The organism is Ornithinimicrobium murale (assembly GCF_003352835.1).
GTDB lineage: Bacteria > Actinomycetota > Actinomycetes > Actinomycetales > Dermatophilaceae > Ornithinicoccus > Ornithinicoccus muralis.
Genome location: NZ_QLVD01000032.1, coordinates 114,653 through 170,600, shown reverse-complemented (window position 1 = coordinate 170,600; position 55,948 = coordinate 114,653). Strand labels below are relative to the sequence as shown.

At 69.6% G+C, this 55,948-nt stretch carries 54 protein-coding genes, 1 tRNA gene, 1 other RNA gene and 1 riboswitch (2 of these 57 cut by a window edge); of the genes, 26 read left to right on the top strand and 30 right to left on the bottom strand.

Annotated features, from left to right (window positions below; translation table 11 throughout):
• Positions 1–337 carry the 5' portion of a gluconokinase gene (locus DPQ65_RS14910; RefSeq protein WP_114908133.1) on the bottom strand. Its footprint begins 215 nt before the window's first position, so 337 of the gene's 552 nt are visible here — the first part of the coding sequence; the start codon lies at positions 335–337; its stop codon lies beyond the left edge, outside the window.
• Positions 338–486: 149 nt separating this feature from the next.
• Here DPQ65_RS14910 and DPQ65_RS14905 point away from each other — a divergent pair, with 149 nt between their 5' ends.
• Positions 487–1,734, top strand: coding sequence for a carboxylate--amine ligase (locus DPQ65_RS14905; RefSeq protein ID WP_114908132.1), 1,248 nt, complete (start codon positions 487–489; stop codon positions 1,732–1,734).
• A gap of 60 nt (positions 1,735–1,794) precedes the next feature.
• On the opposite strand, the gene DPQ65_RS14900 is transcribed toward DPQ65_RS14905, so the two are convergent.
• Positions 1,795–2,427, bottom strand: a complete 633-nt coding sequence (locus DPQ65_RS14900; protein ID WP_114908131.1) for an IMPACT family protein — start codon at positions 2,425–2,427, stop codon at positions 1,795–1,797.
• 42 nt (positions 2,428–2,469) lie between these two features.
• Between DPQ65_RS14900 and DPQ65_RS14895 the strand changes: the two genes are divergently transcribed.
• The 3 genes from DPQ65_RS14895 (at position 2,470) to DPQ65_RS14885 (ending at position 4,194) form a co-directional block, all read left to right on the top strand.
• A complete protein-coding gene (locus DPQ65_RS14895) occupies positions 2,470–3,153 on the top strand; it encodes a copper resistance CopC family protein (RefSeq protein ID WP_114908130.1) in 684 nt (227 codons plus the stop codon).
• A 182-nt stretch (positions 3,154–3,335) separates the two neighbouring features.
• Positions 3,336–3,536: a DUF3073 domain-containing protein gene (locus tag DPQ65_RS14890; protein ID WP_114908129.1), complete on the top strand. Its 201-nt coding sequence runs from the start codon at positions 3,336–3,338 to the stop codon at positions 3,534–3,536.
• Between the two features lie 118 nt (positions 3,537–3,654).
• Positions 3,655–4,194: a hypothetical protein gene (locus DPQ65_RS14885; protein WP_114908128.1), complete on the top strand. Its 540-nt coding sequence runs from the start codon at positions 3,655–3,657 to the stop codon at positions 4,192–4,194.
• Here DPQ65_RS14885 and purM read toward each other — a convergent pair.
• Both purM and purF read right to left on the bottom strand, forming a co-directional pair.
• Complete coding sequence (gene purM / locus DPQ65_RS14880; protein ID WP_114908127.1) at positions 4,167–5,288, bottom strand: phosphoribosylformylglycinamidine cyclo-ligase; 1,122 nt, start codon at positions 5,286–5,288, stop codon at positions 4,167–4,169. The two genes, DPQ65_RS14885 and purM, sit on opposite strands and share 28 nt — an antisense overlap.
• A gap of 45 nt (positions 5,289–5,333) precedes the next feature.
• Positions 5,334–6,923: an amidophosphoribosyltransferase gene (purF, locus tag DPQ65_RS14875; RefSeq protein WP_114908165.1), complete on the bottom strand. Its 1,590-nt coding sequence runs from the start codon at positions 6,921–6,923 to the stop codon at positions 5,334–5,336.
• Between the two features lie 213 nt (positions 6,924–7,136).
• Here purF and DPQ65_RS14870 point away from each other — a divergent pair, with 213 nt between their 5' ends.
• From DPQ65_RS14870 to DPQ65_RS14855, 4 genes are all read left to right on the top strand, one after another.
• Complete coding sequence (locus tag DPQ65_RS14870; protein ID WP_114908126.1) at positions 7,137–8,033, top strand: LLM class flavin-dependent oxidoreductase; 897 nt, start codon at positions 7,137–7,139, stop codon at positions 8,031–8,033.
• A 108-nt stretch (positions 8,034–8,141) separates the two neighbouring features.
• The gene (locus DPQ65_RS14865) at positions 8,142–9,833 is read left to right on the top strand and encodes an NAD(P)/FAD-dependent oxidoreductase (RefSeq protein WP_114908125.1); all 1,692 of its coding nucleotides are present in this window, start codon (positions 8,142–8,144) and stop codon (positions 9,831–9,833) included.
• Positions 9,830–11,221 carry an adenylate/guanylate cyclase domain-containing protein gene (locus DPQ65_RS14860; protein ID WP_114908124.1) on the top strand — a complete coding sequence of 464 codons (1,392 nt, stop codon included), beginning with the start codon at positions 9,830–9,832 and terminating at the stop codon, positions 11,219–11,221. Before DPQ65_RS14865 ends, DPQ65_RS14860 begins: the two co-directional genes overlap by 4 nt.
• A 247-nt stretch (positions 11,222–11,468) precedes the next feature.
• A complete protein-coding gene (locus tag DPQ65_RS14855) occupies positions 11,469–11,705 on the top strand; it encodes a hypothetical protein (RefSeq protein ID WP_162802291.1) in 237 nt (78 codons plus the stop codon).
• Between the two features lie 121 nt (positions 11,706–11,826).
• Here DPQ65_RS14855 and DPQ65_RS14850 read toward each other — a convergent pair whose 3' ends face one another.
• The 3 genes from DPQ65_RS14850 to DPQ65_RS14840 form a co-directional block, all read right to left on the bottom strand.
• Complete coding sequence (locus DPQ65_RS14850; RefSeq protein WP_162802290.1) at positions 11,827–12,807, bottom strand: hypothetical protein; 981 nt, start codon at positions 12,805–12,807, stop codon at positions 11,827–11,829.
• 485 nt (positions 12,808–13,292) lie between these two features.
• Positions 13,293–13,655, bottom strand: a complete 363-nt coding sequence (locus DPQ65_RS14845; RefSeq protein WP_114908121.1) for a sterol carrier family protein — start codon at positions 13,653–13,655, stop codon at positions 13,293–13,295.
• Positions 13,656–13,663: 8 nt separating this feature from the next.
• On the bottom strand, positions 13,664–14,902 hold the full coding sequence (locus tag DPQ65_RS14840) for an arginine deiminase (protein ID WP_114908120.1): 1,239 nt from the start codon (positions 14,900–14,902) through the stop codon (positions 13,664–13,666).
• A gap of 180 nt (positions 14,903–15,082) precedes the next feature.
• Here DPQ65_RS14840 and DPQ65_RS14835 point away from each other — a divergent pair, with 180 nt between their 5' ends.
• The 4 genes from DPQ65_RS14835 to DPQ65_RS15810 all read left to right on the top strand — a co-directional run bounded on the left by DPQ65_RS14835 (position 15,083) and on the right by DPQ65_RS15810 (position 18,238).
• Positions 15,083–16,129: a zinc-dependent alcohol dehydrogenase family protein gene (locus DPQ65_RS14835; protein ID WP_114908119.1), complete on the top strand. Its 1,047-nt coding sequence runs from the start codon at positions 15,083–15,085 to the stop codon at positions 16,127–16,129.
• Positions 16,130–16,211: 82 nt separating this feature from the next.
• Positions 16,212–16,299: transfer RNA gene (locus DPQ65_RS14830), tRNA-Ser, on the top strand.
• 177 nt (positions 16,300–16,476) lie between these two features.
• An RNA gene (ffs, locus tag DPQ65_RS14825) (signal recognition particle sRNA small type) lies at positions 16,477–16,573 on the top strand.
• Positions 16,574–16,615: 42 nt separating this feature from the next.
• Positions 16,616–18,238 (top strand): vWA domain-containing protein, encoded by a 1,623-nt coding sequence (locus DPQ65_RS15810; protein WP_162802289.1) that lies wholly within the window; start codon positions 16,616–16,618, stop codon positions 18,236–18,238.
• An 8-nt stretch (positions 18,239–18,246) separates the two neighbouring features.
• Here the strand turns inward: DPQ65_RS15810 and DPQ65_RS14810 are convergent, their stop codons facing one another.
• Positions 18,247–18,903, bottom strand: coding sequence for an HAD family hydrolase (locus DPQ65_RS14810; RefSeq protein ID WP_162802288.1), 657 nt, complete (start codon positions 18,901–18,903; stop codon positions 18,247–18,249).
• Positions 18,904–18,983: 80 nt separating this feature from the next.
• Here DPQ65_RS14810 and DPQ65_RS14805 point away from each other — a divergent pair, with 80 nt between their 5' ends.
• The 3 genes from DPQ65_RS14805 to DPQ65_RS14795 are packed head-to-tail and all read left to right on the top strand — an operon-like array spanning position 18,984 to position 20,313.
• Entirely contained in the window at positions 18,984–19,286 is a 303-nt protein-coding gene (locus DPQ65_RS14805) for a type II toxin-antitoxin system VapB family antitoxin (RefSeq protein WP_114908117.1), read from the top strand.
• 32 nt (positions 19,287–19,318) lie between these two features.
• On the top strand, positions 19,319–19,846 hold the full coding sequence (locus DPQ65_RS14800; protein ID WP_162802287.1) for a LytR C-terminal domain-containing protein: 528 nt from the start codon (positions 19,319–19,321) through the stop codon (positions 19,844–19,846).
• Between the two features lie 2 nt (positions 19,847–19,848).
• Positions 19,849–20,313 carry an SRPBCC family protein gene (locus tag DPQ65_RS14795; RefSeq protein WP_114908115.1) on the top strand — a complete coding sequence of 155 codons (465 nt, stop codon included), beginning with the start codon at positions 19,849–19,851 and terminating at the stop codon, positions 20,311–20,313.
• Between the two features lie 244 nt (positions 20,314–20,557).
• Here the strand turns inward: DPQ65_RS14795 and DPQ65_RS16230 are convergent, their stop codons facing one another.
• Positions 20,558–21,079: a hypothetical protein gene (locus DPQ65_RS16230; protein ID WP_238146884.1), complete on the bottom strand. Its 522-nt coding sequence runs from the start codon at positions 21,077–21,079 to the stop codon at positions 20,558–20,560.
• A 1,064-nt stretch (positions 21,080–22,143) separates the two neighbouring features.
• Complete coding sequence (locus DPQ65_RS14785; RefSeq protein ID WP_114908113.1) at positions 22,144–23,958, bottom strand: cell wall-binding repeat-containing protein; 1,815 nt, start codon at positions 23,956–23,958, stop codon at positions 22,144–22,146.
• A gap of 90 nt (positions 23,959–24,048) precedes the next feature.
• Positions 24,049–24,181, bottom strand: a riboswitch (cobalamin riboswitch).
• On the opposite strand from DPQ65_RS14785, the gene DPQ65_RS14780 reads away from it, so the two are divergent.
• The 3 genes from DPQ65_RS14780 to DPQ65_RS14770 all read left to right on the top strand — a co-directional run bounded on the left by DPQ65_RS14780 (position 24,181) and on the right by DPQ65_RS14770 (position 27,953).
• Positions 24,181–25,719, top strand: a complete 1,539-nt coding sequence (locus DPQ65_RS14780) for an aldehyde dehydrogenase family protein (RefSeq protein WP_114908112.1) — start codon at positions 24,181–24,183, stop codon at positions 25,717–25,719. It overlaps the preceding riboswitch by 1 nt.
• Positions 25,720–25,782: 63 nt before the next feature.
• Entirely contained in the window at positions 25,783–26,253 is a 471-nt protein-coding gene (locus DPQ65_RS14775; RefSeq protein ID WP_114908111.1) for a flavodoxin family protein, read from the top strand.
• A 161-nt stretch (positions 26,254–26,414) separates the two neighbouring features.
• The gene (locus DPQ65_RS14770; protein WP_114908110.1) at positions 26,415–27,953 is read left to right on the top strand and encodes a M20/M25/M40 family metallo-hydrolase; all 1,539 of its coding nucleotides are present in this window, start codon (positions 26,415–26,417) and stop codon (positions 27,951–27,953) included.
• 151 nt (positions 27,954–28,104) lie between these two features.
• On the opposite strand, the gene DPQ65_RS14765 is transcribed toward DPQ65_RS14770, so the two are convergent.
• Positions 28,105–28,827: a TetR/AcrR family transcriptional regulator gene (locus DPQ65_RS14765; RefSeq protein WP_114908109.1), complete on the bottom strand. Its 723-nt coding sequence runs from the start codon at positions 28,825–28,827 to the stop codon at positions 28,105–28,107.
• 81 nt (positions 28,828–28,908) lie between these two features.
• Here DPQ65_RS14765 and DPQ65_RS14760 point away from each other — a divergent pair, with 81 nt between their 5' ends.
• Together DPQ65_RS14760 and DPQ65_RS14755 are read left to right on the top strand one after the other, a co-directional pair.
• Complete coding sequence (locus tag DPQ65_RS14760; protein WP_114908108.1) at positions 28,909–29,298, top strand: DoxX family protein; 390 nt, start codon at positions 28,909–28,911, stop codon at positions 29,296–29,298.
• 8 nt (positions 29,299–29,306) lie between these two features.
• Positions 29,307–29,687, top strand: a complete 381-nt coding sequence (locus DPQ65_RS14755) for a hypothetical protein (protein WP_114908107.1) — start codon at positions 29,307–29,309, stop codon at positions 29,685–29,687.
• Positions 29,688–29,772: 85 nt separating this feature from the next.
• Here DPQ65_RS14755 and DPQ65_RS14750 read toward each other — a convergent pair whose 3' ends face one another.
• From DPQ65_RS14750 to DPQ65_RS14740, 3 genes are read right to left on the bottom strand one after another with little or no spacing between them, the layout of a single operon-like run.
• Positions 29,773–30,867 (bottom strand): hypothetical protein, encoded by a 1,095-nt coding sequence (locus DPQ65_RS14750; protein WP_114908106.1) that lies wholly within the window; start codon positions 30,865–30,867, stop codon positions 29,773–29,775.
• Positions 30,864–31,361: a SigE family RNA polymerase sigma factor gene (locus DPQ65_RS14745; RefSeq protein ID WP_238146883.1), complete on the bottom strand. Its 498-nt coding sequence runs from the start codon at positions 31,359–31,361 to the stop codon at positions 30,864–30,866. Before DPQ65_RS14745 ends, DPQ65_RS14750 begins: the two co-directional genes overlap by 4 nt.
• Positions 31,362–31,404: 43 nt before the next feature.
• Entirely contained in the window at positions 31,405–31,914 is a 510-nt protein-coding gene (locus DPQ65_RS14740; protein ID WP_114908104.1) for a tetratricopeptide repeat protein, read from the bottom strand.
• Between the two features lie 163 nt (positions 31,915–32,077).
• Between DPQ65_RS14740 and DPQ65_RS14735 the strand changes: the two genes are divergently transcribed.
• Entirely contained in the window at positions 32,078–32,548 is a 471-nt protein-coding gene (locus DPQ65_RS14735; RefSeq protein ID WP_114908103.1) for a hemerythrin domain-containing protein, read from the top strand.
• A 207-nt stretch (positions 32,549–32,755) separates the two neighbouring features.
• On the top strand, positions 32,756–34,657 hold the full coding sequence (locus DPQ65_RS14730) for a CocE/NonD family hydrolase (protein WP_162802286.1): 1,902 nt from the start codon (positions 32,756–32,758) through the stop codon (positions 34,655–34,657).
• 77 nt (positions 34,658–34,734) lie between these two features.
• Here the strand turns inward: DPQ65_RS14730 and DPQ65_RS14725 are convergent, their stop codons facing one another.
• From DPQ65_RS14725 to DPQ65_RS14695, 7 genes are all read right to left on the bottom strand, one after another.
• A complete protein-coding gene (locus DPQ65_RS14725; RefSeq protein WP_114908102.1) occupies positions 34,735–35,376 on the bottom strand; it encodes an alpha/beta fold hydrolase in 642 nt (213 codons plus the stop codon).
• A gap of 101 nt (positions 35,377–35,477) precedes the next feature.
• Positions 35,478–36,695, bottom strand: a complete 1,218-nt coding sequence (locus tag DPQ65_RS14720) for an acetyl-CoA C-acetyltransferase (RefSeq protein WP_114908101.1) — start codon at positions 36,693–36,695, stop codon at positions 35,478–35,480.
• A 28-nt stretch (positions 36,696–36,723) separates the two neighbouring features.
• Positions 36,724–37,482: a 3-oxoacyl-ACP reductase FabG gene (gene fabG / locus DPQ65_RS14715; RefSeq protein ID WP_114908100.1), complete on the bottom strand. Its 759-nt coding sequence runs from the start codon at positions 37,480–37,482 to the stop codon at positions 36,724–36,726.
• A gap of 48 nt (positions 37,483–37,530) precedes the next feature.
• Positions 37,531–38,268, bottom strand: coding sequence for an SDR family oxidoreductase (locus tag DPQ65_RS14710; RefSeq protein WP_114908099.1), 738 nt, complete (start codon positions 38,266–38,268; stop codon positions 37,531–37,533).
• A gap of 4 nt (positions 38,269–38,272) precedes the next feature.
• Positions 38,273–39,712 carry an MFS transporter gene (locus DPQ65_RS14705; RefSeq protein ID WP_114908098.1) on the bottom strand — a complete coding sequence of 480 codons (1,440 nt, stop codon included), beginning with the start codon at positions 39,710–39,712 and terminating at the stop codon, positions 38,273–38,275.
• A gap of 69 nt (positions 39,713–39,781) precedes the next feature.
• Positions 39,782–41,962: an acetate--CoA ligase family protein gene (locus DPQ65_RS14700; RefSeq protein ID WP_114908097.1), complete on the bottom strand. Its 2,181-nt coding sequence runs from the start codon at positions 41,960–41,962 to the stop codon at positions 39,782–39,784.
• Positions 41,959–43,131, bottom strand: a complete 1,173-nt coding sequence (locus tag DPQ65_RS14695; protein WP_114908096.1) for an acyl-CoA dehydrogenase family protein — start codon at positions 43,129–43,131, stop codon at positions 41,959–41,961. The genes DPQ65_RS14700 and DPQ65_RS14695 overlap by 4 nt, the downstream gene beginning before the upstream one ends.
• Positions 43,132–43,432: 301 nt before the next feature.
• Here DPQ65_RS14695 and DPQ65_RS14690 point away from each other — a divergent pair, with 301 nt between their 5' ends.
• A complete protein-coding gene (locus DPQ65_RS14690) occupies positions 43,433–44,311 on the top strand; it encodes a MaoC/PaaZ C-terminal domain-containing protein (RefSeq protein ID WP_114908095.1) in 879 nt (292 codons plus the stop codon).
• Positions 44,312–44,365: 54 nt separating this feature from the next.
• On the opposite strand, the gene DPQ65_RS14685 is transcribed toward DPQ65_RS14690, so the two are convergent.
• From DPQ65_RS14685 to DPQ65_RS15925, 9 genes are all read right to left on the bottom strand, one after another.
• Complete coding sequence (locus DPQ65_RS14685; protein WP_114908094.1) at positions 44,366–45,001, bottom strand: TetR/AcrR family transcriptional regulator; 636 nt, start codon at positions 44,999–45,001, stop codon at positions 44,366–44,368.
• Positions 45,002–45,172: 171 nt separating this feature from the next.
• Positions 45,173–46,321 (bottom strand): thiolase C-terminal domain-containing protein, encoded by a 1,149-nt coding sequence (locus tag DPQ65_RS14680; protein ID WP_202863163.1) that lies wholly within the window; start codon positions 46,319–46,321, stop codon positions 45,173–45,175.
• Positions 46,318–46,740 (bottom strand): Zn-ribbon domain-containing OB-fold protein, encoded by a 423-nt coding sequence (locus DPQ65_RS14675; protein ID WP_114908093.1) that lies wholly within the window; start codon positions 46,738–46,740, stop codon positions 46,318–46,320. Before DPQ65_RS14675 ends, DPQ65_RS14680 begins: the two co-directional genes overlap by 4 nt.
• Before the next feature lie 3 nt (positions 46,741–46,743).
• A complete protein-coding gene (locus DPQ65_RS14670) occupies positions 46,744–47,565 on the bottom strand; it encodes an MBL fold metallo-hydrolase (protein ID WP_162802285.1) in 822 nt (273 codons plus the stop codon).
• Complete coding sequence (locus DPQ65_RS14665) at positions 47,558–49,213, bottom strand: ABC transporter substrate-binding protein (RefSeq protein ID WP_114908091.1); 1,656 nt, start codon at positions 49,211–49,213, stop codon at positions 47,558–47,560. Before DPQ65_RS14665 ends, DPQ65_RS14670 begins: the two co-directional genes overlap by 8 nt.
• Before the next feature lie 35 nt (positions 49,214–49,248).
• A complete protein-coding gene (locus DPQ65_RS14660) occupies positions 49,249–50,175 on the bottom strand; it encodes an ABC transporter permease (RefSeq protein ID WP_114908090.1) in 927 nt (308 codons plus the stop codon).
• Positions 50,176–50,187: 12 nt separating this feature from the next.
• A complete protein-coding gene (locus tag DPQ65_RS14655) occupies positions 50,188–51,138 on the bottom strand; it encodes an ABC transporter permease (protein ID WP_114908089.1) in 951 nt (316 codons plus the stop codon).
• A complete protein-coding gene (locus DPQ65_RS15930; protein WP_202863162.1) occupies positions 51,135–52,160 on the bottom strand; it encodes an ABC transporter ATP-binding protein in 1,026 nt (341 codons plus the stop codon). Before DPQ65_RS15930 ends, DPQ65_RS14655 begins: the two co-directional genes overlap by 4 nt.
• Positions 52,157–53,125: an ABC transporter ATP-binding protein gene (locus DPQ65_RS15925; protein WP_202863161.1), complete on the bottom strand. Its 969-nt coding sequence runs from the start codon at positions 53,123–53,125 to the stop codon at positions 52,157–52,159. Before DPQ65_RS15925 ends, DPQ65_RS15930 begins: the two co-directional genes overlap by 4 nt.
• Positions 53,126–53,401: 276 nt before the next feature.
• Between DPQ65_RS15925 and DPQ65_RS14645 the strand changes: the two genes are divergently transcribed.
• The 3 genes in view from DPQ65_RS14645 to DPQ65_RS14635 are tightly spaced (at most 30 nt apart) and all read left to right on the top strand, a layout consistent with a single transcriptional unit that may run on beyond the window.
• Entirely contained in the window at positions 53,402–54,181 is a 780-nt protein-coding gene (locus DPQ65_RS14645; protein ID WP_114908088.1) for an electron transfer flavoprotein subunit beta/FixA family protein, read from the top strand.
• 30 nt (positions 54,182–54,211) lie between these two features.
• On the top strand, positions 54,212–55,168 hold the full coding sequence (locus DPQ65_RS14640) for an electron transfer flavoprotein subunit alpha/FixB family protein (RefSeq protein WP_114908087.1): 957 nt from the start codon (positions 54,212–54,214) through the stop codon (positions 55,166–55,168).
• On the top strand, positions 55,169–55,948 hold the 5' portion of the coding sequence (locus DPQ65_RS14635; protein WP_114908086.1) for an MFS transporter. The gene runs 705 nt beyond the window's last position; 780 of the gene's 1,485 nt are visible here — the first part of the coding sequence; the start codon lies at positions 55,169–55,171; the stop codon falls past the right edge of the window.

The following is a 55,948-nucleotide window of genomic DNA, read 5'->3' as shown; positions in this document are numbered from 1 at the left end:
CGGCGCCGCCCTCGCGCAACACGTCCCGGTAGGCACGCCGCAGCGCCGAGCAGGAGACGATCGTCGACCGTCCGGCCGCGGCGTGCTGGGCCGTCCAGGCGGCGAGCGCCCGCAGCCAGGGCCACCGGTCCTCGTCGGTCAGCGGCACCCCGGAGGCCATCTTGTCCACGTTGGCCTGTGGGTGGAAGTCGTCACCCTCGGCGAACTCCCACCCCAGGACCGCGTTGATCTCGCGGGCCACGGTGGTCTTGCCGGCGGCGGAGACCCCCATCACGACGAGGTGACGCGGCGTCCGCGGATCGGCTGGCTGCGGGCTGCGGGTCACCGAGCTGCTCATCCGGCCAAACTACCGAGTGTCGGGGCCGACCGGCCGCAGGACGGCCGTCATGTCTGCGCGGTCGGCCCTACCGGTGCCAGTAGGCTCGCGGCGGCATACGTTCTGTCCGCGCGCCTCGGCTCCGCGGCGCGAGACACACAAGGAGCACCATGACCACCGTCCAGCCCGACCCGGACTTCGACGTCGTCATGCTCGGCACCGACATCGGGATCTACGGACTCGCCCGGGCCTTCCACGAGCGCTACGGGATCGTGAGCACCGTGATCACCCGCGTGGTCGCCGGGCCCATCAAGGGCTCCAAGATCATCAACGTCATCGATCTCGGCGAGGCCGCCGGCCGCGCCGAGACCCTCGCGTCCCTGGAGGAGGAGGGCCGCAAGCGCAAGGCCGCCGGTCGCACCACGCTCCTGCTGGCCAACGCCGACACCTTCAGCCGCATGCTGTCCGAGCAGGCCGAGTGGCTGCGGCAGTGGTATGTCGTGACCGCCGTCGACGGCTCGGTCCTGGACATCGCCGCCGACAAGGTCGAGTTCGCCCGGGTCTGCGAGGAGCTCGACATCCCGACCCCGCGCACCCTGGTGCAGGATTTCGCCGCCGCTGACGCCGACGACTGGGCCCCGGACGAGGTGGATCTCAGCTTCCCGGTGGTGGCCAAGCCCGCCATCGGCGCCGCCTACGAGGGGCTGGTCTTCGAGGGCAAGCAGAAGATCTACCTCGTCGACACCCCCGAGGACCTGCGCACGATCCTGTTGCGGGTGAGGGGAGCCGGCTTCAGAGACCGCTTCGTCGTGCAGGAGCTGATCCCTGGTGACGACACCGCGATGCGCTCGATCACGGCCTACGTCGACTCCTCCGGGCAGGCCACTCTGCTGGCCACGGCGCAGGTGCTGCTGCAGGAGCACACACCGCTGGCGATCGGCAACCCGGCCGCCATGGTCACCACCCCCTTCCCCGAGCTGATGGAGCAGGCCGAGCGTTTCCTGCGGCACGTCGGCTACCGCGGCTTCGCCAACTTCGACGTCAAGCTGGACCCGCGGGACGGTGTGATGAAGTTCTTCGAGATGAACCCGAGGATCGGTCGCAACAACTACTACGTGACCGCCGCCGGCGCCAATGTCGCCGAGTTCATCGTCACCGACCTGATCGAGAAGGCCAGCCACGAGCCGGTGGTGGTCCGTAACGAGATCCTCTACTCGGTGCTGCCCCAGCCGCTGCTGCGTCGCTACCTGAGCGGGGAGGCCGCCGCGCTTCACAAGCGGGTCTCCGCCAAGGGCGTGCACCACCCGCTGGTCTACCGGGACACGTTGCGGCGCAAGGCCTATGTGGCCCTCGCCAAGGCCAACTACGTCAAGAAGTATCAGACGTACTACCCGAAGCCGACCGACTCCGGGTTCTGAGCTGTCGGGCCCACGAGTCCGAGGGGACCGCCCGTTCCCCACCTGTGCACGGCCCGCGCATCAGCCCAGGTCGACCCACTCGGCCTCCCCCGCCACCGCCTCCGTCTCCCCGCCGGTGAAGCGCGCGACGAGGTCGGTCACGTCCTGCTCCTCCCCGACCGGGACGGCCAGCTGCAGTATGACGAGGTGCGAGTAGTCGACCCCGGTCACCACCACGCCGCTGGCCCGGAGATCGTGCTCGATCCGCCCGGCGTCGGCGTGACCGACCTGGAGGGTCACCCGCCGGCGCAGCTCACGCTGCAGTGGCTCGGCCCCGGCGAGCGCGGTGCGCACCGCGTCACCGTAGGCGCGGACCAGGCCACCGGTGCCCAGCAGCGTGCCGCCGAACCACCGTGTCACCACCGCCACCACGTCGCTGAACCCGCTGTGGGTCAGCGCCTCCAGCATCGGTGCCCCCGCGGTGCCCGACGGCTCACCGTCGTCGTTGGAGCGGTTCAGTGCTCCGTCGGGCCCCAGGACCCAGGCCGAGCAGTGGTGCCGCGCGTCCCAGTGGGTGGTCCGTGCGGTCTCGACAACACTCCGGGCCGCCGCCTCGTCAGCCACCCGCTCCAGGCGGCACTCGAAGACGGAGCGTTGCACCTCGAGCGAGACAGTCACCGGCCCGCGGATGGTCCGATATCCCGTCGTTGCCATGGGCGCAGGATAGGCGGGAACCGCGACGGCTACGATGACTGGGTGTTCACCCTCCTTCACCGGGGGCCGCGGCCAGGGGGTCGGACGGCACTCGGTGCTCTCCTCATCGCCCTCTGGCTGATGCTCACCGCACTGCCCGCCTCGGCCCATGACACCCTCGTTGACAGCGACCCTGCCGCCGACGAGGTGGTGACCACGACCCCCGAGGAGCTGGTGCTGACCTTCTCCGGGGAGATCTCCGACCTCGGCGTCCAGTTCGTGGTCACCGGCCCGCAGGGGCGAGACGTCGTCCAGGGGACTCCCACGGTCGAGGGCATCACGGTCACCCAGGAGCTGGCCGACGAGCTGGTCAACGGCGACTACGAGGCCACCTGGCGGGTCACCTCCTCCGACGGCCATCCGATCTCGGGCACCATCCCGTTCACGATCGATGCCGAGGATGCCGCGGACAACGGCCCGGCGACCGACGCTCCCACCGGGGAGAGCACTCCCACCCAGGAGCCCACGGCGTCCACCACACCCGATGCCAGCGAGGGCACGACCGGCCCGGCGACGGACTCGGTGGAGCCCACCGACCCGGGAAGTGACGCCGAGGTGGAGGCAGACGCTGCCGACACGGACCCGACCGAGCCATCCGGCGGCATACCGGCCTGGGGCTGGCTCGTGGCCGTCCTGGCTGCCGTCGGTCTCGTGGCCTGCGGTTTCCTGGCCTTCCGGCGGAACTGAGGGCGCAGCTCAGCCTCGCCTCCACGGCGCTTCCGGGCCCCTGATGAGGAAACAGCCCCCTGGATCATGTAGCGTTAGGCCTACGACAGATACATTCCCCGGACCGGCTCCGCGGTGTGGCGGCATGAAGGTGCCCTCACTCAGGCGATGCCGTTCCGCACAACGCACAAGGGGGTCTCGCCATGGGGCGCGGCCGGGCCAAAGCAAAGCAGACCAAGGTCGCCCGGAGACTGAAGTACTACTCTCCGGACACCGATCTCAACGCACTCGCACGCGAGCTGGGAGCTGACGGCACACCCGTCACGGCCCACGCCGAGGAGTCCGTTGACGACGAGTCCGAGGAGGACGACGCCTACGACCGGTGGGCCTCCTCCGACAGCTGAGTGCATGACCGCCGCGCCTGGGACCACCTCCCGGGCGCGGCGGTGCTGTCATCGCAGGACATGATGGACGAGCCTCTGACGGGATGTCGCGGCCGTCGAGGACACGAGGGGAGTCGGCATGCCCGCCTGGCACGAGGCGACCTGGGTCGATGACCCGGACGCGGCACCGCGCAGGAAGCGCCGCTGGCGCACCGCCTGGTTGTGGCTGCTCATCCTCCCCGTCGGGCTGTTCCTGTTCTCCATCGCGCGGTTCAACAACTACTGGCAGTACGACGACTACACGGTGGCCACCTTCGCGTGCGAGCAGCCGTTGGCCGAGACCGCCACGTGGTCGGACATGGAGGCTGCCGGCTGTCGACAGGCGGCGATCCCGGGCACCGAGGTGAAGTTGCTCGACGGGGGCGCTCCCGCTGAGGAGTTCGAGAGCGACGGCACGACCTGGACCTTCCCCAACCTGCCCTCGGCGTTCTCTACTATGGGGCTCAATGTCCTGCTGGAGGAGTCAGCGGGGCGGGTCTTCATCGTCGACGCGTCGACGACCCCGCCGGCCGTGCACCGAGAGATGTCCCCCAGCGACGTCGACCGCACCGTTTTCGCCCGCAGTTTCGGTGCGATCGACAGCACGGAGTTCTACGCGGTCGTGGCCCCGCCGGAGTAGGCACCCAGCACCCGCACCGCGCCACCATCGACGCCCTTGGCGCCGCGCACGATGTCCTCGCCGGTCGCGCCGGTGTCGGCAACCACCTCTCCCAGCACCCAGGCGGGCACTCCCAGCTCGCCTGAACGCGCCACGGCGGCGTCGGCCTGCTCGCCGGGCACCACGGCGACGAAGCCCACGCCCATGTTGAGCGTCCGCTCCAGGTCTGCCTGCGGCACCGAGCCCAGCTGCTGCACGAGAGAGAAGATCGCCGGCGGGGTCCAGGTGGCCCGGTCGAGGGTGGCCAGGGCACCAGTCGGCAGCACCCGCGCCAAGTTGGCCGCGAGTCCGCCGCCGGTCACGTGCGACAGCGCGTGCACGTCCACGCCGGGGGTGCGGATCAGGTCCAACAGCATCCGGGTGTAGATCCGGGTCGGCTCCAGGGCCTCCTCCCCGATCGTGCGGCCCAACTCGTCCACGTGGCGGTCCCAGCCCCAGCCTGCGGCGGCGATCACCCGGCGGACCAGCGAGTAGCCGTTGGAGTGCAGACCCGAGGAGGCCAGTGCCAGCACCACATCGCCCTCGCGGACCCGCTGCGGCCCCAGCACGTCATCGTGCTCCACGACCCCGGTCGCGGCGCCCGCCACGTCGTACTCGTCCGCGGCCAGCAGGCCGGGATGTTCGGCGGTCTCGCCGCCCACCAGGGCGACGCCAGCCAGCTCGCAGCCGCGGGCGATGCCGGAGACGATGGCGGCGATCCGCTCCGGGACGACCCTGCCGCAGGCGATGTAGTCGGTCATGAACAGTGGCTCGGCGCCGCTGACCACGATGTCGTCCACGACCATGCCGACCAGGTCGATGCCGATCGTGTCGTGCACGTCCATCGCCTGGGCGATCGCGACCTTGGTGCCCACCCCGTCGGTGCTGGTGGCCAGGACGGGGCGCTGCATGCCCCGCAACGCGCTGGCGTCGAACAGTCCGGCGAAACCGCCGAGCCCGCCCAGCACTTCGGGGCGCTGCGCGCGGGCGACCGACTCCTTCATCAGCTCGACGGCGCGGTCGCCGGCCTCGACGTCCACACCGGCGCCGGCATAGGTGATCGGCTCGCTCAACAGGTCTCCTCGGGCAGCGGGTGGCTCAGGTCGGGTGGGACGTCAAGGTCAGGGACGGGTGACGGCGTCGGCCGCGCCCCCGTGCGCGGAGAGCGGGAGCGTGTCGGCGCGGGCATGCAGGGGCGTATGCCGCTCGGCCGGCTTCTCCAGCTCCTCGCCCCGGGGGAACTCGAGCTCGAGGACGTCCTTGCCGAGCTTCTCGCTCTCGGGCAGCTCGATCGGGTAGACCCCGGAGAAGCACGCGGTGCACAGCTGGTCCCGCGGCTGCTGTGTCGAGGCCACCATGCCGTCGTGGCTGATGTAGCCTAGGCTGTCCGCCCCGATCGACTGACGGATGTTCTCCACGTCCAGGCCGGTGGCGATCAGCTCGGCGCGGGTGGCGAAGTCGATGCCGTAGAAGCAGGGCCAGCGCACCGGCGGCGAGGAGATCCGCACGTGCACCTCAGTTGCCCCGGCCTCGCGCAGCATCCGCACCAGGGCACGCTGGGTGTTGCCGCGCACGATCGAGTCGTCCACGACCACCAGGCGCTTGCCGCGGATCACGTCCCGGAGCGGGTTGAGCTTGAGGCGGATGCCGAGCTGACGGATGGTCTGGCTGGGTGCGATGAAGGTGCGGCCGACATAGGCGTTCTTGACCAACCCGGAGCCATAGGGGATGCCGGACTGCTCGGCGTAGCCGATCGCAGCGGGGGTGCCCGACTCGGGCGTCGGCATCACCATGTCGGCCTCGACCGGGTGCTCCCGGGCCAGCGTGCGCCCCATCTCGACCCGCGACTCGTAGACGCCGCGCCCGTTGAGGGAGGTGTCGGGGCGGGCGAGATAGACGTACTCGAAGACGCAGCCCTTGCGGTCGGTCTCGGCGAAGCGCTGGCTGCGCAGCCCGTTCTGGTCGATCGCGATCAGCTCACCGGGCTCGACCTCACGCACGAACGAGGCCCCCACGATGTCCAGGCCGGAGGTCTCGGAGGAGACCACCCAACCCCGCTCCAGCCGACCCAGGACCAGGGGACGGACCCCCTGCGGGTCGCGAGCGGCATACAGCGTCTGCTCGTCACAGAAGACCAGGGAGAACGCGCCGCGCAGGGTGGGCAGCACCTGCAGGGCGGAGGCCTCCAGGGACAGGTCGGCATCGGCCGTGAGCAGGCCCGTGACCAGGGCCGTGTCGGTGGTGTTGCCGCGGCGCACCTCGCCCGGCGCGTTGTTCAGGTCGCCGCCGTAGATCTCGGCGAGCCGGTCGCGCAGCTCGGAGGTGTTGATCAGGTTGCCGTTGTGCGCCAGGGCGACCGTCTGGTCCTCGGTGCCGCCCAGCGTCGGCTGAGCATTCTCCCAGGAGTTGCGGCCGGTGGTGGAGTAACGGCAGTGCCCGACCGCCAGGTGCCCGCGCAGTGAGGCCAGGCTGGACTCGTCGAAGACCTGGGAGACCAGGCCGACGTCCTTGTAGACCAGCAGCGAGCGACCGTCGCTGGTCGCGATGCCGGCCGCCTCCTGCCCGCGGTGCTGCAGGGCATAGAGGCCGTAGTAGGTGAGCTTGGCAACCTCCTCGCCGGGCGCCCAGACACCGAAGACCCCGCACTCATCCTGCGGGACCTTCTCGTCGGGCATCAGGTCGTGGGAGAGCCGTCCGTCTGCGCGTGCCACTGCCCCATCGTCCCACAGCCGGCGCGTGTCCCCACCCTCGGCCGAGGGCGCGCCCTGCCGCGCGCTCCCGCCGGCCGCCCACCACCACAGCGGCACCTCCGAGCACCCCTGTCCCCCACAGCCCGCCACCGGCCGCCCGTCTGCGCGCCAAGGCACCCATTCCAGCGGCCACCCACCTCCGGCGTGATCGGCAGCTCGCTCTAGCCTGAGCCCATGCGCTACGGCATCTGCATCCTGCCCGAGCACCCCTGGACAGTCGCCGAGCCGCTGTGGCGCCGGGCGGAGGAGCTCGGGTTCGACCACGCCTGGACCTATGACCATCTCGTGTGGGGCGGGCTCCCGGACTCGCCGTGGCACTCCACCGTCGCCACACTCACCGCAGCCGCGATGGTCACCGAGCGGATCCAACTCGGCACCCTGGTGAGCTCGCCGAACTTCCGGCACCCGGTAGCGCTGGCCCGCGACGTGGTGACCCTCGAGGACATCTCCGGTGGCCGGGTCCTGCTGGGCGTCGGCGCCGGCGGTGATCTGGACGCCGGGATCCTCGGTGATCAGCTGACCCGCGGCGAGCGTTCCCGCCGGTTCCGAGAGTTCGTGCCTCTGCTGGACCGCTGCCTGCGTGAGGACCACGTCGATCACGCGGGTGAGTTCTTCACGACGGTCGATGCGCGCAACCTCACCCCGGCCCGCACCCCGTTGGTCGTCGCGGCGGAGGGGCCCCGTGCCATGCAGCTGGCCGTGACGTATGCCGAGGGCTGGGTGACCACCGGCCCCGCCGCCGGGACGTGGGCCGAGCGGGACGCCCTTGACCACTGGTGGGCTGGCGTCGCCGAGCGCGCTGAGCGCTTCAGCGAGGCGGAGTCGGCGTCGCTGGAGACTGCGGAGTCGGCGGCCAGGCGCGGTGGCGACCGGCCGCCCCTGGACCGCTACCTCGTCCTCGATGCCTCTGGCCCGGCGGCGCTGAGCAGTGTGGACCTCCTGACTGGGCAGGTCGGCCGCGCGGAGGAGCTCGGGTTCACCGACGTCATCGTGCACTGGCCCAGGCCGGATGGGCCCTACACCGGCGACTTCTCGGTCCTGGAGACGTTTCTCGCGTCGTCCGGCACGTAGGCTCCGCACGGGCACGCCCGCTTGGTGGCGTGGTGCCCGAGGTCGGAAGGCTGACGGTTCGCTCACGAGGGGCTAGCGCCTGGTCCTCGGCCGCTTCTACGCTGAGCCATGGCCATGGCCGACGGGGCTGCCCGCCCGATGATCCTCGCCGTCGACGCCGACCCGGGACGCCTGGGTCGGGTCGAGACCGAGCTGGCCCGCAGTTTCGGCGCCTCCTACCGGGTGCGCGGCGAGCCGTCCGACGCCGACACCGTGCGGCAGTTGGAGGGGGCGCACGGCCGTCGTGAGCGGGTCGCGCTCATCCTGGTGGGCGACGGCCTCGACGCGAGCGAGCGCACCACCGTCGTGACAGCGGCCCGCACGCTCCACCCGGAGGCGCGCAGGGCGCTCCTGATCGACTGGGGTGCGTGGTCGAACCCTGAGGTGGCCCAGACCATCCTGCAGGGCACCGCCATCGGTGATGTGCACTCCTACGTGCTCCGGCCGTGGGCGGACGGTGATGAGTTGTTCCACCGCACGGTGGCCGAGCTGGTCCAGGACTGGTCCCGCGCCGATCCGCGCAACGAGCGTGAGGTCGTCGTCGTCGCGGAGCGGCACTCGGGTCGCGGGTTCGAGATCAGCAACCTGCTGCACCGGAACCGGATCCCCGCGGCCTTCCGTGAGCGGAACAGCGCGTCCGGCCAGCGGGTGCTCGAGCGCGCCGCACCGGACCGGAACGGGGAGGTCGTGGTGTGGATGCCGGCCCTCGGCGGTCCCACCCTGGTCGACCCCACGGACGCGGAGATCCTGGGCGCCTGGGGCATCCCGACCGCCCTCGACGAGGACGGTCGTGCCGTGGACCTGCTGGTCGTTGGAGCCGGACCGGCCGGTCTGGCGGCTGCTGTCTACGGCGCCTCGGAGGGGCTGCGCACCCTCGTGGTGGAGCGGGAGGCCATCGGCGGTCAGGCGGGCACGAGCTCCCTGATCCGCAACTACCTCGGGTTCTCCCGAGGCCTCAGCGGCTCGGAGCTGGCCCAGCGTGGCTATCAGCAGGCGTGGGTCTTCGGGGCGCGGTTCCTGCTCACCCACGCGGTGGCGGACATCGCTCGCCTCGACGACGGGTTCCGCGCGACGATCTCCGGACAGGGCGCGGTGACCGCACGCGCTGTGATCGTGGCCTGTGGCGTGACCTATCGGCGGCTGGGCGTGCCCAGCATCGAGGAGTTCACACGACGCGGGGTCTACTACGGCGCCAGCGTCTCGGCAGCCCACGCCCTGACCGGGCTGTCGGCGGCAGTCATCGGTGGGGGCAACTCAGCCGGCCAGGCCGTCCTGCAGCTGGCGCGCTATTGCCGTGCGGTGCACCTGATCGTGCGCGGCCCACGCCTGGAGGACACCATGTCAGCCTACCTCATCGACGCGATCGCCGGAGAGCCGGTCATCGCGGTCCACCTGTCCTCGGCGGCGACGGCCGGGGAAGGCACCGGCCGCCTCGAGCGCCTCACCCTGACCGACCGCGGCACCGGCGAGACCTCTGTCGTCGACGTCGACGGCCTGTTCGTGATGATCGGCGCCGAACCGCGCACCGACTGGCTGCCCCAGCAGGTGATGCGCGACGAGCGCGGCTTCCTCCTCACCGGCACCGAGACAACGGCTCCGGACCCCGACCGTCCTTCCCGACCGCACGAGACCTCGATGCCGGGCCTCTTCGCGGTCGGCGACGTGCGCGCGGGCTCGGTCAAGCGGGTCGCCTCCGCCGTCGGCGAGGGCTCTGTCGTGGTGTCCGAGGTCCACCAGCACCTGAGCCTCACCCGCGAATGATCAGGCACCGCGCCGGGGGGACACAGCCCGCAGCCCTGGTCGGCGCGGCGATCGCCCTCGCCCTCCCCCTTCTCGGGCTGGGCCTCCTGCTCGGCTACCCACGGCTGGACCTGGAGTGGCAGCACCACCCATCCCACTTCTGGTTGGTCCTGGGCGCGGCGCTGCTGTCGGCGGCGCTCGCCTACTCCACCGGTGATGCCGCGGCCCAACGCGGCGACGCCCGGCTCACTCATGTCTCGGCGGCGTTCCTGGCCTCGGCGGGTTTCCTGGGTCTGCACGCGCTCGCTACGCCGGGCGTGCTGCTGGCGGAGTCGAATGTCGGGTTCGTCGCGGCGACGCCCGTCGGTGTCGTGATCGGCTCACTCTTTGCGCTGCGGTCGACACGGGAGGTCACTGGCACGGACGCCGTGGCAGAGGTCGCCCGCGCGCGGCGCCTCCGCTGGGCCCTCCTGGCCGCAATGCTCATCTGGGCCGTGGTCTCGCTGGCGGCCGTCCCCCCACTCGACGGCCCACCGACCCAGGTCGAGTCCCTCCCCCTCCTCCTGGCCGTTCCCGGGGTGATCCTGTATGCCGTGGCAGCCTGGCGCTACGCCCTCCTGTGGAGAGCGCGACGGGAGGGCGTCCTGCTCGCGGTACTGTCGGCATACCTCCTGCTCGCCGAGGCCCTGGTGGCGATGGCGCTCGCGACGTCCTGGCACCTGTCCTGGTGGGAGTGGCACGTGCTCCTGCTCGTGGCGTTCGGCCTGGTGGCGGTCGGGGCGCGGCGGTCGTGGCGGGAGGAGCGCTTCTCGGCCCTGTACCTGCAGGACACTGCGGCCGGCCAGCGGGAGGACAGTGTGCTCTTCGCCGACCTACAGGGGTTCACCGCCTATTCCGAGCAGCACAGTCCTGAGACCGTCCGGGCGATGCTCAACACCTACTTCCGGGTCGCTGTGCCCGCGGTCGTGAGTCACGGGGGCACTGTGGACCGGATCATCGGGGACGCGCTGATGGTCACCTTCAACGCCCACGGCCGACAGCCGGACCACGCGGTCCGGTCAGTCCGTGCAGGCCTGGCGCTGCAGGAGGCGACGGGCGTGGTCGCCGACCGGCATCCGGACTGGCCGCGCTTCCGGGTCGGCATCAACACCGGGCCCATTGCCGTGAGTCTCCTGGGCACGGAGGGTGGTCGCACCCACACGGTGATCGGTGACGCGGTCAACACTGCCTCTCGCATCGAGGGCCGCGCCCCCGCGGGTGGAGTGGCGATCAGCGCAGCGACGCTGGCCGAGCTGTCCGGCGCCACGACCCGGCCGTTGGGCGCCCTCGAGCTCAAGGGCAAGGAGCGACCGGTCCAGGTGTTCCTCGTCGAGGATCTAGGAGGAGCCCACAGCGTCACCGCCCACTGAGCACGGAGCATCCGCCGAGCACAGCGGTCTCGCGGTGCGCGGGGCTGCCCGCGGCACACGGACTGTGCGGGGCTGCAACGCCCGCGAGTCATGGGGCGTTCATCGTGACGCCTGTTGCGGAGTCGATCGGGCGTCATCGTGATGCCTGGTGCGGAGTCGATCGGGCGTCATCGTGATGCCTGGTGTGGAGTCGATCGTCCCAGCCCTTCCTCGGGCGACTCTCAGGGGCGCGTGGCATCCTTGAGGCGTGACCACCTCGCAGCGCCGACCCGTCTATCGCCGCCCCAGAATGGTGCCGTTCCTGGTGACCGGCGCCCTTATCGGGCTCGTGGTCGGGGCCGTGCTCGCCTACCTGGGGCCGCCGTCCGCCTACGCGTCTCCGATGCAGGAGATGATCGTGATGGCTGTGCCAGGCGGGCTGATCGGCGGTCTGCTGGGCGGGATCGCCTACCTGGTCGCTGAGCGTTTTTCCACCCGCCGATAGCGCTCTCTGCGCAGGTTGGACTCGGGCTCAGCGTGGCTCCCGGGTCCCATGGGACGCTCGTCCTGCGGACCCGACGGCCCGCAGGTTCAGGCAGCTCACGCCAGAAGACGGATCAGGCACCTCACGCCAGAAGACGGCGGCGAGCAACCTGCATGCCTTGCTCAATCTGATCCAGGAAGAGGTCCGGACAGCTCCGCAGGCCTAGCACGGGCACCTGCAGACTGACTAGCGCGCTGGACTGCAGGCCGAGGTCACTCGTCCTGAGCGCATCGTCGATCCCAGCCGTTCCCTGGAGGTGCTGCGCACCCTGGATCTCGACGTGCAGCTCGAGGTCGTCCCATAAGACGTCGAGATAGACCCTGCCGTTGTGCCCCCTGCGCACCGCCTGGCGAGTGGGTTCAGGGAGCCCGCGCCGCCGGCAGACCTTGGCGAAGTCCAGCTCGTTCATCGAGTGTGCGCCGTTGCAGACATCCTGGATCACCTCATCGATCAGCTGTCGTCGCGGACCGCGCCTCATCCGACTCCAGCGCCTCATGAGCGTCGCTGGTGCCACCAACCGCTGCTGCACCGTCATCGCGATGATCGTGGCAGCCTGCCGGTCCGTCGGGGCCCACTGTGCAGCCCGGATGGTCGCCAGGTCCGGCTTCGTGCGCCGCAGGCCCGCCGTCACGATGTCAGTCGACGTCTCGCCCGGGCGACGCAGATGATGGTGGACCACTCCCGGCAGCGATCGCACATGGGCACGGTGACCGACAGTGACATGAATGGCCCGCTCGTCCCACCCCTGAAGCCCTGCGGCAAGGAGTGCTGTCACGCCGTCCAGCACCGCGTGGGCCCCTGACTCCCACAGCGCCCACCACCACCGACCGCGGCCCTGTGGCACGTCCGTGCCGATGCACAGGGTGTGGCAACCGGCCGCGGTCCACACACCGCGCTCTTCCTCTGTTCTGATCTGGCCTCGAGTCAGCCCGGCCTGCTGCATCAGCTGGCGGGTGACGACTCCGTCAAACTCCGCCGAGATGGTCCGGGCCAGAGCCTGACGACGCGCTCGCTTGACGCGTGCTGCCGCGGCACGCTGCGACCGAGTTGAGCTTGGCTCCATCGGCCGATCTTCCCCCGAGGCAGGCGCCTCCGCAGCGGTTGTCCACAAGGTGGCCATTCCACTCTTGGAGTCATCCCCGCGACTGGCCGCCCGAATGAGTGCACCGGCACGCAAAACAGCGGCCAGCTCCACATCCCCCAGACCGAAGCCACCACCATCGACCACCTGGCCGCCCGAATGAGTGCACCGGCACGCAAACCAGCGGCCAGCTCCACATCCACCAGACCGAAGCCGCCACCATCGACCACCTGGCCGCCCGAATGAGTGCACCGGCACGCAAACCAGCGGCCACCTCCACATCCACCAGACCGAAGCCGCCACCATCGACCACTCGGCCGCCCGAATGAGTGCACCGGCACGCAAACCAGCGGCCACCCGCTGCGCGATGGGGTTACAGCAGGAGCGAGGCACGCACGTCGGCGGCTACCAGCGGTGCGCGAACGGCACCATGTGCGCCGATCGCGTGATGGGTCGTCGAGCCAGCCTCACCACAGCGGGAGCCACTCCGACAGGTCAGCGCGCTGTCCGCTGGCACGGACAGCACCGGCCTCGCGTTCCTGCTCCCACGTCGAGGCGCCGGTGGCCAGCCGCAACCACGACTGGGCGTCCGACTCCACCACGTTCGTGGGGGTGCCCCGCGAGTGTCGAGGTCCCTCGATGCACTGGATGGCACCGAACGGCGGCACCCGCACCTCGACGGAGCGACCGGGTGCGCGCTCGGCGAGCTCCTCCAAGGTGTAGCGCACAGCGGTCGCGAGCGCCTGGCGCGGGGTCTGGTCGGGTGCTGAACGCCAGAGGGCCAGAGCCTGTTCGCCCTGGTCGGGCGGGGTGCGACGACGTGGGGGCACGGGTGCGCTCAGCCCAGCGCGTCCCGCTCGATTGGACAGGACATGCAGCGCGGGCCACCGCGACCACGGCCGAGCTCCTGGCCGGCGATCTCCAGGACCTCGACGCCCAGTCCGCGCAGGTAGTCGTTGGTGACCGTGTTGCGCTGGTAGGCCACCACCACCCCCGGCTCGAGAGCCAGGACGTTGCAGCCGTCGTCCCACTGCTCACGCGCAGCAGCGCGGGGGTCCTGGTCCGCGGCGACCACCCGGGGCGTGCCGATGCCCATGGCGTCCCCGATCACCTTCATCATGTCGGCGGGGTCGTTGGACCGGATCTGCAGGTCGGGCAGGTCCGAGTCCCCCGCTCCGTCGGAGGTGATGGTGTAGGACGTCAGGTCCGGCAGCCCGAGGTACTTGGTGAACGTCTCCTCATCGAGCATCGTCATCACGGTGTCCAGGTGCATCACGGCCCGCGCCTTGGGCATGTCCAGCGCGATGATCGTGTCGACCTGGTCCGAGGCCAGGGTGCGTTGTGCGAGCCGCTCGACGCCCTGGGTCGTGGTGCGCTCACTGACCCCGACCAGCAGCACCTTGTTGCCCAGCACCAGGATGTCGCCGCCCTCAGCGGTCGCCGGGCCGGCCTCGACGCCCTCGGTCCACCAGTCCATGCCGACGTCCTTGAACATCGGGTGCCACTGATAGATCGCCTCGTAGTGCACGGTCTCCCGACGGCGCGCCTTCTTGTGCATCGAGTTGACCGCGACGCCGCTGTAGAGCCAGGCGGAGGTGTCCCGCGTGAACAGGTGGTTGGGCAGCGGCGCGAGCAGGGCCTCGTGCGGGTCCAGCTGGGCGATGACGACCGAGCGCGGCGCCTCCATCCGCTCCAGCACCTCGGCCTTGGTGATCCCGCCGATGAGGAACTGGGTGAGCTCCTCGTCGGCCATCTGGTCGAACAGCTCATGCATCTCGTGCGCCGCGAACGGACCGAGGTGTCGCTCGTCGAGCGTCTGGGACAGCACCTGTCGCCGCGCCTCGGGGATGGCCAGCGTCTCCTCGAGCAGCTGGTGGAAGTGGTGCACCGTGACGTCCCGCTCCAGCATCACCCGGACGAACTCGTCGTGCTCCTCCTGGGCCCGCTCGACCCAGAGGATCTCGTCGAACAGGTAACGCCCCTTGTTCTCCGGGGTCAGGCGGCGCATCTCCAGGTTGGGACGGTGCACGATCACCTGCCGGAGCCTCCCCACCTCCGAACCAACGTGGAGTGGCATGGCGGATCCTTTCGTCGCTGCTGTGCGTCGGGAGTGACCATCCTCGCACTCACTGGCGAGAAACAGACCCCGCGAGTATGCCGTGAGGCGGCTCTCCCCGCACCCTCGCCCGAGCGAGCGGTGACCTGGGTGGGGAACCCTGCCCCTCCGCATACGTTCGAGGACCGACAGAATGGGCCCATGGACGCCACCGTGCTGCACGCCCCGGGAGACATCCGCCTCGAGCAGGTGCCCGACCCGCAGATCCTCCAGCCGACCGACGCCGTCGTCAAGGTTTCGGCGACCTGCGTGTGCGGGTCCGACCTGTGGCCCTACCGAGGGGTCTCGAAGGTGACCAGGCCACGTCGCATCGGCCACGAGTTCATCGGCGTGGTCGAGGAGGTCGGCAGCGAGGTCACCACCATCCGCTCGGGCGACTTCGTCATCACGCCGTTCCTCTGGTCGGACAACACCTGCGCCCACTGCACGGCCGGCATGCAGTCGGCCTGCGCCAACGGCGGCGGGTTCGGCGGCACGGACCGGAACGGGGACTTCGTGGACGGCTGCCAGGGTGAGTTCGTGCGCGTGCCGCTCGCGGACGGCACGCTGGTCGCGACACCGGAGCAGCCCGACGAGGCGTTGCTGCCCTCGCTGCTGACCCTCACCGACGTGATGGCTACCGGCTGGCACGCGGCCGTCTCCGCCCGCGTGCGCCCGGGCAGCACGGTCGTGGTGGTCGGGGACGGTGCCGTCGGCCTGTGCGGTGTGCTGTCCGCCTCGTTGCAGGGTGCCGAGCGGGTGATCGCGATGTCTCGGCACGCGGACCGGCAGGCGGTGGCCCGTGAGTTCGGGGCGACCGACGTCGTCGCCGAGCGCGGCGACGAGGGCGTGGCCCGGGTCATGGAGCTGACCGACGGGGTCGGCGCCGACGCCGTGCTGGAGTGCGTCGGCACCAAGGAGTCGATGGACCAGGCCTTCGCCAGTGCCCGGCCCGGCGCCATGGTCGGCTTCGTCGGGGTGCCGCACGGCGCCGAGGCTCCGATGGGTCAGATGTTCGGTCGCAATGTGGGCCTGGCCGGTGGTGTCGCGCCGGTGCGCGGCTACCTGGCCGATCTGCTGCCCCGTGTCCTGGACGGCCAGATCAACCCGGGTCGTGTCTTCGACTCCGTGCGGCCGCTGAGCGAGGTCGCCGACGCCTACCGCGCGATGGACGAACGCGCCGCCATCAAGGTGATGCTGCGCCCCTGAGTGGTCCGCCGCGCGCAGGCAGACCTCTCGGGCCGCCCCCGCGATTTCGGAGGTCAGCAGGCTGTCGGGTAACCTCTCCGACGGAGGATTCGCATAGTGGCCTAGTGCGCACGATTGGAAATCGTGTTGGGATAAAACCCTCGGGGGTTCAAATCCCCCATCCTCCGCCACTCGGAACCCCCGGGCCCTGCGCCCGGGGGTTTTCCGGTCCCCGCCCGGCGAGACCTGACCGGGTGCGGGCCGCGAGCCCGCTCGGCCGTCGCCTCGCGCAGGTGATGTCGCACCGCAGCCGGCGCCGCCGTCCGGGGCCAGGTTTCGTCAGGCGCGCTCCGGACGCTTATCATGGAGGCGGTCCCCCGTGCGGTGGTACCTCACTGAACTCCCCCAGGGCAGGAATGCAGCAAGGGCAGGTGAGCTCTTCCAGGTGCGCGGGGGGCCGTCTCCGTCTCCGGGGAACCACGCGCGCGTCAACACCGTCGCACGGTCATGAACAAGAAGATGCTCGCAGTGCTGCTGGTGGTGGGGCTCGGTGCCACGGCATGCTCGGGGGGCCCCGAGCCGGACGGGCCCGATGAGACCACGCCCATCACCTCGGACCACGAGGAGGCGCGCCGCTACGTCGAGGACTACGAGACAGCCAGGGACGGGGCCGCACCCGGCGCGGTGGCGGCGAGCGAGGGGGCAGCAGACGTGGCCGCTCCCGAGCCGATGCCAGTGCCTCCGGTGCCACCTCCGGGTCCGGGCGAGGACAACGAGTTCACTGACGTCGGCGACACCAGATGGGTTGCGGCACAGGAGCATCCGCAGTCGACCTTCGGCCTGGACGTGGACACGGGCTCCTATCGGGTCGCGCAGGGCCTGGCCGCCGAGGGGCTGGCTCCCGCACCGGACTCCATCCGGGTCGAGGAGTGGGTCAATGCCTTCGAGTATGCCGACAGCTCGCCTGAGCAGGCCGCGCTCGGTCTGCACGTGGAGACCGGGTCAGCGCCCCGGGCCGAGGAGGGAACGGCCCTGGTGCGCCTCGGGATCAGCGCGGCCGAGGTGGCGGACGAGGACCGCCCACCAGCCAACATCACCTTCGTGATCGACACCTCAGGGTCGATGGACATCCGGGAGCGGCTCGGCCTGGTGCAGGCCTCGCTCGCCCTGTTGGTGCAGAGCCTGAACGAGGACGACACCATCGCCATCGTCACCTACGGCGACGACGCCGAGCCGGTGCTGGAGCCCACGCCGGTGGCCGATCGCGACACGATCATCCAGGCCATCGACGACCTGCGCAGCGGTGGCTCCACCAACATGGAGGCCGGCCTGCTGATGGGCTATGAGCAGACCCGCGAGGCCCATGTCGAGGACGGCGTCAACGTGGTGGTGCTGGCCTCCGACGGGGTGGCCAATGTCGGCACGACCGACGGCAGTGCCCTGGCCGCGGAGATCGCCGGGGCCGGCGAGGAGGGCATCCATCTGGTCACCGTCGGCTACGGGATGGGCAACTACAACGACACGCTCATGGAGCAGCTGGCCAACCAGGGCGACGGCTTCTATGCCTACCTCGACACCTTCGAGGAGGCCGAGCAGCTCTTCGTGGAGGACCTGACCCAGACCCTGACGGTCGTGGCACGGGATGCCAAGAGCCAGGTCGAGTTCGACCCCGAGTTCGTCGAGTCCTACCGGCTGGTCGGCTACCAGAACCGGGCGCTGGAAGACGAGGAGTTCCGCGACGACACCGTGGACGCCGGCGAGCTCGGTGCGGGCCATCGGGTCTCCGCGCTCTATGAGCTGGTGCCGACCGAGGCCGTCACCGACGGCACGGAGGTCGGCGAGGCCAGGCTTCGCTGGGCCGACCCGGAGACGGGCCAGACCACTGAGGTCAACGCTCCGATCACCTGGTCCCTGGACAACCCCTCCGACTCCCTCCGCCGGGCAGCCCTGGTGGCCGACTCGGCCGAGCTGCTCAAGGGCAACCGCATCGTGGCCGACCGGGGCTTCACGCTCGCTGACCTGCAGGAGGAGGCGCGATCCCTCGCCCCCGACGGCGGCGACGGCCTCGGTGAGCTGCTGCAGGTCCTCGACGAGGACCTGGACCGCCCGCCGTCCGTTCCTGAGGACTGAGAGGGCGGTCAGCCGCCGGTCGGCCCCACCGTGAAGTGCACGGCCTGCCAGCCGAACTTCCGGGCGGCGGTGACGTTCACGGCCAGGTCGTCGGTGAACAGCACCTGCTCCCGGGCCACCGACCTCCCCAGGTGCACCTCGATGGCGGCGTGCGCCGCGGCATACGCCTCCTGGTCCGGCTTGGCCACCCCGAACACGGCGCTGTTCAGGGCCACGTCGACCAGGTGCCCGAGGCCGATCTGGGGCAGTTCCGTGGGGATGTTGTCGGTGCCGTTCGTGAACAGGAAGACCTGCCGCCCGTCCTTCTCAAGCTCAGCCATCAGCTCCACCGTCTCGGCGACTGGGGCACCGCGATCTGCGATCCAGTGCTGCACCGATTCCCGTGCCAGGTCAGATCGCGCCCCCCGCTCCACCAGGGCGGACGCGATCTGGTCGCACCACTGCCTGAAGGTGGTCCGACCGGTGACGACGGGACGTAGCAGCTCGGGGGCGAGTGCCAGGTCGAGAAACTCCTGGGGGCTCATCCCCAGGCCGGCCGCGACCGACGCCGAGTTGCTCGGCGCGAACTCGCGCACGACACCATCGAGGTCGAAGACGACGACCGCGCAGTCCTGCGCGAGTCGCCGGATCGTGGCATGCGGAGCGTCAGGGGTCGGCAGGCTCATCGACCCATGGTCGCAGGTCTCCAGTGCCGCTTTGGCCCTGCGCATGACGGCCTGCGTGCCCGGGCTCCTACACTGGCCACATGATCTTCAAGGGAGTGGGTGACGGGCAGCCCTACCCTCCCCACCACCTGGAGGACTGGTCACACCTGCCGCCACGCATGATCCGACTCGATGAGCTGATCACCACGAAGGCGACCCTGGACCTGCAGCACCTGCTGGCGGCCGACTCCACCTTCTACGGCGACATCTTCTGCCATGTGGTGGAGTATCGCGACCAGCTCTATCTCGAGGACGGTCTGCACCGCGCACTGCGGGCCGCCCTGGGCGGCCGGCCCTTCGTGCACGGGCGTGTCCTCGTGGTCACCGCACCGGACGCTCGGTAGCGTTCGCTCACCGGATCACAAGGAGTTCTCCCGTGGGATATGTCCGCACTGCCGGTATGTCGACTGCCGCTCGCCGTCGCCGCCGCCGCGCCGCCCTGGTGCTGACCGCACTGGTCACCCTGCTGGCTGCCATCGGGCTCTACGCCCTGGCCTACTTCCAGGGCTGGCTGCCCGGGGGCGACGGCGGGAGCAGCGACCAGGACCAGGTCACCGCCACCGCCACGGCCCCGGCGCTCCAGCCGGAGGATGTGACCGTCAACGTCTACAACGCTTCGGGCGCAGTGGGCATCGCCGGTCGCACCAGTGAGGCCCTGGCCAGCCACGGCTACTCCATCGATGCGGTGGACAACGCACCCCAGGGCACCGAGACGCCACAGGTCGCCGAGATCCACCACGGGCCGGAGGGCGAGGAGGCCGCCCAGCTGCTGGGCACGCTCATCCCCGATGCGGTGCTGGTCGCCGACACCCGCGAGATCGCGGAGATCGATCTCTACATCGGCACGGACTTCGTGGAGCTCGAGTCCGCGCCGGCAGACGACTCAGCAACGGCCACCGAGTGACCATGAACGAGATCACGCTCAGCCGCGTCATCGAGGCCTCGCCCGAACGGGTGTGGCAGGTGCTGACCGACCTGGAGCGCGCCGCGGAGACCCTCAGCGGCGTCACCTCCGTGCAGCTGATGACCGACGGGCCGTATGCCGTGGGGACCCGGTGGCGGGAGACCCGCACCATGTTCGGTCGGTCGGCCACGGAGGAGATGTGGGTTGCTGAGTGTGACCCGTTGCGACACACCGAGGTCCGCGCCGAGTCCGGCGGCGCAAGCTATGTCACGGAGTTCACGCTCACCCCGCTGGGCGACGGCGGTCGGGCCGAGCTGTCCGTCCGGTTCGGCGCCGAGCTCACCAGTCCCTCGGCGGTGACGAAGGTCGCGATGAGACTCTTCGGTCCGTTGGCGGCCAGGGCCACCCGCAAGGCGTTGGAGCAGGACCTCACCGACATCGCGTCGGCCGCCGCCCGCGAGACCTAGAGATGTACAACACCGTCGTGCAACACCGGGCACCCCTGACCGCCTCTGCACGACCACCCCGGCCCCACGGGGGCACCGTCGTGCAACACCGGGCACCCGTGACCGCCTCTGCACGACCACCCCGGCCCCACGGGGGCACCGACGTGCAACACCGGGCACCGACGTGCAACACCGGGCACCCCTGACCGCCTCTGCACGACACCAATCGTCGCGGTCACCTCAATCGCCCCGCCGGCGACACCCTTCACGCCGGGCGCTCCGGTCGCCGGCTCTCGAGCAGCCGGCGCACCTGGTCCAGGAATTCCTCTTGATGCGTGCGGAGACCGACAATGGGGATGCGCAGCATCGGATTCTTGGCGAGCAGCAGCTCGTTGTCACGCAGCGCGTCCTCCACCCGCTTCAGCCCCATGCCATGCTGTCCCCCGTCGATCTCGACTCCTGCCCGGTAATCCTCCCACTGGACATCGAGGAAGATCCGGCCCTTGAGCCCTTCCCGCACCACCTGTCGGGTCGGCTCGGGCACTGCGTGTTCGCGGCACAGCCGTGCAAAGTCCAACTCGCCGAGGGCTTCGGCGCCAGCCGTCACATCGCGCAGGATGCTGCTGATGAACTCCGCCCGCGCCACGCGCCGACGTGCGGTCCACTCCACCAGGAGTCGATCCCCTGTCGTCAATCGTTGCTGGACCGGCATCACCAGGAGCAGGGCCGCCTGGCGATCGGAGACAGCCCACTGTGCCGCGTTGAGCGTCGCCGCCTCCACGGACACGGTGGGCACTCCAGAGGCCACCGCTCGGTGCGCCACCCGAGGACGGTGCAAGCGCACCCCCGGTAGGCGTCTGGCTCTCGTCCCGCGAGGCACGGTCACATGGATCAGGGAGTCATCGAAGTTGGATAACCCTGCCGCCAGGAGTGCTGATGTGCCGTCAAGCAAGGCTCCAGACCCTGCCTCCCACACGGCCCATGCCGCCGTGGCGGGCCAGGTGGTGGGGCGGCGCCAGGCCCACAAGTCATTGGCCGGAGCGAGGCCACCTGCTGTGGGTGCGCCGACGTAGATCGTGTGCCGCCCCACCACGGTCCATCGGCCGCCTCGGACCTCACTACGTTCTTCATCGCGGGTGATCCCGTCTGCCCGAAGGGTCCGCCGGTGCACCACACCGCCAAACCGCACGGCCCGAGCACTCGCCACGGCCCGGCGCCGTTGCTGCCGCGCGCGGCGGGCCACGCCCGGCGGCCTATCCTCCTGCGAGGCCCCGCCCGGCTCGCTCGCCTGTATGCGTTTCATCGCGCAACTGTGCCCCAAACAGTCGGCTCAGCGCTGACGAGGCTGTGGACAAGTACGCCGTCGAAACTCACCGCACCAGCCATCCTGCGGATCGACTCCACCACAGAGTCACCTGGCGTGCTCACGCGGCCAGCCACCGTCGTGCAACACCGGGCACCCCTGACCGCCCCTGCACGACACCACCCCGGCGCCACCAGCCACCGTCGTGCAACACCGGGCACCCCTGACCGCCCCTGCACGACACCACCCCGGCGCCACCAGCCACCGTCGTGCAACACCGGGCACCGCTGCCCACTTCTGCACGACACCAACCGGTGAGCTGCGGAATACGGCACCAAACGCACGAGGGCGCCCCGGAAACTCCGGGACGCCCTCGTGATTCGGGGTCAGGGGTGACTCAGCGTGTCAAGCAGCCGTCTGGCCCCCGGCGGTCAGGCACCAGGCATCAGGCGACGAGGCGCCAGATCCCAGGCGGTCAGGCACCAGGCATCAGGCGACGAGGCGCCAGATCCCAGCCGGTCAGGCACCAGGCACCAGGCATCAGCAGATCAGCCGGCGTAGTCGTGCTCGGTCACCTGCTCCACGACCGCCTCTGCGACGGCAGCGGGGCCACCGAGCACGAGCACGGTGCGGGCCGCGAGCCGGTCGAACTCGGCGAGCGTGTCGTTCGGCACGCGGTTCTGCTGGACCAGCACCACCGGCTCCTCACCCATGGCGGCGTAGGCCGCACCGGTCAGGGCGTCCGGGTAGTCCTGACCCGTGGCCAGGACCACGCCCTCGGCTCCACCGCGCTGCGCGGAGAGCGCGGCAGCGGTCTCATAGCGGTTCTCACCCGCGATCCGGTCGACGGTGTCGGTGTAAGCGAGCAGTTCCTCGACCGTCTCGTCGGCCACGGCCTTGGTGCCGCCGAGCACAGTGATCGAGGAGGGCTCGACCCCCTCCAGGTAGGCGGCGGTGGCGTCCGGGACGCCACCCTCATTGACCAGCAGGACCGGCACGCCATCCGCTCCGGCAGCGGCCGACGCGGCGAGGGCATCTGCGTACTCCAGGCCGGTGGCCACAAAGACGTGGTCCACCTCGGTGAACTCGCCCGCGACGTCGGCCGCCGTCTCATAGCGGTTCTCACCGGCCAGGCGGGTCACCTCGGTGCCGCTGACCTCGGCCAGCTCGGCCACCACGTCGTCGGAGACGGCAACGTCACCGCCGAGCACCACGACCCGGTCCGCGTCGAGGCGGGCCAGCTCGGTCGCGGTGGCCTGCGGCACGTTGTCCTGCTGCACCAGCAGCACCGGTGCGCTCTGGTGGCCGGCCAGGGCCGAGCCGGTCAGCGCGTCCGCGAACTCCTGGCCGGTCGCGACATACACCGTGTCCACGATGGGCTGGAAGGAGCGCTCGCTGGCCTGGGCCGCGGTCTCGTAGCGGTTCTCGCCGCCGACCCGGGTGACCTGGTCGGCCTGGACACTCAGCTCGACGAGGTCTGTGCCGCCCTCGCCGACCGAGAGGTAGCTCTCGCCCGCCAGCGGCAGGATGCCCTGCGTGGTGGCCATCAGGTCGCTCGTCTCGCCGTCGACCTCGGCGGGCAGTCCACCGTCCTCGGTCTGCTGGCCGGCGACCCACGTGACCGCGTCCTCGATGTCGACCCCAAGGGTCTGCAGCGCCGGGGCCACCAGGCCCGTGGTGTTGACGGGCACATAGCCGTCCCAGGAGCCGTCGTCGGCCTGCGCCTCGACCAGGTAGTCACGGGCTGCCGCGGCAGCCAGGGCGGCATCGCGGTCGTCGGCCACACCGGAGAGGGCGGTGAGCATCATGCCGGTCGCATCGTTCTCGGGGACGAAACCGTCCTCACCGGTGAAGCCGAACGCACCCTTGGGGCCCTGGAACGCCAGGGAGTTGGCCAGCAGCTCGTCCGGCACCTCGGCGCCGTTGCGGTCCAGCCCGATGATGCACAGGGCGTTGCCGAAGGCGTAGGCGAAGTCGCCGCAGGTGCCGTCCTCGGCGATCGAGTCCTGGATCGCCGCGATCAGGTCGACACCGCCGAAGTCGGTCGCGTCGGCACCGGTGGCAGCGGCGACCAGCGCCAGCTTGCCGGCGGCGGGACCGCCGGCACCGGCGTAGTCCCCCGCCTGGGTCCGCAGGACCTCGACCAACTCGGCGACCTGGTCGTCGTGACCGCCGGCGGCCAGCAGGGCCAGCACGGCGTCGGCGTTGGCACCGGCGCCGTTGTCCTCGGGCGTGACGTTCTCGGCGATGTAGTCGGCAGCGGCCTCGGTGGCCTCGGCGTCGTTGGGAGCGGCGAGCGCCGCGGGGGCGAGCAGGGCGAGTGACGCGGCCGAGGCCAGCGCCACGCTGAGCGTGCGGGACATGTGGGACCTTCCCAGGTGCGGTGGCCCACGTCCCGCGCCGCCGGGCCAGTCTCCCGGCTGCGACTCGATCCGCAGACCACGACGGATATCTGATGAGCGCCAGGCCCGGCAGGCATTCCGGCTCCCCACAAGTGGGTCACGGCTGCGGGTCAGCGCCGGACTCGCACCGGCTTCCCCCGCCAGACCTTGGTGATCCGACTCTAGCGGGTCAGGATAGGAAGCATGACCAGCCCGTATGCCGACAGTCCCGCCCCCGGCCACCGCACCGGTGCGGTGGGCACCGGTGGTGAGCGGACGGCATACGGCACCAGTGACCCCAGCGAGCTGGTGACCCGCGCGGTCGGCCTGGCCCGAGAGACCCAGCCCTGGTGGGCGAGCATCGGGTTCGCCGGCCGGCGGCACCTGTTGGACCGGTGGCGCCAGGAGCTGACGGCGGGCATGGACGACCTGGCCGCGGTGGTCCGCCGCGAGACGGGCAAGCCACACGGTGACGCGATGCTCGAGGTCGGACTGGCCATCGAGCACCTGGCGTGGGCCGCTCGAAAGGCTCCCTCGGTGCTCGGCCGGCGACGGGTCGGCTCGACGCTGCTGGCCGCTCACCTGGCCGCGACCGTGGAGTACCTGCCCTACGGCGTCATCGGAGTGATCGGTCCGTGGAACTATCCGGTGTTCACACCGATGGGCTCGATCGGCTATGCCCTCGCCGGCGGCAACACCGTGGTCTTCAAGCCCTCCGAGCTCACTCCCCAGACCGGCCAGTGGCTCGCCGACAGCTTCGAGCGTGCGGTCGGCAGCCCGTGCCTGCAGGTGGTGCAGGGCGAGGCCGAGGTGGGCGAGGCACTGTGCAGGGCCGGCGTCGACAAGCTGGGGTTCACCGGCTCGACCGCCACTGCGAAGAAGGTGATGGCCGCCTGCGCCGAGACCCTGACGCCGGTGCTGATCGAGGGCGGCGGCAAGGACGCCCTGATCGTCGACGAGGACGCCGACGTGGCCGCCGCCGCACAGGCAGCCGTCTGGGGCGGGATGAGCAACGCCGGCCAGACCTGCATCGGGGTCGAGCGGGTGCTGGCCCACACGGCGGTCTATGACGAGGTCGTGGCGGCGATCGTGCGGGAGGCGGGCCAGGTGCGGGCCGGGCTGGATGTGAACGCCGACCTCGGGCCGATCACGCTGCCCAAGCAGGTCGGCATCATCCGCGAGCAGATCACCGAGGCAGTGACCGGCGGGGCCCGCGTGGTGGTCGGTGACGCGCCGGGCACGAATGATGGCATCGGGGCGGACAGCCTGCTGACCGACCCCGAACGGACACTGCAGCCGGTCGTGCTGGTCGACATCCCTGAGGGCGCCCGCATTCAGGTGGAGGAGACCTTCGGCCCGGTCATCACCGTGGAACGCGTGGCCGACCTGAACGACGCGGTGGCCTCGGCCAACGCCGTGGGCTACGGACTCGGTGGTGCGGTCTACTCCCGGCGACACGGTCCGGAGGTCGCCCGGAGACTGCGCAGCGGGATGACCTCGGTCAACAACGTGATCGGGTTTGCCGGGCTGCCCGAGCTGCCCTTCGGTGGGGTCGGTGACTCCGGGTTCGGGCGGATCCACGGCGCCGACGGTCTCCGCGAGTTCTGCTATGCCAAGTCCGTTGCACGCCAACGGTTCACGCCCCCGGTCAGCATGACCAACTTCCAACGGCGCACCCGCACCGACGGGATCTTCCGGGCGGCCGTCACCGTGCTGCACGGCAAGCGGCCCTGGCGGAGCTGACCGACGGGTCGGTGGGGCAGACTGCCCCGGTGCGCCTCGGCATACAGCCCCTAACCTGGAGGAATGACCGACTCCCCCTCACGGCTCCTGGTCGTCCACCACACGCCCTCACCTGGCATGCAGGCGATGCTCGAGGCCGCACTCGCCGGCGCCCGCGACGCGGAGATCACAGGCGTGGACGTGGTGGTCCGCCCCGCGCTGGCGGCCAGTGCCGTCGACGTGCTCGAGGCCGATGCCTACCTGCTGGGCACGCCCGCGAACATCGGCTACATGTCCGGGGCGCTGAAGCACTTCTTCGACCAGATCTACTATCCGTGCCTAGAGGCCACGACGAAGCGCCCGTGGGGCGCCTACGTCCACGGCAACGAGGGGCTCGAGGGCGCGGTCCGCGCGATCAGCAGCATCACCTCGGCGCTGGGCTGGGAGCCGGTCGCGCCCACGGTGGAGGTGCTGGGGTCCCCTGACCGGGCGGCCCTGGAGTCCTGTCAGGAGCTGGGTGCGGTCCTGGCCGCCACGGTGATGCCCGAGGGCTGAGTCCCTGCCTCGATGACCGTCCGGCGCAGGGTTGCGCGCAGCCCCTTCCCTCCGGACACCGGTGACGCTACGTTCAGCGGATCGTCCTGCCACGGCACGGCGACCCGGGAGTCACCCCCCGTCCCGGGATCTCACCCGAGCGACAAGGAGGTCGCATCAAGATGTTCCGTCACATCCGCGCCCGCAGAGCCGGCGTGCTCCTCGCGGCAGGAGGCCTGGCCGTTTCCGGTCTGGTGGCCCTGCCGAGCACCGCAGCACCGCCCGCCCCCAACCCGGTCGCCTGCGAGAACCGCAACAACAACAGCTATGACAAGCTTCTCGACTGCGTCAGCGGCGAGGGCGCCTTCGAGCACCTCGAGGCCTTCCAGGCCATCGCCGACGAGCACGGTGACCGGTCCGAGGGCTCACCCGGCTACCAGGCCAGCGTCGACTATGTCGTCGAGACGCTGAGCGGTGCAGGCTGGGACGCCGAGGCCGTGCCCTTCGACTATGAGGGCACCGACTCCGTGGTCGAGCAGCTGACGCCCGTCTCCGCCCCCTACGACCACTACGTGGCCGAAGGGTCCGGCGAGGGCGACGTCACCGCCGCCGTCACCCCGGTCGACGTGGCCCTCGATCCACCACGGGCCAACTCCAGCGGCTGCGAGGCAGCAGACTTTGCCGACTTCACCGCCGGTGACATCGCGCTCGTCCAGCGTGGGACCTGTGCCTTCGGCCTCAAGGCGGAGAACGCCGAGGCGGCCGGAGCGAGCGCGGTGCTGATCTTCAACCAGTGCGACACCCCGGACCGGTGCGGCGCGCTCAACCCGACGCTGGTGCCGTCCGTGGTGACCATCCCAGTCGCCGGACTGACCTATGCCGATGGAGAGGCGCTGGCCCAGGACGGCTCGACCGCCCGGGTCCAGGTGGACTACGTGACCAAGCAGTCGCTCAACGTCATCGCCGAGCTGCCGGGTGAGAACGCCGACAACGTGGTCATGGCCGGTGCCCACCTGGACAGTGTCTCCGGCGGCGCCGGGATCAACGACAACGGCAGCGGCTCGGCAGGCCAGCTGGAGGTCGCTGAGAAGCTGGGCAACCACACCCCGCAGAACACCGTGCGTTTCGCGTTCTGGGGCGCTGAGGAGATCGGTCTGATCGGCTCCACGGAGTGGGTCGCCGACCAGTCGCAGGAGGAGCTCGACCGCATCGCGCTCTACCTGAACTTCGACATGATCGGGTCTCCGAACTACTTCCTCGGGGTCTATGACGCCAACGAGTCGACCTTCCCGGCCCCCGCGGGTGTGCCGATCCCGGACGGCTCTATCGTCATCGAGGAGACGTTCGAGTCGTTCTACACCCTGCGTGGCGAGCCCTATGACGACACGCAGTTCAGCGGGCGCAGCGACTACCAGGCGTTCATCGCCAACGACATCCCCTCCGGTGGTCTGTTCACCGGCGCCGAGGGCGTCAAGACCGACGAGCAGGCCGCGATCTGGGGTGGCACGGCGGGCGACTGGTTCGACCCGTGCTATCACCAGGCCTGTGACGACCTGGGCAACGTGGACATGCACGCCCTGGACGTCAACGTCGACTCGGTGGCCTTCGCCGTGCTGACCTTCGCCTACTCCACGGAGTCGGTCAACGGTGTCCCGGGTGCGAAGGTGCCTGGAAACTTCCAGATCCCGGCGCCGGCCGGACCGGAGGGCACCTTCCAGTGAGCCGGCGAGGTCGGCACCTCCCGGTGACACTCGGGAGCTGCTGACCTCCTCACCACTGATCTCCCGATCAGTGACCACGCCAACTCGACCGCGTCTTCTCGCCCCCCGGAGCGAGAGGACGCGGTCGACCTGGTGGTCATCCGCACGGACCTCAGCTCTGCACACCCAGGTGTGCCGCGATCCGCTCGAACTGCAGCTCCAGCAGGTCATCGGCCGGCTCGAAACTGTTCCGGAACTGCCCGAACAGCTCGAAGCTGATCAGGCCGTAGACGTGAGTCCACGCGGAGACTCCCCGCAGCACCAACTCGTCGGGCAGGTCGGAGCCGAAGAAGTCGCGCACGCTGTCGCACTGGCGCGACAACTCCTCGCTCACCGGAGGTCCCTCGCTGGCGACCGGCACGCTGAGCCGACCCGCGGCATACTCCTCGACGAGCAGGCCGATCAGCGCAGCCGGGACCCGGGTCCCTGCGGTGATGGTGTCGTCGGGAGCGCGGTACCCGGGCACCGGGGAGCCGTGCAGCAGGGCGTACTCGTGCGGGTGCGCCCGCCCCCAGTCCCGCACCGCCATGGCGACCGCCACGAACCGCTGGACGGCGCTCCCGCCACCGGCCGCCGCCCGCTCGGCCACCGCGCCCACGGCGTCATAGCTCTCGATGATGAGCAGGGTGAGCAACTCGTCGCGGCTGGCGACGTAGCGGTAGACGGCCGAGGAGACCATGCCGACCTCCCGGGCGACGGCCCGCAGCGAGAGCCCGTCAGCCCCGTGCTCGGCCAGCGCGCGTCGCCCGGCGGTCATGATCTGGGCCATCACCTCGGCGCGGTTGCGCTCCCGGGCGCCTGGCCTGTGCCCCTTCGTGGGCTCTGCCTCGCTCATGCCCGCGATCCTCACATCCGAGAGCACTGTTCGCAATCAGTCGGAGTCCCGGCGCGGCTCGGATGGCCCCACAATGGACCTATGGAACCCCGAGGCCTGCCCCTGGTGATCGTGCCGTTCGCGGTGTCCGGCGTGATCCACCTGGTGCGCCCGGAGACCTTCGAGCCGATCATCCCCCGGCCGCTGCGGGCTCGGAGGCACGAGCTGGTGCTGCTCTCCGGCGTGGCCGAGCTTGCCTGTGCCGCAGGATTGCTGCATCCCCGCACCCGCCCGAGAGCGGGCTTGGTGAGTGCCGCCTTGTTGACGGCCGTCTGGCCGGCCAACGCCCAGATGTCGCTGGATCTGGGCCGTCGTGCCGCCCGGCGCCGTGACGCCCGCTCGGTCGCCTCCCTCGCGGTGAGCCTGGCGCGGCTGCCGCTGCAGGTGCCCTTGATCAGGATCGCCTGGGCCGCTCGTGAGGCGGGGCCGTGAGGCCCGATGTGAGCAGCACCGACCAGCACCTATGGGAACTGCTCGTGCACGAACTGGCTCGCGAGGGCACCGTGGTCGAGTCACGGCCGGGAGTGCTGCTGGTCGATCTGCCCGAGGAGGAGTCGGGGAGTCGGCATCACCTCGAGATCCGGATGACGTCGCACCAGTTGCGCGAGACGCTCACCGCGCTCTCTCCGGACGGGCAGGACGTGCTGGGCATCACCGACCCCATCGCCGCCGGATGGGGCCTGTTCCTCGTGCACCTCGAGGAGCATCTGGGCACTCTGCGACCGGACGAGGGCTATCTGTTGTGGCACGAGGGTGAGCTCCATCCCTCGGTTGACCTGGAGTGGCCGCCGCGGCGTGGGGATCTCGCGCCACTGCCCTAACCCTGTTGAACCCTGCTGCGCGAGCCACTGACGCGCTCCACCTCCGGCCGCCCCGCACTGAGTGCCACCACCACGTGCCGCGTGCTCAGTGGCGGCTGAACTCGACCCAGCGACCGTTGCTGTCGATGACCACGCGCCAGCCGTCGTGGGCAAACACGAAGTGCTCGCCCACGACGGTCGCCTGCGTGGTCAGGGCAGCTGCGAGGGCGAGGTAGGCCCCGTCAGGATCCGGCGTCACCAGCTGCTCCTGTGCATCTCCCTCACCGATGGAGATGTCGGTGCCATCGGCGACCGCCCGCGCGATGAGAGCCTCCTCATCGCAGCTGCCGGCCTCGGCGAAGATGGTGTCGGCCGTGCTGAGGGCATCTGGCGTGAGTCCAGCGCCGTCGACGAACGGCGGGTTCTGCCAGGACGCCGAGCACTCGACCGGCAACGGTGGCGGCTGCTCCGGACGGGCTGCGACCTCCGCCTCCCTGAGCACCGTGGCTAGTTCCTCGACCGAGCCGACCGGCGGCCAGGCCTGGCGCATGTCCGCATAGTCCGCGTAGGGGTTGCCGACCCCATCGGGGACCTCGAGCCAGAACCCGTCGACGTAAGGCCGGATCGGGTCGGTGCGCCCCTCCGAGGACACCTGGTCGCGCAGCACGACGAGGATGGGACCGCCGACCTCGACCGCCTGCGCCGGAGTCACCTCGTGCAACGGGCCGCTGTCGAGCAGGATGTCGACGTGGCCGAGCTCGCCGCCGTCCGGGAGGGTCTGCTGGACGTCCACCGTCACCACGAAGTCGTCTCCCTGCGGCCGGACGTCCGATACCACGCCGACAATGACGCGCCCAGCGCCGTGGCTGACGGCCAGGGTCGGGCTCTTCAGGGGGCGGTAGTTGGGCTGCACCCCGCTGGCCCGCAGCCCGTCGAGGAACCGCTCGTTCGCGACCAGCTGGTCGACCACCGGGGCCGTCGATGTGGTCTCGACGGCCGGGGCGAGATCCTCGGGTGAAGGCCCCGTCCCACCCCACTGACTCACCACGACCGCACCGGCCGCAACGGCGGCCACTGCCGCCCCGGCCCCCAGCCGACGGTTCCGGCGCCGCACACGGGACGTCCGCCACACTCCCTGCACCAGATTCACGTCGGTGGCGCCCGCGACGCCACGGTCCAGGAACTCACGCAGGTCACTCATCGAACCTCCTCCGCACTGACGATCGCGAACTCCTCGCGGAGCCGGCGCATCGCGACATGCGCCTGGCTCTTGACCGTGCCCGTGGAGACACCGAGCGTCTCTGCGATCTGCTGCTCGGACTGGTCCTCGTAGTAGCGCAGCACCAGGACCGCACGCTGCCTCGGTGTCAACGCCTGCAGGGCGGCGCGCACATCGGCCCCGGCCACCCAGGCTTCGCTCCGACCAGCCAGTCCTGCATCAGGTAGTTCGGCGCTGGGCGTCTCCCGCTTTCGACGTCGCCACCACGTGACGGCGCCGTTGTAGATGATCCTTCGCGCATAAGCATCGGGTGCCTCGGCGCGCAGCCGCGACCACCGGTCGGCCACCTTGAGCAGCGCGTCCTGGACGAGGTCTTCGGCACTGGCCTGCTCTCCGGTGAGCAGGATCGCCGAGCGCAGGAAGCCTTGCTGCCGCGACACCGCCCACGCCTCGAACTCCCGCTGCTCATCGTCCACGCGCCCTCCTCCCGCACTCCGCCCCATTGACGGTCTTAGTGACTCAACGCGGGGAGGCCCCCGGAGGTTGGTGTCCTGCCTCAACCAGTTGCCGGGCACGGTCGCATGCCTGGACGCTGGAGGCGATGAGGTCGGCTGGTGCCCCTGCGGCGATCCGCATCGCGTGGGCCGCCTCGAACTCCTGGAGCGCCTCACCCGGACGGCCGGCGGCCAGCAGCGCCTTGCCGTGGTGCTGCCGCAGGACCGGCTCCCAGGGTGAGCCGGTGCACTCGGCCAGCAACTCGGCATACGCCCGCAGTGCCGTCTTGGTCTCCCCAAGGTCACGGGCGCAGTCAGCCAGCAGGGCTCGCACCCGCACGGTCCGGTCGGCGCTCTGCAGCAGCCCGCGGGCGCGCACCGGGTCACCCGACCAGAGGGCCTGGACCGCATCGACCAGCGGGTCGGTCGCCATGCCCTCCCGGAAAGCGACGAGGTCGGTGACGCGCGGCAGCAGGGTGCTGCCGTCGATCACCCACCCGGGGCCGCCCTCGACATCAGCGGGTGGTTCAGTCATCGGCTCACTCACCCCGGCATGATCGCACCCCGTGGAGCCCACCACACACCGCTGCCCACGCTAAGGTGACCGCAGCGTCGCGTGTCGTTGACAGTCCGTGTCAGGCATGGAGGCGCCGGACACGAAGGAGCGACGATGACACCGTCACCCCTTCGCCCCCAGTGTGACTGAGGGCGAGAAGACCAGGCTTGTGGCCTGGAGTCGAGAGCTGCGGGCCGTGCACGAGCGGCTGCGCGAGGCACTGCGCGTCACTCGGGAGGCGCTGACCGCCGGCACCCCTGCCGGTGAGGCGAGTCGGGACCTGCTGCTGTTCTGTCACGGTTTCTGCACCGCCCTGACCAGCCACCACGAGGGCGAGGACCGCAGGCTGTTCCCGGCCATCGCAGCCGCCCACCCCGAGCTGGCGGACACCCTGCGATCCCTGCAGCAGGACCACTCGATGATCGGATATCTGGTGGCCGGGCTCCAGGAGGCCGTGGACCGCTCTGCCCCGCGAGCTGAGCTGGAGCGCCACCTGGAAGGCATCGGGGCGATCATGGAGTCGCACTTCGGTTTCGAGGAACGGCGGTTGCTCAGCGTGCTGGAGAGCCTGCGGCTGGAGGCAGACCCGACCGAGGTGCTCGGGCCGCTCTGAACCAAGAGGCCCCGGGCCGACTGAGAGACAAGACCATCTCTAGCCGCGGTCGAATCTTGGTCCGACTTGCCGCGACCCCTGTCAATCGGCCGCGGGTGTCGCCATGCTGTGCACACCGTCGGCGACGTCCCCACCACGTCCCGTCGCTCGGGCAGTTGATGCCGACGGCAGGGGCCGGCGGCGGGCGCACGATCCCAGGAGGATCCGTTGAACAGTCATCCCGCTCGCGCGCGCACCACCAGCGCCCGCCGCACCTCCCTCGCCCTCGCCTGTGCGGCGGGCCTCGTCGTCGCGCCGTTCGCCGCGTTGGCCGACGGCCCGTCTGGAGTCACTGCCCCGGCAGTGGCCTCCGTCTCCACCGGCCCACTGTCTGGCCCGGCTTCCGTCGCGGACGGCGTCACCCACGAGGAGAACGACCGCGTCCCCGTCGGCGCGTCTTGGACCGAGCACTACTTCCCCTCCTCGGACGGTAGTGATGTCGAGCTGCACGCCGATGTGCTTCGCCCGGCGCACCTGTCCTCCGACGAGCCGACGCCGGTCATCCTCTCCGTCGGCCCCTATTTCGCTCACATCGGCCAGACTGGCAACGACGGCTTCAGCCACACCGGCCCCTCCGCGCGGTTCAACGACCTGATCGACGGCGCCTCGCTGATGGAGCGGGGCTACACCGTCGTCATGGTCGACCTGCGCGGCTACGGCGGGTCGACCGGCTGCCTGGACTTCGCCGGTCCCGGAGAGCAGGCGGACACCGTCGCCGCCGTCGACTGGGCGGCGAGCCAGCCGTGGTCCACCGGTCGCGTGGGCCTCTACGGCAAGTCGTATGACGCGGTCACCGGCCTCCTCGGGGCCAACCACGAACCGGAGGGTCTGGGGGCGGTGGTCGCACAGGAACCCCTGTGGGACATGTACAACTACCTCTACTCCAACGGCGTGCCGCGCCCCAACGTCACCGGCACTCCTCGCGCCTACAACTCGATCGCCTCCCTCCCCGGGATGGCCGACGACACCGAGCGCTACCGGGCGAACGCGGCCTACGAGGAAAATCACCCGGAGTGCCTGGAGAACAACCTCTCGGACCCTCAGAACCCCGACCCCGATTCCGACTACTGGTCCGCACGCAACCTCGCGGCTATGGCCGACGGCTCCGCCGTCCCGCTCTTCCTCACACAGGGCTTCCTCGAGCCCAACACCAAGCCCGAGGACATGCAGCAGTACCTGGCCAACCACGACGGTGAGCAACGCGGCTGGCTCGGCCCGTTCGAGCACGTCCGCGGCAACGACAGGGGCCGGGACGGAGTCCTCCGCATGGGGCGCGAGGGTTGGTTCGAGGAGGTCATGCGCTTCTACGACGAGCACCTGCGCGACGTGGAGCCCAACGTAATGGACCCGGCGTTCGCCATCCAGGACAACTTCGGCCAGTGGCGTGCACAGGACACCTGGCCAGTCGTCACCTCAAGCACCACGGCACGCCTGGAGTCGGGGTCCTACGTGGACGATGGCGGCGAGAGCCCGAGCAGACTGGCCGTCGGCCCGCACAGCGACACCGGCGTCTACGACATGGAGCATGCTCCGGAGCTGCCGGAGGTGGCGCGGCACGGCGCCAACTCCGACACGGGGCCCAAGCCCCGGGTGACCGAGGACGACAACAGCTACTACTCGTGGTCACGACCGGTGAACCACGACACGCGGATCACCGGCACTCCCGAGATCTCCTTCCAGGCGCAGGGTGTGGGCAACGTGCTGGTCCGCCTGTGGGACGTCGCACCGGACGGCACGGCCATCATGTTCGACGAGCAGATGTCGGTGGTCACCAACGGGCAGGTCAGCTTCACCCTGAAGGACACCGACTGGACCCTGCAGGAGGGTCACCAGCTTGCCGTCGGCGTAGGCACGAACACCACGTGGGGCTGGCGGGACCAGCCCTCCGGCCAGACCATCACAGTCAGCTCACCAACGCTGACGCTCGACCTGCAGAACACCCGCAATGACGTTCCGACGCAGGGTGATCGCGCGCCCTATCTGGATTCCTACCTCGCCAACTACACCGGCGTCATGGAGACCGGGGTGAAAGGCACCTTCAGCCTGAACGCCGACCAGGGCCGCCACTAGCCCCAACGCACAACCCACGACGGGCCCGCTGACCGCGATAGGTCGGCGGGCTCGTTCGGGGCCACAGCTCGTCGCGCTCAGGTCTGGACGGTGCGCAGCAGGGCGGCCGCGAGCTCGGTCGGCCGGCTGAGCGCGGCCAGGTGACCTCCGGGGACCAGTTCAACCTCGAGCCCGAGTCGCTCACGGGCCACACGGCGCTGGAAGGCGGGCGGGAAGAACCGGTCGTCGCTGCCGGTGAGCACCCGGGTGGGCACCTCCGGCCAGGCCGGGAGCGGCCAGGGCTCGTCGAACGGCCGGTCAGTCTGCGCTGGCTCTCCTGCTGCCAGTGCTTCCTGCGTGACGTCCTCGGGGACGTCGTGGAAGAAGTGCCGGAGCGGGTCCATCTCCTCGATCATCTCCTCCGCCAGTCGGGTGGCGGTCCACCACTGGTGACCTGTCTCGCCCGGCCTGGGGATCATTGCGTTCAGCAGCACGAGCTCACGCACGTCAAGACGGTCACAGACCAGCGGCGCCGACAGCCCGCCCATCGACTGCGCGACCACGGTGACCGGGCCGGGGTCGGGACCTGCGGCGCTGACGATCGCGTCGGCATAGGCCGCCAGGCCCGCGTTGGGGTCACCTGCCGGCAGCTCAACAGCGGCGGCACCGGGCAGCAGCGGCACGAGCCGGTGCCAGTACCACGCCTGGCCCCCGGCGCCGGGAACGAGGAGACATCGCATGCCGGATCTGACTCCCCACCCGCGCGGAACTCATCGCCAGCCCCTCGGCATACGAGAGGCCGGCGTCCCCTGCCAGGTAGGTGGTCTCGGGGATCGGCCCCTCAGAGCCGCTCGATGATCATGGCCATACCCTGACCGCCACCGACACACATCGTCTCCAGCCCGAACTGTCCGTCCCGCTCCTCCAGAGCACCGATCAGCGTCCCCGCGATGCGGGCACCGGTCGCGCCGAACGGGTGGCCGAGGGCGATGCCGCCGCCGTGGACGTTGAGCTTGTCCAGGTCCATGCCCAATTGCTGCGCGCTGGGCAGGACCTGAGCCGCGAAGGCCTCGTTGATCTCATAGAGGTCCATGTCGCCGATGCTCATGCCGGCCTGGGCGAGGGCACGTTGGGAAGCCTCGACCGGTCCCAGACCCATGATCTCCGGTGAGAGGGCCGACACCGCCGTGCTCACGATCCGGGCCAGCGGCTTGATGCCCCTGCTCCGAGCGAACTCGTCGCTGGTGATCGCCAGGGCAGCCGCGCCGTCGTTGAGCGGGCAGCTGTTGCCGGCCGTGACCGAGCCACCCTCCCGGAAGACAGGGTCGAGGGTCGCGAGCTTCTCCGCGGTAGTGCCCGGTCGCGGCCCGTCGTCGCGGGTGACGACGGTGCCGTCCGCCAGCTCGATCGGCACGATCTGGGAGTCAAACAGACCCGCCTCGATCGCGGCCACTGCGCGCTGCTGGCTCGTGGCCGCCCACGCGTCCTGGTCGGCCCGCGAGACGCCGCACAGACCGGCGACGTTCTCGGCGGTCTGCCCCATCGCGATGTAGACGTCCGGCAGCTCACCGTCAACGAGTGGATCGCTCCACGCGCCTCCCTCGGCGGCGCGCGCCTTCGTGCGGGCCTGCGCCGCGGCGAAGGCGGAGTTGTTCCAGGCCCTGGTGTCGATGCCCGCCTCGCGGAAGTTCGGGGTCCGGGACACGCACTCGACCCCGGCGCTGATGAGGGCCTGGGCCTCGCCGGACCGGATCGCGTGGAAAGCCATCCGGGTGGTCTGCACCGAGGAGGAGCAGTAGCGGTTGACCGTGGTGCCACCCGCGCCCTGGGCTCCCATCAGCACCGACACCACGCGGGCCAGGTTCTGCCCGTGCTCCCCGAAGGGCTGGGCGCACCCCAGATAGAGGTCCTCCAGGTCCTCCATCGCCAACCCTTCCGTCGCCTCGACGGTCGCGGTGATCACGCGTGCGGCCAGATCGTCCGGCCGAACCTCCCTGAGGCTGCCCTTGAAGGCCCGGCCCAGCGGGCTCCGGCGGGCGCCGACAATCCATGCTTCCACTGCTCTGCCCTCTCTTCCTGGTCCGCGCTCAGCCGAGCGGGCTGCCGCTGACGTAGATGACCTGGCCGGTCACAAAGCCCGACCCCTCGGATGCCAGGTAGGAGACGGTGTGGGCGATGTCCTCCGGCTGGCCGACGCGCTTGACGGGGCTGCGCTCCTTGGCGCCCTCAATCATCTGCTCGAAAGGCACGCCCACCCGTGCGGCCGTCGCGGCCGTCATGTCGGTCTGGATGAAGCCCGGGGCCACCGCGTTGGCGGTCACGCCGAACTTCCCCAGCTCCAGGGCGATCGCCTTGGTGAAGCCCTGCAGTCCGGCCTTGGCCGCGGAGTAGTTGGCCTGACCACGGTTGCCCTTGGCCGACGAGCTGGACATGCTGATGATGCGGCCGAAACCTTCCTTGGTCATGTGCGCCTGGCAGGCCCGGCTCATCAGGAAGGCACCGCGCAGGTGCACGTTCATCACCGTGTCCCAGTCGTCCTCGGACATCTTGAACAGCAGGTTGTCGCGGAGCACACCGGCGTTGTTGACCAGGACCACGGGCGGTCCGAGCTCCTCGGCCACGCGGTCGACACCGGCTTGAACGGCCTCAGCGTCGGCAACGTCCACACCCACCGCGATCGCACGGCCGCCAGCGTCCGTGATCTCCTTGACGACCTGCTCGCCATCGGCCTCGTTGAGGTCGAAGATGGCGACGGCATGGCCGTCCTCGGCCAGGCGCTTGGCGGTGGCCGCTCCGATACCTCGCGCACCACCAGTGACGATGGCGACCCTGTTCTGTTCAGACATGACTTCTCCTTGTGGGTGAGGTTGAGCTCGACCGGATGTCCGGTGGAGCTAGGTCAGACGGCCTCCGCCGTCGATGATGTGCAGGGTCCCGGTGATCCAGGACGCCTCCTCCGAGAGTAGGAAGGCAACGGTGGAGGCGACATCCTCCGGCCGGCCGATCCGCCCCAGCGGGTAGCGGCTCGCCGCGGCCTCCTCGCCCTGGGACATCAGCGGCGCCGCGAACTGCGTGCGGACCAGGGCAGGAGCCACGGCATTGACCCGCACCCGGGGTGCGAGCTCGAGCGCCATGCCTCGCGTGAGATGGTCCAGCATCGCCTTGCTCGCGCCATACAGGTCGATACCGGGTGCGGTGCCCTGCCCGGCGGTCGAGGAGATGTTCACGACCGCCCCGGAACGGGCCGGGTCCCCGAAGACGGCCTGCACCCACGCCAGCGGGGCCAGGGCGTTGACCTCGACGATCTTGCGCGCCGCGCCCAGGTCGGCAGCCATCAGCGATCCGTAGACCGGGTTGATGCCCACGTTGTTGACCAGGAGCGTCACCGGACCGAAGTCTCGTTCGGCCTGTTGTGCGGTGGCGCGCTGGTGCTCTGGGTCATCGGCCTTGCCGGGCACTCCCAGGCACACCTCCGGACCGCCCAGGGCAGCCACCGCCTCGGCCAGCGGTTCCGCCTTGCGCCCGGTGATCACGACCCGGGCTCCTTCGGCGACGAGCCGCTCGGCGATGGCATAACCGATGCCGCGACTCGCGCCGGTGACGATGGCGGTCTGCCCGCTCAGTCCTCGCATGGGATCAGGTCCTCCGGTGGGGTGGGCGCATGATGCGCTGGTTGTGGATGCAGACGGCCAGGCCGGCGACGGAGAGCACGATCATCGCGAACAGACCCCACTGGAAGCCCGGGAGCAGCTCGCTCGGATCCATCCCGCCAGGATCCCCACCCAGGACCGCGCTGCGCAGGCCCGGGGCGGCGGCGCTGGTGATGATGGTGAGCACCCCCGCGGTCGCCACCAGGGTGCCGCCGTTCTGCACCATCAGGCGCACGGCATTGCCCACGCCTGCCTTGCCCTCCGGCAGGGCCTGCAGCAGGGCCGTGGCGTTGGCCCCGAGGAAGATCCCGGTGCCGCTGCCCGTCACGGCCAGGCCAACCAGGGTTCCCCACACGATGCCGGTCGAGATGCTGACGGTGACGATCACCAGCCCTAGCAGCCCCAGGGCGGACCCGGCGGTGCTCAGCTGACGGGCGTTGCGGCGCGAGCTGAGCCAGCCCATGCACATCGCTGCGCTGATGGTGGCGATCGGCATCGGCAGCAGCCATATGCCGGCCGACAGGGCGCTGCGGCCGAGGATGATCTGGAAATAGAGGCTCATGATCGTCACCAGCGGGAAGCGCCCGGCGGCGTTGAGCGCGCCGCCCACGTAGATGCCCACGACACCGTTGGTCCTCAGGACGCCCGGGTCGAAGATCGGGTCCTTGGCGCGCCGTTCGATGCGGACCAGGACCGGGACCAGCAGCAGGGCGACGAGCGCCAGACCCCAGACCTGGATGTTGGCCCACCCCAGGTCGGTTGCCTGGGAGATGCCGAAGGTCAGCATGAGCAGGCTCACCATGGTGATGAGGTTGCCGCCGACGTCCAGGGACTGCTTGCCGTCCAGCGCCGGCTCGCCGCGCAGGTGCCGCGCTCCCCAGTAGAGGCCCAACAGACAGAGCGGCACGTTGAACCAGAAGACCCACTGCCACCCGGCGGCCTCGACCAGGAAGCCACCCAACGTCGGCCCGACCAGGCTGGCCACCGAGAAGGAGGCCGTGTAGTAGCCCATCGCCTTGCCCAGTGTCTCTGGTGGAAACGCCCCGTGAATGAGCGTGGCACCGTTGGTGAGCAGGATGGCCGATGCCAGCCCCTGCACGCACCGCACCGCGATGAGCGTCTCGATGTTGGGCGCGAACCCGCACAGGATGCTGCTCACGGTGAAGGTGGTGAGACCGATGAGGTAGATGGGGCGCTGGCCGGTCATGTCGCCCAGCCGGCCGAAGATCACCAACGTGGCGCTGTTGGCCATCATGTAGCTCAGCAGCAGCCAACTGCCGGCGCTCGCATCTGCCTCGAAGTGCCGCACCAGCCTGGGGAGCGCGATGTTGAGCGTGCTCCCGTTGAGGGCCAACAGAGTGCTGACCGTGCAGACGACCAGGAGTGTCAGCCACGGCGACTGCACCGGTTTGGCGTGGTCGTGCACAGCACCTCCTGGTGGGTCGGCCGCGAGCCGCGACCCGGCTCGCGGCCGACAGGTCCGTGGTCATGAGCGTCAGGCCCTGCGCCGCTCTGTCGCGTCGGTGATCTCGGCGTCACTTCCCGGGGCGGACCCGTTGTCCTCGTCCGCCCGCCAGGTGATCAGCGCGTCGAGTGCCTCGATACGGTCTCCGTGGACGAGGAGCGGGTTGATCTCGAGCGACTCCAGCTCCTCGCCGAGCCCCACGGCGATCTCACCGACCTGGTGGATGACCGCTGCCAGCGCATCGAGGTCCGTGGCAGGCATCCCTCGTGCGCCACGCAGCAGGCTGACGCCCCGCAGCTCCTCCAGGGCCTCCCGGACCTCCTGTCGGTCGACCGGCAGCACCCGCAGGGCGGAGTCGGCCATGACCTCGACCCAGATGCCACCCATCGCCACGGCGAGGGTCGGTCCCCACTGGGGGTCCCGCACCACGCCGACCAGCAGTTCGGTCCCTGCCGAGCGCATCGGCTGGATGATCGCCTCCGCGTCGGGGTGACCGTGCTGAGCGAGACTGGCCTGCATGGCGTTGAAGGCCGCACTGACTGCCTCGGCATCCACGAGTCCGAGATGGACTCCGCCGATATCGCTCTTGTGGGCCAGGCCCTCAGCGGCGGCCTTGAGCACGACGGGGTAGCCCACCTGGTCCGCCGCCGCTGCCGCGGCTTCCGCATCCGAGACCAGCTCCGTGGGCACGATCGGCACACCGTGCTCGCGCAGGAAGGATCCTGCCCGGTGCTCGGCCCACACGCCGGTGGCGTCCTGGGTGCGGACCGGCACGACCGGCGCCCGCTCACCGGAGCCCGATCGCTCCTGCGCCCGACGGTAGGTCTCGCTCCACCGAACCGCGTGTCCGATGGCGGCCATGCCGTGCTCGATGCCACCGAGCACCATGGGGTAGTTGCTCGCCCTGGTGATCTCGCGCCCCACCTCGTTGATGTCGGTGAGCACGTTGCCCATCACCACCACCGGGACAGGCGAGTTGGCCAGGATCTGAGCGTTGGCCGTGTAGGCGGCCACCGTGTCCTCCATCGAGGGAGTGGCCTTCGGCAGGTCCTGCAGCAGGACCACCAGGTCGATCCCCGGCTCCTTGGCGGCAGCCTCGGCCGCCCGCCCCAGCAGCGTGCGGTCGAGCAGCACGAAGCCGGTGACGTCCAGCGGGTTGGCCACCGTCGCAAAGGGCGGCACGATGACCTCCAGCGCCGCGGTGGTCTCGGGTGAGAAGTCGGGCAGGTCGAGCCCCTCCATCTCGGCACGGTCGGCGATGATCTCCGAGGCGCCGCCCGAGGGCGTGACCACGCCGATCCGACGACCCGGCAACGGACCGGTCTCCGCCAGCAGGCCGGCCGTGACCATCAGGTCCTCCAGCGACTCCACGCGCACGATCCCGAGCTGCTTGAAGACCGCGTCGACCGTCTTGTCGTCGCCGACCAGTGCACCGGTGTGGGCCTGGGCGGTCCGCGAGGCCTTCTCGCTGCGACCCACCTTGAGAGCAACGATCGGCTTGCCGGCGGCGAGGGCCCGTGCGGCGACCTCGCGGAACTCCTCCGGGTTGCGGATCGCCTCCAGGAACAAGGCGATGCTCTTGGTGTTCGGGTCGTCCACCAGGGCCGAGACGACGTCGGTGACGCTCACGACTGTCTCGTTGCCCATGGAGGTGAGCAGGCTCACGCCGATGTTGCGTGCCTGGGCGAAGGCCAGCACGTTGCTGGCCAGGCCCCCACTCTGGAGAACGACGCCGACATTGCCGGAGATCAACGGCTTGGGGATCGGCAGGCCATAGGGGTTGATCTTCATGGCTGCGTTGATGAACCCGTTGCCGTTGGGGCCGAGCACGACCAGGTCGAGCTCCTCGGCGAGGTCCGCAAGCTCCTGCTCGTGCACCGCGCCCTCACCCCCGATCTCGCCGTAGCCCGCCGTCAGCACGACATAGTGCCGCGTGCCGAGGGCCGCGCCCTCACGGAGCACCTGGGGGACGACAGAGACCGGGGTCATCACGTAGGCCAGGTCCACCGGCTTGCCGATGGCGGTCAGGCTCGGGTAGGCCTGGGTGTCGTGCACCACCTCGGTGCGCGGGTTGACCAGATAGACCTCACCTGGGTAGCCGTGCTCCGGGTCACGCAGGTTGTTGAAGGTGCTGAGCGACCAGCCGGACTTGTCCGTGGCCCCCACCAGAGCAACGCTGCTCGGCGTGAAGAACCCGTCCATGGTGGTCATCGCAGCGAGTCACCAACCTTGACGTGCCCCTTGAGCAGGTTGCGCGCGATGGTGCGCTTCTGGATCTCGTCGGTGCCCTCGAAGATCCGCAGCAGTCGCAGCTCGCGATACCACCGCTCCAGCGGCAGCTCCTTGGTGTAGCCCATGCCGCCATGGATCTGGAGCACGCGGTCGACGACCTTGTTGGCCATCACCGTGCCGCTCAGCTTGGCGATCGAGGAGGCCTGACGCGCGTCCTTGCCTTCCTGGACCTGCCAGGCGGCAAAGAGGGTGAGCCAGCGCGCCGACTCCAACTCCACGGCACTGTCGGCAATGTGCCACTGGATGCCCTGGTACTCGGCGATGGGCCGGCCCATGGAGTGACGCGTGTTGGCGTGCTCGATCGCCATCTCGAGCATGCGCTCGGCGCCACCCAGCGCACCGGCCGGGATCATGTATCGGCCCTGGCCGATCCAGCGCATCGCCAGCTCGAAGCCCTTGCCGACCTCGCCGAGGATGTTGCGGCTCGGGACGCGCACGTTGTCGAAGTGCAGGGACGCCGGCCCCCACTCACCCATGGTGGCGATCGGGTCGGAGGTCCAGCCCATGTCACGGTCGACCAGGAAGCAGGTCACGCCGCCGTCGGCGCCCTTCTCGCGGTCCGTGACGGCAAAGACCATGACGAAGTCGGCCTCGTTGCCGTTGGTGATGAAAATCTTCTCTCCGGTGATGACCCAGTCGTCACCGTCCTGGACGGCCCGCGTCTGGATGCTCCGGGCATCCGAGCCGGCGCCCGGCTCGGTGATCGCGAAGCAGCTGCGGCGCTCGCCCTCGATCGTCGGGAGCAGATACTCCTTCTGCTGCTCCTGCGTGCCCGCGTAGAGAATGTTGTCGGCAGATCCACCGAAACGGAACGGCACATAGGTCCTGCCGGCCTCGCCAGCGATGATGGCGCTCAGCACCGGGCCGACGGCCATGCCGCCGTACTCCTCCGGTGTGTTGATGCCCCAGTAGCCGTGTTTGCGGGCCTTCTGCTGCAGGTCCTTGAGCACGCCGGGCTCCAGGCTCGGTCGGCCCTCGCGCTCGTTGCGCAGCACCTCCGCCTCGAGTGGCATGACCTCCTTCTCGATGAAGGACCGCACTGCGTTCCGAACGTCCCGCTGCTCCTCGGTGAGGGAGAAGTCGACCATCCCAGCTCCTTTGCTCGTGTCGAAAGTGCTTCTAGAATCGTCCTCTAGAATCTGACTCGAAGCATGCCTGACGCGCCACGCCCCGTCAAGACCCCTTTCCAAAACTTTGCCAACCGCGTGCCACCCCTAGCCCACCTGCACCCGATCGGCGCAGGGCAGGGATTGACAGCCCGCCCAAACAAGACTAGAACGGTGCTCTAGAATTTGACTCTAGAGTTGGGTTGCTGCCGCCGGGACCGCCCACCACGGGTGGTCCCCCAGTGTGGCCGCCGCCGGCTCACGATCCTCGCGGAGGCAGCTCATGTCCCTCAATCACGATCTCGTTGGTGTTCCGTCCGAGCCGGTGCGACGGTCCTGGACCAGCAAAGACGCCCTGCTGTATGCCGTGGGGTGCGGTGCGGGGCACGACGACCCGCTGGCGGAGCTCACCCTGACCACCGAGAACAGCCACGGCGTCAGCCAGCAGGTGCTGCCCACCTACGGTGTGCTGGTCGCCTCGGGCGGCGGCGGTCGCAAGCTCGGTGACTTCAACCCGGCGATGCTCGTGCACGGCGGCCAGGAGGTCGAGCTGGCCCAGCCCCTGCCTGTCGAGGGCGAGGTGGAGGTCACCAGCGTCATCACGAGCATCGAGGACAAGCGCTCGGGCGCCCTGATCTCCTCGGAGAGCCGGGCTGTCGACGCGGACACGCGAGAGGAGCTCGTGTTGTCCCGGAGCCAGATCTTCATCCGTGGGGAGGGTGGCTTCAGCGAGGGCCAGGCGGGCGCGGCCTCGGCGGCCACGGCCGCTGCTCAGTGGGCACTCCCGGACCGCGAGCCCGACCTGCTCGCGCACCTGCCGACCTGGCCCGGCCAGGCGCTGGTCTATCGCCTCAGCGGCGACCGCAACCCCCTGCACTCCGATCCGGTCTTTGCCCAGCGCGGCAACTTCGAGCGTCCGATCCTGCACGGCCTGTGCACCTACGGCATGAGCGCCCGGGCCCTGATCGCGGGGTTGGCCGATGGCGAGGTCAGCGCCCTCACCGCGATCGGCGGGCGCTTCTCGGCTCCGGTCACGCCCGGTGACACCCTGACCGTTCGCGCTTGGCGCACGGACGGCACAGACGTCCTCTTCCAGACGTTGCGGGGAGACGGCACGGTGTGCTTCGACCGCGGCACAGCCCGTGTCGCAACTACCGCCTGATCGCCGGTGCGGCCGCTCAGGCCCGGATGACTCGTCACCCGGGCCCGCGGCCGCTCAGGCCTTGGCGCCGTAGAGCCCCCTGAGCAGCACCACTGCCGCCTCCGCGACCTCCTGCGCCTCCTCCTCGGTGTCCACCGTGATGATGAGCCGGCAGGCCTCGGCAATGATCGCGGTCAGGGACGCGGTGACCAGAGCGTCACTCCTGGTGTCACCGAGGTCGAGGAGCTTTGCATTGCGCCTCAGCCACCGACTGTTGCCCTGGCGACGCAGTTTCTCGTAGCCCGGTGGCGTGTCTCCCGAATAAAAGAGACTGAGGCCGCGCCTGCTGCCCCACGTGTGCATGCAGTAGGCCCGTGCACCCTCACAGAAGGCGTCGATGGGCGCCTCACTGGGGTGCGCCTCACGATAGGCCTGACTGGCCTCGTTGGCGACGGCTCCCAGGGTTTGGGAGTAGCTCTCCCAGAGCGCCGTGAAAAGCTCGGACTTGCCCCCGAAATGATGATAGATACTGCCGACACTGGAGCCGGAACGCTCCACGATGTTGGATATGTTGGACTCCCAGTAGCCCAGATCGACGAACACGTCCTCGGCGGCCGCGAGGATCGTCCGCCGGGTGCTACTTGTCTTGCTCCACTGCCGATTGCTGGTGGCAGGCGGAGTCGCTCCCTCTTCCCCGTCCAACACAGTCATGAGCCGTCCTCTCCATTCACGGGTGTGGATTGGTGCCGGACACCACCCGTTCTGTTGGGGACGGATGATAGCCCGAAACCGGCTTCCCAAGCCTGTTCCTCAAACAGGGTAATGGGATATTCAGGCGGCCGTCGGGCCCGCACACGAGCCCGACGGCCGATGATCTTCTGGTCAGGCGGCTGCCGCATTTCCGAGCACGAGAGTGGCCGCGCTCATAAACATTCCGCCATTGCCGAGGACCAGGCTCGTGCTGACGTCCGGGACCTGTGCTGCGGCCTCTCCGCGCAACTGCCGGACGGCCTCCTGGATGGCGAACATTCCATACATGCCCGTATGCGTGTAGGACAACCCTCCGCCATTGGTATTCATCGGAAGCGACCCGCCGGGCGAGGTGTGTCCGTCGGCGACAAAGGCGCCGGCCTCACCACGACCGACAAAGCCCATGTCCTCGAGGCCAAAGAGCGGCACGTGCGCGAAGGCGTCGTAGATCATCAGGTGGTCGATGTCGTCGGTCGTCAGGCGCGCCTCCTGCAGCGCGTGTCGACTCGAGACCTCGAACTGCTCACACCGCGTCATGTCCGCCATCTGCGAGATCATCGGCGTGGTGGCGCACTCTCCCGTGCCCAGCACCGACACCAACGGGTGGTCCGTGCCCCGGGACTCCGCGAACTCACGCGAGGTGACCACGAGCGCCCCGCCGCCGTCAGTCACCAGGCAGCACATGAGCAGCGTCAGCGGACTGGCGACCGGGCGTGAGTCCAGCACGTCCTGGACGCTGACCTCCTCCTGGAACATGGCCCGCGGGTTCTGGGAGGACCACCGGCGCTGTGCGACGGCCACCTCGGCCAGTTGCTCGATGGTGGTGCCGGTCTCCTTCAGGAAGCGCATCACCGGCAGGCTGAAGGTCGTCGGGGGCCCCAGCACCCCGAACGGGAACTCGAACTGCCCGGACAGGGAGTCCTTGGCCATCGCCCACGGTGGCGCACCGACGCGGGAGCGGCCCGACTCACCGTGGGTGATCAGGACCGCGTTGGCCTGGCCGGCCCGGATGGCGGCGACCGCGTGACGCACGTGGAACAGGAAGGAGGCGCCACCGACCGAGGTGGTGTCGACCCAGCTCGGGGTGATGCCCAGCGCATGGGCGATGGTCACCGGACCCGGCGCCGAGACCGACGCGATGCCGTCGATGTCCTCGATGCCCAGGCCGGCGTCGCGCAACGCGCTGCGAGCCGACTGCAGGTGCAGCTCCAGGGTGCTGATGTCGGGAAGCTTGCCGAGCTGGTCGGTCTCGGCCGCCCCCATGATGACGACGTCGCTCACGCTGCCTCCTTGCTGCCGGTGGGACGAAAGACCGGCACCGAGATGTCCTCACCGCGTGCCTCGAAGTCCACGACCAGGTCCATGTCGAGCTCGAGCAGATCGGGATCGGGGTCGATGCCGACCAGGTTGGTCATCATCCGCGGGCCCTCCTCGAGCTCGACCACCGCGATGACATAGGGCGGAGTGAAGCCGGGCGCGGGCCGGTGCGAGATCACATAGGTGTGCAGCCGGGCACGGCCCGAGGCCGTCACCCACTTCACCTCCTCGGTGCCGCACGTCGGACAGCTGGTGCGGGGATAGAAGAAGGTGTGCTGCTCGGGGACACACTGCTGGATGCGCAGTTCGCGGGCCGCCGTGCCGTCCCAGTAGGGCTGGGTCTCCGGCGTAGCTTGCGGCACGAACTTGGTGGGCGTGCTCATGGATCAGTTCCTTTCCGTGATGTGGGCGAGGAGCGCCTGCACCGTGGCGGCGGCCGCCCGGCGGGTCTGCTCCCCACGGTCGCCATACATGGCGTTGACGATCTGTTCCTCGACGAGACCGTCCTCGTGGTGGGCCCGGACCTCCGCGATCCGCCGCTGCCGCGAGGTCATCCGGCGCACCAGGTGGCTCCGCGGGGAGGTGATGACCGGGCCGTGTCCCGAGAGCATCAACCAGGAGTCATCGAGCAGGCCCGCGAGCTTGTCCATCGACTCGAGGATGTCGGTCACGGTCCCGTCCGGGTGGTGGATGTAGGGGTTGACCCGGGCCAGCGCGGTGTCGCCGACAAAGGCGACCTTGTGTCGGGGCCACAGCAGGGTGATCCCGTCGCTGGTGTGCCCGGGCGTGCGGTAGACCAGCAGGTGCTCGCCACTGTCACCACCGAACGGCAACGGCGTGCCGTCGGCGCTGCCGCGCAGGTCGGTGACACCGCTGGACCCGGTGAGGGCGGCCAGGGGCTTGGCCCCGCCCGAGTGGTCCCAGTGACCGTGGGAGATCACCAGGTGTTCCAGGTGCGCCTCGCGCGCTGCGAGCCAGTCGGCCACCGCCTGCTGGTGGGGCTCGTCCACCGGCCCGGGGTCCACCACGATCGCCTGGCCCTGGTCCGTGAGCACCCAGGTGTTGGTGCCCTCGAAGGTCCACGAACTGGGGTTGTTGGCCAGGAAGAGCTGTATGCCGGGGCGCAGGGTGAGGGGAACGCCTGGCCTGGGTGGGGTGCTCCCCTCGAGCCACAGGCCTGTCGCGGGCTCGATCTGCGTCTCACTCACCACCATCGACCAGCCAGATGTTCATGTACTCGCGCGAGGAGTAGTCGGGGTGCGGGTGGTAGCCCTGGACGTCGCTGGAGATCATGGTCTGCCCGTCGTAGACGTACAGGCTCAGCGGTGAGGACACCTCGGTGATGATGTAGCGCTGGATCTCCTGCAGCTTCTCGTCACGCTCGACCGGGTCGGTGATGGTGCGCTGCTCCTGGATCATCTCGTCCAGCTTCGGGTCGTTGACCCCGTTCCAGTTTCGCCCACCGTCCGAGAGGTACTCCGCGGTGAGGTACTCATCTGCCGACAGCATCGGGGTCTGCAGGCCGTAGGCGATGACGTAGTTCTGCTGGGCCCAGGAGTCGCCGTAGTAGGTGGCATAGTCCTCGATCTTGATCTCGACGTCGATGCCGACCTCGGCGAGGTCCTGCTGGACCCACTGGGCCTCCTTGACGACCGTCTCGCCATAGCCGTCGGTCACCTTCATCTCGAGTGAGAAGCCGTCGGGGTAGCCCGCCTCCGCCAGCAGCTCCTTGGCCAGCTCCGGGTCGTAGGGCGTGAGCTCGGCGACCTCCTCGGAGCTCAGAGCTCCCTCGAAGGAAGGAGTGACCGGGCCGGACAGGCTACCCCCAGCGCGCAGTCCCTCGATCATGCCCTCGCGGTCGATGGCGTGCGCCACGGCCCTGCGGACGTTGAGGTCGTCGAAGGGCTCCTCGTTGACATTGAGATAGACGCGGGTCTGGGTGGACCCGCCCTCCTGGCGCAGCCGCAGACCGTCGACCTGCGAGAGCAGCGTGTCCACCGCACGGGCGTCCGTGGACAGGCCCGTCATCAGCTGGAGCTTCCCGCTGCGCAGCGCCGCGGTCTGCGACTGCGCGTCCGGCATGATCGTGACGTGGTAGCCGTCCAGGTAGGGCCGGTCCTCGACGAAGTAGTCCGGGTTGGCGCTGAGGGTGCGCTCGCGGTCCCGGGACCACTCGTCCAGGACGAAGGCTCCCGTGCCGATGGCCTCGGTGTCGAGGTTGAACTCCTCGTTGGTGCCCTCGCAGGGCAGAATCACCAGGAACGGGTTGGCTACCACCCGGTCGAAGTCCACGTTGGGGCTGGCGAGGGTGAAGGTCACCGTGTAGTCATCCGGTGCCGCGATGTCGGTGACCTCGCTGATCAGACCGAGCTGGTGACCCGGAAGGGTCTGGATCCGCTCGATGGTGCACAGCACGTCTGCGGAGGTGAACTCGCGGCCGTTGACCGGTGCCTTGTCGTGGAAGGTGACTCCCTCGCGTAGGTGGAAGGTCCACTCGGTGCTGTCCTCGTTGGCCTCCCAGTCCTCTGCCAGGTCGCCCTCCACCTCGGTCGTGCCGTACTCGACGTCCTCACCTGTCTTGAAGGCGGTGAGGCGGCTGTAGACCGAGCCGATGGCGGCGTGCGTGTTGTAGGACGCCTCTCGGTGGGGGTCGAGGGAGCGGGCGTCGGAGGGTGTGGCCATCTGCAGGACACCCCCGGCCACCGGGTCGCCGGCATCCTCCTGGGGTTGGTCGGCGCTGGGGTCGGTGCTGTCGCTGCCGCTCTGGCCGGCAGCGCCGCCGAAACAGGCGCTCGTCGTGGCCACCACGGCGACCCCGGCGATCAGTAGGCGGGCTCGGCTGCGTGCTGTGCTCATGAAATCTCCTTGGAAGGTGGTGCCGGTGGGGAGGGTCAGCGGTGCTGCTTGGGGTCGAGGAAGTCGCGCATCGCATCACCGAGCAGGTTGAAGGCGAGCACGGACACGGACAGGGCCAGGCCGGGGTAGAACGCAATCCACGGGGCGATCTCAAGGGAGGCCGACCCCTCGCTCAGCATCCGGCCCCACGAGGGGGTCGGCGGCGGCGTCCCGATGCCGAGGAAGCTCAGGGCGGACTCGGCGATCATCATGCCGGCGAAGACCAAGGAGCCGAGGACGAACAACGGCGCCAACAGGTTCGGCAGGCCATAGCGGGTCAGGATGCGCCAGGGACTGCAGCCGATGGCCCGTGCAGCCTCGACGAAGGTCTCCTCCCGGATCCGCAGCATCTCGCCACGGGTGACTCGGTTGAACTGTGGGACGACCAGCAGGCTCAGCGCGATCACCGTGTTGCGGATGCTCGGGCCGAGCAGCGCGGCGACGAACAGCAGCAGGACGATCGAGGGGATCGCCATGAGGGTGTCCATCACCCGCTGGATGATCGTGTCCACCCAGCTACCTCCGAAGTATCCGGACACCGTGCCGAGCAGGATGCCCACGACCCCTCCGAGCATCATGGTGAAGACCGCGACCAGCAGGCTGGTGCGTGCGCCGTACAACGTCCTGCTGAGCACGTCGCGACCGAGGTCGTCGGTGCCCATCAGGTGCTCGGGGCTGGGCGGGAGCATGATGCTGCCGCGGTGCTGCTCCAGGGGGTCGTAGGGCGCCAGCCATGGGCAGAGCGCAGCCATCACCACGAAGCACGTGATCAGGATGAGTGCGGCCAGCCCGAAGGGCTGCTGCTTGGCGAAGCGCAGGAGCGCGCGCCGTCGCGGCGGTCGCGCCACCGGGGGTGGTGTGCTGCCATCGGTGCTGACGGCATCGCGCGCCTGGTCGGCGTCGGACTGCTGAACGATCGACATGACAGATCTCCCTCAGGAGTAGCGGATGCGGGGATCGATGACGGCGTAGACGAGGTCCACCAGGAGGTTCACGAAGATGAACACGGCGCCGTAGAAGATGACGCAGCCCAGGACCACTGGGTAGTCACGCATCTGGACGGACGTGAAGATCAGTGACCCCATGCCCGGGATCGAGAAGATCGACTCGAGGATCACGGTCCCGCCGAGGATGTTGCCGAACTGCAGACCCAGCAGCGTGAAGACCGGCAGGATCGAGTTGCGACCGGCGTGCTTGAGGATCACCAGGCGCTCGGGTGCCCCCCGGGACCGGACGGTGCGCACAAAGTTGGACTGGGTCACCTCCAGCATCGAGGAGCGCAGCATGCGGGAGACCGCCGCCATCGCGGAGGTGCCCAGCGCGAGGGCCGGGATCGCCATGATGGCCAAGTTGGTCCCGAGGTTCTCCCACGGTGCGGCATAGACCAAGGGCTGGGACCAGCCGAACCAGATGGACAGGTAGGTGATGAGTAGCAGCGCCAGCCAGAAGTTCGGCACGGAGATGCCGGCGACCGACACCAGGCGCAGGGACTGGTCGAGGAAGGAGTTGTGCCGGATGGCCGAGATGATGCCCAGCGGCACACCGAGCACAACGCTGAACATAATGGCCAGCAGACCCAGCTCCAGGGTGGCTGGCAGCCGCTCGACGATCATCTCGGTGACCGGCAGCCGGGTCTCGAAGGACGTGCCCAGATCGCCGGTCACGGCTCCAGAGATAAACGACCAGAACTGGGTGAACACCGGTTGGTCCAGGCCCAGTTCTGCCGCGAGGGCATCAACCTGCGCCTGAGTCACCCCGGGGGCGTCGGCCAGCTGGAGCCGCACGACATCTCCAGGGATGAGGCGTAGCACCACGAAGACGAAGGTGGTGATCAGGAACAGCACGAGTAGCCCGTAGAGCGTGCGCCGGATCGCGTAGCCGATCATGCCGAGGCCTCCGGGCGGTAGAGGTGACAGGCGACCAGGGAACCGTCCCGCTCATGGAGCGTCGGAACGTCTTGGTCGCAGGCGTCGAACCGCAGGGGGCACCGGGTGTGGAAGGTGCAGCCGGCAGGTGGGCGACTGGGGTTGGGGATCTCTCCCTGCAGCGGAATGCGCTCCACTCGGCTGGAGCTCGCGGTCACCGCGGGGATGGAGCGGATCAGCGCCTGGGTGTAGGGGTGCCGCGGCTCGGCCATGATCTGGTCGCTCCCCCCAACCTCGGCGAGCTTGCCGAGATACATCACGCACACCCGGTCGGAGATGTACCGGACCACATTGAGGTCGTGCGCGATGAACAGAAAGCTGATGCCCTGCTCCTGTTGGATCGACTTCAGCAGGTTGAGCACCTGAGCCTGGATGGACACGTCGAGGGCGCTCACGGCCTCGTCGCACACCAGCAGCTCGGGGTCGGTCGTCAGGGCCCGGGCGATGCCGATGCGCTGGGCCTGGCCGCCGGAGAACTGGTGGGGATACTTGGCCAGGGCGCTGGAGGCCAGGCCCACCTGGTCGAGGAGCTCGACGCACCGGCGTTTGCGCTCGGTCGGTGTGCCGATGCCGTGCACGACCATCGGCTCCAGGAGGAGCTCCTCAATCGTCATCCGGGGGTTGAAAGAACTCACCGGGTCCTGGAAGATCAGCTGCATCCGCCGGCGCAACGGCTTGACCTGCGACTGGCGGCTCGTGGTGATGTCCTGCCCGTCGAAGACCACGGATCCCGCGGTCGGGTCGAGCAGCCGCAGGACGAGTCGTCCCAGGGTTGACTTGCCCGAGCCCGACTCGCCGACCAGCCCGAGGGTCTCGCCGCGGCCGAGGCTGAAGGAGACACCGTCAACGGCCCGGACCGGCGGAGACTCCTTGCGCAAGAGCCCGCCGCCGACCGGAAAGTGTTTCACCAGGTCGGTGACCTGCAGCAGCGGCGCCTGCTCCTGGCCCTGCGACCTGCTGTCAAGAGTGGCTGAGAGGGTCATGCCGGGCTCCCTTCGAGGACGGCAGACGAGCGGTCGTCGGTGGCGAGCCAGCACGCTGTCGAGTGCTCCGAGGAGATCGCGACGTGCGGCGGCTGCTCGACACAACGGTCGTGGACCAGCGGGCACCGGTCTGCGAAGCGGCAGCCAGCGGGCATCTCGTGGAGGGCGGGGACATTGCCGGCGATCGCCGGCATCGGCTCGTCCCGCGGGGTGCTGGGGCGTGGGATCGCCCGGAGCAGGGCCTGGGTGTAGGGGTGGCGCGGGTTCTGGAGGATGTCATCGACCGTGCCCTGCTCGGCCACGCGTCCGGCATAGAAGACCACCACCCGGTCTGCCATCTCTGCCACGACGCCCATGTCGTGGGTGATGAGCATCAGACTGACGTTCTTGTCGCGCTGCAGATCCCGCAGGAGCGAGAGCACCTGGGCCTCAACGGTGACGTCCAGCGCCGTCGTGGGCTCATCGGCGATCAGCAGGCGCGGTGAGCAGGCGAGGGCGATGGCGATCATCACGCGTTGGCGCTGACCGCCGGACATCTGGTGCGGGTAGGCGTCGACCTTGGACCCCGGGTCGGGGATGCCGACCATGCCCAGGAGGTCGATGGCCTCCGCCCGCGCCTCCCGGCGCCTCATCCTGCGGTGCAGCCGGAGGGCCTCCGACAACTGGTTGCCGACCGTGTAGAGCGGGTCCAGCGACGTCATGGGGTCCTGGAAGATCATCGCGATGTCGTTGCCACGGATCGCCCGGAAGTTCTTGGGCCGCGCCGTCGCCAGGTCGGTGTAGTCGTCCCACATGATCCGGCCGGAACTGACCCGACCGTTGCCGAGCAGCCCCATGACGCCCAGGGCGGTCACGCTCTTGCCGGAACCGGACTCCCCCACGACCGCGACAACTTCCCCCTGGCGCACCGTGAGGTTGACGCCGGAGAGTGCCTCCAACACTCCACCGCCGGTGCGAAACTCCACTGACAGGTCCTGAACGTCCAACAGGACTCGGCCGCTCTCGTTCTCCACTCCGGTGCCCTCCACTCTGAGGTCATGGGCGGCTCCGCGGGCAATGTGGCCATGTGACATGAACCATATTTCGAAGCCGGTCCTAGAATGAGACTCTAGGATGGAACGTGAGTCTAGCCGGGACGGATCGACTGTCAAGGCTTTGGACCAAACCTTTAACTACGCCAGATCGGACCCCGTCACAGACCGGCCGATCGGCCGGTTGCCACTGAGAAGGGAAGCACACAGATGAACATCGTCGTATGTGTCAAGCACGTGCCGGACGCGCAGTCGGACCGCGGGTTCGAGGCCGACCACACCACCGACCGGGAAGGTGTCGACGGGCTGCTGTCCGAGCTCGATGAGTATGCGATCGAGGCGGCGTTGGCTCTGGTTGAGGCCGCGGGTGGCGAAGTCACCGCACTGACGATCGGCCCGGACGATGCCGCTGACGCAATCAAGAAGGCCCTGCAGATGGGCGCCGACAAGGGCGTGCACATCCTGGACGACGCGATCGCCGGGTCGGACGCGCCGGCGACCTCGTTGGTCCTGGCCGAGGCCATCACAAAGATCGGCGAGGTCGACATCGTGCTGACCGGGATGGCGTCCACGGACGGCACGATGGGCGTGCTGCCGGCCATGCTGGCCGAGCGGCTGGGGCTCCCCCAGATCACCCTGGCCTCCGAGCTGAGCGTCGAGGGCGGCACCGCCCGGATCCGGCGGGACGGCGATGCGGCGAGTGAGTCCATCGAGGCGACGCTGCCGGCCGTGGTGTCAGTGACCGACCGGATCAACGAGCCGCGCTACCCCTCCTTCAAGGGGATCATGGCGGCCAAGAAGAAGCCGGTGGAGACCTGGGGGCTGGCCGACCTGGGGGTCGATGCCGCTCGGGTCGGCCTGACCGGTGCCTGGACCCGGGTGCTCGAGGTTGTCCCCCGCCCACCACGAGCCGCGGGACAGATCATCACCGACGAGGGCGCGGGCGGCAGGGCGCTCGCCGAGTTCCTGGCCACCCACAAGTTCGCCTGACCCACGGCATACCCACTGAGGAGAAGAGTCATGACTGAAGTTCTGGTGCTGGTCGACCACATCGACGGAGCAGTCCGCAAGACCACGGGCGAGCTGCTGACCGCAGCTCGTCGTCTCGGCGAGGCCTCGGCCGTCTTCGTCGGCACGGGGTTCGAGGCCGCACAAGCGGACCTGGCGCGCTACGGCGCGGCCAAGGTCTACCGCGTCGAGGACCCCGCGGTCACCGACCACCTGGTTGCCCCGACCGCCGAGGTCCTGGCCCAGCTCGTGGCCCAGGCGAGCCCCGCTGCTGTCCTGCTCCCCTCGAGCCCGGAGGGCAAGGAGACCGCGGCACGCCTGGCGATCAAAACCGAGTCCGGCCTGATCACCGACGCCATCGACGTCCAGCCCGGCGGTGACGGCGTGCAGACGCAGCAGTCGGCCTTCGCCGCCGCCTACACGGTCAGTGCCACCATCACCCGAGGCACCCCGATCGTGACGATCAAGCCCAACTCCATTGCCGCAGAGGAAGCCCCGGGAGCCGCTGCGGAGGAGACCGTCACCGTCACGCTGTCCGAGGCGGCGACCGCGGCCCGGATCGTGGACCGCACGGAGAAGGCTGCCTCGGGTCGTCCGCAGCTGACCGAGGCCGCGATCGTGGTCTCCGGTGGCCGCGGCACCGGCGGCGACTTCAACCCGGTCGAGGCGTTCGCCGACTCCCTCGGTGCCGCCGTCGGCGCCTCCCGCGCCGCGGTGGATGCCGGGTGGTATCCGCACGCCAACCAGGTCGGTCAGACCGGTGTCCAGGTCTCCCCGCAGCTCTACGTCGCCGCCGGCATCTCCGGTGCGATCCAGCACCGCGCCGGCATGCAGACCTCCAAGACGATCGTCGCGATCAACAAGGACCCCGAGGCTCCGATCTTCGAGCTGGTCGACTTCGGCATCGTCGGCGACCTGTTCACGGTGCTCCCGCAGGCCACCGAAGAGATCCAGGCGCGGAAGGGCTGAGTGCCAGTCGTCGGGGGCGTGCTCACGCCGACCTCCCGGGCCGAGAACGGGATCCTCGCCCTCGTCACGCTGACCGTGCTCATGGTGTCGTCATCGACGACGATCCTGAGCATCGCCGTGCCCGTCGTGGTGCGCCAGTTCGAGGCGAGTGCCCTGGCCTCCACGTGGTTGCTGCTGGCGCCGGGCCTGGTCAGCACGGTCCTGCTGGTGACGTTCGGCCGGTTGGCGGACATCTTCGGTCGGCGGAGCATGTTCCAGGCCGGGTTGGTCCTGTTCGGGGTCAGCGCGGTGCTGATCGGCTTCGCCCCCTCGGTCGAGGTGGTCCTGGCCCTCCTGGCCCTGCAGGCCGTGGCGGACGCGATGCTGCTGTGCAACACCGGGGCGATCGTCGCCTCGGTGTTCACCGGTGCCCGGTTGAACTTCGCGATGGGGATCTACCTGGCAGGGGTCTCCGTGGCTCAGTTGCTCGGCCCGGTGCTGGGTGGCTTCGCGGCCGAGGGGCTCGGCTGGCGCTGGATCTTCTGGATCCAGGTCCCGCTGTGTGCCGTGTGCGTCGTCCTCGGGCTGTTCCTGCTGGGCAAGCTGCCACCCCGGGAACCACGCGCCGGGAGCATCGACCTGCTCGGCGCCCTCGCCATCCTGGTCTTTCTCGCCTCGCTGTTGATCGCACTGTCCTTCGTGCAGACCGAGGGCCTCGGAAGCGTCAGTGTGTTGTCCGGGACCGGCCTGGCCATCGCCGTTGTGCCGGTGCTGATCTGGGTCGAGCGCAGGGCCCGGGAC

What these genes read in the sequence shown, in the direction of transcription:
- DPQ65_RS14905 (WP_114908132.1), top strand. Translation starts at nt 487, where the DNA reads ATGACCACCGTCCAGCCCGACCCGGACTTCGACGTCGTCATGCTCGGC.
- DPQ65_RS14900 (WP_114908131.1), bottom strand. Translation starts at nt 2,427, where the DNA reads ATGGCAACGACGGGATATCGGACCATCCGCGGGCCGGTGACTGTCTCG.
- DPQ65_RS14890 (WP_114908129.1), top strand. Translation starts at nt 3,336, where the DNA reads ATGGGGCGCGGCCGGGCCAAAGCAAAGCAGACCAAGGTCGCCCGGAGA.
- DPQ65_RS14885 (WP_114908128.1), top strand. Translation starts at nt 3,655, where the DNA reads ATGCCCGCCTGGCACGAGGCGACCTGGGTCGATGACCCGGACGCGGCA.
- DPQ65_RS14870 (WP_114908126.1), top strand. Translation starts at nt 7,137, where the DNA reads ATGCGCTACGGCATCTGCATCCTGCCCGAGCACCCCTGGACAGTCGCC.
- DPQ65_RS14865 (WP_114908125.1), top strand. Translation starts at nt 8,142, where the DNA reads ATGGCCATGGCCGACGGGGCTGCCCGCCCGATGATCCTCGCCGTCGAC.
- DPQ65_RS14860 (WP_114908124.1), top strand. Translation starts at nt 9,830, where the DNA reads ATGATCAGGCACCGCGCCGGGGGGACACAGCCCGCAGCCCTGGTCGGC.
- DPQ65_RS14850 (WP_162802290.1), bottom strand. Translation starts at nt 12,807, where the DNA reads ATGGAGCCAAGCTCAACTCGGTCGCAGCGTGCCGCGGCAGCACGCGTC.
- DPQ65_RS14840 (WP_114908120.1), bottom strand. Translation starts at nt 14,902, where the DNA reads ATGCCACTCCACGTTGGTTCGGAGGTGGGGAGGCTCCGGCAGGTGATC.
- DPQ65_RS14835 (WP_114908119.1), top strand. Translation starts at nt 15,083, where the DNA reads ATGGACGCCACCGTGCTGCACGCCCCGGGAGACATCCGCCTCGAGCAG.
- DPQ65_RS15810 (WP_162802289.1), top strand. Translation starts at nt 16,616, where the DNA reads ATGAACAAGAAGATGCTCGCAGTGCTGCTGGTGGTGGGGCTCGGTGCC.
- DPQ65_RS14810 (WP_162802288.1), bottom strand. Translation starts at nt 18,903, where the DNA reads ATGAGCCTGCCGACCCCTGACGCTCCGCATGCCACGATCCGGCGACTC.
- DPQ65_RS14805 (WP_114908117.1), top strand. Translation starts at nt 18,984, where the DNA reads ATGATCTTCAAGGGAGTGGGTGACGGGCAGCCCTACCCTCCCCACCAC.
- DPQ65_RS14795 (WP_114908115.1), top strand. Translation starts at nt 19,849, where the DNA reads ATGAACGAGATCACGCTCAGCCGCGTCATCGAGGCCTCGCCCGAACGG.
- DPQ65_RS14785 (WP_114908113.1), bottom strand. Translation starts at nt 23,958, where the DNA reads ATGTCCCGCACGCTCAGCGTGGCGCTGGCCTCGGCCGCGTCACTCGCC.
- DPQ65_RS14780 (WP_114908112.1), top strand. Translation starts at nt 24,181, where the DNA reads ATGACCAGCCCGTATGCCGACAGTCCCGCCCCCGGCCACCGCACCGGT.
- DPQ65_RS14775 (WP_114908111.1), top strand. Translation starts at nt 25,783, where the DNA reads ATGACCGACTCCCCCTCACGGCTCCTGGTCGTCCACCACACGCCCTCA.
- DPQ65_RS14770 (WP_114908110.1), top strand. Translation starts at nt 26,415, where the DNA reads ATGTTCCGTCACATCCGCGCCCGCAGAGCCGGCGTGCTCCTCGCGGCA.
- DPQ65_RS14765 (WP_114908109.1), bottom strand. Translation starts at nt 28,827, where the DNA reads ATGAGCGAGGCAGAGCCCACGAAGGGGCACAGGCCAGGCGCCCGGGAG.
- DPQ65_RS14760 (WP_114908108.1), top strand. Translation starts at nt 28,909, where the DNA reads ATGGAACCCCGAGGCCTGCCCCTGGTGATCGTGCCGTTCGCGGTGTCC.
- DPQ65_RS14750 (WP_114908106.1), bottom strand. Translation starts at nt 30,867, where the DNA reads ATGAGTGACCTGCGTGAGTTCCTGGACCGTGGCGTCGCGGGCGCCACC.
- DPQ65_RS14740 (WP_114908104.1), bottom strand. Translation starts at nt 31,914, where the DNA reads ATGACTGAACCACCCGCTGATGTCGAGGGCGGCCCCGGGTGGGTGATC.
- DPQ65_RS14725 (WP_114908102.1), bottom strand. Translation starts at nt 35,376, where the DNA reads ATGCGATGTCTCCTCGTTCCCGGCGCCGGGGGCCAGGCGTGGTACTGG.
- fabG (WP_114908100.1), bottom strand. Translation starts at nt 37,482, where the DNA reads ATGTCTGAACAGAACAGGGTCGCCATCGTCACTGGTGGTGCGCGAGGT.
- DPQ65_RS14710 (WP_114908099.1), bottom strand. Translation starts at nt 38,268, where the DNA reads ATGCGAGGACTGAGCGGGCAGACCGCCATCGTCACCGGCGCGAGTCGC.
- DPQ65_RS14700 (WP_114908097.1), bottom strand. Translation starts at nt 41,962, where the DNA reads ATGACCACCATGGACGGGTTCTTCACGCCGAGCAGCGTTGCTCTGGTG.
- DPQ65_RS14695 (WP_114908096.1), bottom strand. Translation starts at nt 43,131, where the DNA reads ATGGTCGACTTCTCCCTCACCGAGGAGCAGCGGGACGTTCGGAACGCA.
- DPQ65_RS14690 (WP_114908095.1), top strand. Translation starts at nt 43,433, where the DNA reads ATGTCCCTCAATCACGATCTCGTTGGTGTTCCGTCCGAGCCGGTGCGA.
- DPQ65_RS14685 (WP_114908094.1), bottom strand. Translation starts at nt 45,001, where the DNA reads ATGACTGTGTTGGACGGGGAAGAGGGAGCGACTCCGCCTGCCACCAGC.
- DPQ65_RS14675 (WP_114908093.1), bottom strand. Translation starts at nt 46,740, where the DNA reads ATGAGCACGCCCACCAAGTTCGTGCCGCAAGCTACGCCGGAGACCCAG.
- DPQ65_RS14665 (WP_114908091.1), bottom strand. Translation starts at nt 49,213, where the DNA reads ATGAGCACAGCACGCAGCCGAGCCCGCCTACTGATCGCCGGGGTCGCC.
- DPQ65_RS14660 (WP_114908090.1), bottom strand. Translation starts at nt 50,175, where the DNA reads ATGTCGATCGTTCAGCAGTCCGACGCCGACCAGGCGCGCGATGCCGTC.
- DPQ65_RS14655 (WP_114908089.1), bottom strand. Translation starts at nt 51,138, where the DNA reads ATGATCGGCTACGCGATCCGGCGCACGCTCTACGGGCTACTCGTGCTG.
- DPQ65_RS15930 (WP_202863162.1), bottom strand. Translation starts at nt 52,160, where the DNA reads ATGACCCTCTCAGCCACTCTTGACAGCAGGTCGCAGGGCCAGGAGCAG.
- DPQ65_RS14645 (WP_114908088.1), top strand. Translation starts at nt 53,402, where the DNA reads ATGAACATCGTCGTATGTGTCAAGCACGTGCCGGACGCGCAGTCGGAC.
- DPQ65_RS14640 (WP_114908087.1), top strand. Translation starts at nt 54,212, where the DNA reads ATGACTGAAGTTCTGGTGCTGGTCGACCACATCGACGGAGCAGTCCGC.